The sequence below is a fragment of the Streptomyces sp. NPDC029466 genome (genome assembly GCF_055574515.1).
Window position 1 is genome coordinate 1 of the sequence record NZ_JBVHZH010000052.1, and the last position, 56,449, is coordinate 56,449.

A 56,449-nucleotide genomic window follows, 5' to 3' on the forward strand; every position below is an offset into this window, starting at 1 on the left:
CCGCCATCCGGCAGTAGGGAGATCGGGGCGTGTTGGGTTCTTTCTCTCTTCCTCCCCCCCCCCCCCCCCCCCCCCCCCCCCCCCCCCCCCGGGGCCCTTCGCGGGCCGGGTGAGCAGCGCACGCGCCGTACCGGTGATGGCGATGAGCCTGGGGGTGGGCGCGGTGGTCCTGCTGGGCGCGGCATTCGTCTCCGGACTGCCGGCGTATCTCGCCGCGGTGACCGCCAGCGGGGCAGCGCTGGGCGTCGACAACGCCCTGACGCTGACCGCCACCCAGGGCGTCATCCGGCCCGAACGCGCCGGTGAGGCCTCCGGCTTGACCAAGACGGTCATCACCGTCACGGCCGGGCTGGGCGTGGTCGCCGCAGGCCCAGCGGCCGGTCCTGACGGCACCGCGGTGACCGGAGACAACGGGCCCCTGGCCGTGGCGGGAGCCGGCTGCCTGGCGGCCTGCGTCCTGCTGGCGCTGTGGATGTGGGTCCGGCGCCGCGCGAGGGCTCGGAGGCCGCAAGAGTCGGTGCCTTCGGCGGCGGGCAGCGTGGTGAGCTGACTGTCGGCATACACGCGCTCGCGCTTCTGCCGTATGACTTCTTACGTGCACTCCTCGGCGTAGCGGGCCAGCCCATCCGCCATGCCCTGCATGAACTTCTGGAGGTAGCGCGGCATGAACCAGCCCAGCAGCCGGCTCGTCTCGTACTCGCCGTACCAGTGGATGACCGTGCCTGAGCTCGCTGTCGGCTTCAGCTCGATGCGTGCGTGATAGTTGTGCATCGACGAATTGAACGCGTCTTCGTAGGCCAAGAGGCGTCGCTCGACCTTCTCGGTCAGCCGTTCCCCGGTCACGGTGCGTCCCGTTCGGAAAGCCCGTACGGCACCGACGCCGTCGTCGCCGCCGGGGTCGAGGCCGACCGACCGGGTCGTGTCCAGACTGTCCACCTTGGACCACAGCGGCCAGCTCGCGGCGTGGACCAGCAGCTTCCAGACGATTTCCGGCGAGGCGCTGGTGGTCACGGTGACGTCGTAGGTGTGCATGGGAGAGGGCTCTTCCTGTCCTGGGGCGGTCCTGGAGAAGGTGGATCAGCGGCCGGTCGTGCCGTCGATGAGTTCGCGGAGGATGTCCGCGTGGCCCGCGTGTCGGCCGGTTTCCTCGATCATGTGGGTGAGTGCCCAGCGGACGCTGGGAGCGGGGCGGTCCGGCCGCGGTCGGGGGACCGGTGCGCCGAGATCGGGGCACCCGTCGAGCACGTCGTTCGCGCGCTGGACCGCGTCTCGGTAGCGGGCGACGACATCGGCCACGCTGTCCGCCGTTGCGGCGTGGAACGTCGCCTGCCAGTCGGTGACTTCGTCCCCGAGGAACATGGAGCGCTCGACGCATGTCAGGTGGTTGAGCAGGCCGAGCAGGTTCGTGCCCGACGGCACCGCGGCTGTTCGCACCTGCGGTTCGGGGGCGCCGTCGACCTTCGCGGCGATCGAGGTCCGGAGGTAGTCGAGGAATCCGCGCAGGACCTCGGTCTCGTTGCTTCCGGTTCGGGGCGGTGGAGTGTCGCGACGGCCGTTGCGGCGCGTGGCGTTGGGCACGTTGGTCTTCCTTCCTTGGCCGGGGCGGGCGTCGGCCGCCGTCTCAGGCGGTGCGGCGGACATTCGGCCGCGGGCCACTGGCCGCCGGTCGGGCCGCGTAGACGCCGTCCCAGAACGCGACCGCATCGGTGCTGCTCATCAAGGCTCCTTGTGTCGGGTGCACGCAGTCTTGCCAGGCACCCCACGACTTGGCACGAAATCTTGCGGTTACGGCAAGATGGCCCGATGGACCGCAAGACGGACGACGAAGTGCTTGACGCCGTGGGGCCACGCCTTCGTGCGCTGCGTCGCGACCGCGGCATCACCCTCGCCGGCCTCGCGGCGACGACCGGCGTATCGGAGAGCACGCTGTCCCGGCTGGAGAGCGGGCAGCGCCGGCCGAGCCTGGAATTGCTGCTGCCGCTGGCCCGTACCTATGACGTTCCGTTGGATGACCTCGTCGGCGCCCCGCGCACCGGCGACCCCCGGATACACCTCAAGCCGATCAGGCGCTTCGGGATGACCTTCGTGCCCCTGTCCCGGCGACCTGGCGGGGTGCACGCGTTCAAGATGATCATCCCCGCCCGGCCGGAACCACTCGAACCGACCCCGCAGACCCACGAAGGTTTCGAATGGCTCTACGTGCTCAACGGACGCCTGCGGCTCGTGACCGGTGAGCGCGACCTGACGCTGCCGCCCGGTGAGGCAGCCGAGTTCGACACGTCTTTGCCCCACTGGCTGGGCAGCGCCGATGGCCGCGCGGTGGAACTCCTCATCCTGTTCGGTCTGCAAGGGGTGCGTGCGCACGTACGCCCCGACCCTCATCGATCCGGTCAGGCCGGGGGACGGCGGTGAACACAGGCGGCCCGTGCGCTCGACGACGCAGCGCACCCCCTTGCGCAGCCCGGAGCCGTGTGGGACGCCGCGTCGGGCGATCATTGGCTTGACGCCGCGTTCCACAGCAAGTGGTGGTACTTGTCGACGTCGTAGCCCCGGTCGGCGCACCGGTGCCGGGTTTTGCGGCGGGGCCGTCCCCGCACACCCCGAAGCGGCGGGATGGCGTCGAGCGGCCTCGCGCAGGGGCTGTCCTACGACAACTCAGGCCCGGCACCTACCACCCCTCCCTCGAACACCTCATGATCAGCACCGCTCAAGGAGAGCCAGATGCCATTCACGCTCAGCCATGCCGCCGCCGTGCTTCCAGCACTCCGGCGGACCGGCACGGCACGCGGTCCACTGGTCGCCTCGGCGCTCGTGGCCGGGTCGTTCGCACCGGATCTGACGTACTACGCCGACAGTCTGATCCCGGGTGCCATGGCCTTCGGTGCGGTCACCCACGCGCCGTTGGGGGTGCTGACCGTGGATGTGCTGGTCACCCTGGCCCTGGTCGGCGGCTGGCTGCTGGTGCGCGAGCCGCTGATCGCCTTGTTGCCCCGGGCGTGGCGCAGCCCGGTCCACACCTTCCTCCGCGGCCGGCCCTGGCGGCCCCGGGGCATACACGAACTCCTCACCCTGGCAACCTGGTTCGTGGTCTCCGCGGTGCTCGGGGCGACGACGCATGTCGTCTGGGACGCCTTCACCCACCCGGGCCGCTGGGGCACCCGGCTGGTGCCCGGCCTGGACCAGGTGGTGGGCGGCCTGCCCGTTTACACCTACGTGCAGTACGGCACTTCGGCGCTCGCGGCGGCGGCGCTGGGGTGGTTCGGGTGGTCGGCCCTGCGGGGGCGGGACGGTGGCACCCACGGCGGCCTGGCGTCCGGGGCGGCCGCGGTACCGGTGCTGACCGTACGGCTGCGGCTGCTGCTGACCGCCCCGGTCGCGCTGTGCGTACTGGCCGGCGCCGTGCACAGGGTGGTGCGGGCGCACGCCGTTCTCGGTCCCACGGTGCACTGGCTCAACTACCTCCCGACCGTGCTCTTCGGCGCGGGTGCGGGCCTCATCCTCGGGCTGCTGCTCTACGGGGTGGCCGTGCGGCTGGTGCACCGCCGTACGCGCCGTTCGGTGCCGCAGGGGGTGGCGCGCAGCGGACAGGTTGCCTGATGGGGCACTAGGCACCGTTGTTGTAGCGACCAGCGACCAGCGACCAGCGACCAGCGGCCAGCGGCCTGGCGCGCCCGGAGCCGGCGCCGAGGCGGGGGTCAGGCGTGCTGGGCTCCGCGTGCCAGCAGTAGCAGGGCGTCGACGAGTTCTTCGGCTGGTGCGCCGGTGGCGAGGCTGCGTAGTTGCAGGCCGAAGACCAGGGCGACGGCGGTGCCTGCCAGCCGTTCGGCGTCGGGTACGCCGAGGCCGGTGAGGATGCGGGCGGCCAGCTGGTCGTAGGCGGCGAAGCACTGCGCGGCCGCGGTGCGCAGCCGTTCGTCGCGGCCGGCCTGGACGTAGAGCTCGAAGGGCGCGATGTACCTGCTGTCGGTCTCCGTGCACCCGGCGACCTGGCCGACCGTGGCGGAGGCCTGGTCGATGTCCATCCCCTCGGTCTGGCACTGGTCGGCGAGCTCGGTGAAGCGCCGGGTCTCCTCTGCGACGAAGTGCAGCAGGCTCTCGCGCAGCATCTCGTGCTGGGTCGTGAAGTGGTAGGTGACCGAGCCGAGGGAGACCTTGGCCTCCTTGGCGATCCGCCGGTTGGTGACCCCGGCGACGCCGTCTTCACCGATGATGCGCAGGACGGCGTCGATGATGCTCTGCCGGGTTCCGGGGGGCTTGGACATGACGGTCATTGTGTCACCGGTGGGGCGGTGGGTGTCAGGGCGGTGCCGCCGAGGTCGTCGGGTGGTGCGAGGTCGTGGGCGTCGTGGAGGCCGCCTCTGCCGCGTCGCCTCTGCCACGTCGTGGATGCCTCCGTCATGCGGAGTGACGGCGGGGGGCCCGGGCCCCGCTGTTGACGTGGCCGCCTGGCCCTCATACTGTTCGTTCGAACGAACAGTTTTCGAGAGGGTCGTCTTATGCGCATCGCAGGATCAACCGTTCTCCTGACCGGGGCCGTAGGCGGCCTCGGTCAGGCCATCGCCCGTGACCTGGCGGCCAAGGGGGCCAAGCTGGTCCTTTCAGGGCGCCGTGCCGACGCCCTGGAGGCGCTCGCCGACGAGCTCGGCGCCCGAGCGGTCACCGCCGACCTCGCCGACCCCGACCAGGTCGACCACCTCGCCCAGGCCGCCCCCGACACGGACATCCTGATCGCCAACGCCGCTCTGCCCTCCACCGGCGATCTCCTCGACTACACGCCCGAGCAGATCGACCGCGCGCTGACGGTGAACCTGCGCGCCCCCGTCATGCTGTCCCGTGCGCTCGCGCCCCGGATGGTCGCGCAGGGCCGGGGCCATATCGTCCTGGTCGGTTCGATCTCGGGGAAGGCGGCCACCAAGTACTCCTCGCTCTACAGCGCGGCCAAGTTCGGGCTGCGTGGTTTCGCGCACTCCTTCCGCCAGGACCTGCACGGTACGGGGGTGGGGGTCTCTCTGGTCCAGCCCGGCGCCGTACGCGACGCGGGCATGTTCGCCGTCACGGGAGCCACCCCGCCGACCGGGGTGCGCATGGTCTCCCCGGGCCAGGTGGTGGCGGGGGTGGTCCGCGCCGTCGAGCGCGATCTGTGCGAAGTCAATGTCGCGCCGGTGGAGTTGAAGGTGCTCAGCGCCATCGCCGGGCAGTTCCCCGGCTTCGCGGAGAAGATGCAGCGTGGCTCCAGTGCCGAGCGCACCATCAGCGAGGTCGTGGCGGCCCAGCGGGAAAGGCGGTAGCCGCCTGCTCCGGCACCGCCGGAGGCCACCGGGCGGCCGCGCCCTCGCGGCAGCTGACTCCGCCCGGTTCAGGGCCGGACCGTGCGTGTCACGGCGACCAGGAGGCCGGGGTTATGTTGCACCCGTGTACGACGTTCATCCATAGCGGGAGTCGCAGTGGTCCTGCCCTACACCGACGCGATCCAGCAGCTGGTCGACGCGCTCGCCGCCCGCATCCGGCATTCGGTCGCCGTGGACGACGAGCGCGGCAGCCTCATCGTGTGCAGCCGTCACTACGGCGACGAGGACCAGCTCCGTATCGACGTGGTGCTGTCCCGGCGGCTGCCGGCCCCCGTTGCCGAGTACCTCAACAGCTTCGGCATCGCGACCTCTGCCACACCCCGCTCGATTCCCGCCCATCCGTCTCTCGGGCTCAAGGACCGGCGGTGCTATCCGATTCGTGATCACGGGCGGCTGCTCGGTTACCTGTGGCTGATCGACGTGCGCACCGAGCGCTTCGATGAGGTGGTGGGCGACTGCGTGGTCCAGTTGTCGGCGCGGCTGCGGGAACGGTCGCTCCGGGTGACGGAGGAGGAGCAGCGGCGCCGGGCCCTGGTGACCGGCCTCCTGCACGGGGGAGAGGGCTCCGCTCGCGCCGCGCGGGACCTGGTCGGCCAGGGGTTCGTCGGAGCGGACGACGAGGTCGTGGTGATCGTGGCCGGGGCAGCCACGGATCCCGAGGCAGTCGCCGCCGTGCTCGCGGACGTCACCCGTCGGGGCGGCCGCGACGAGCCGCCGGTCCGGGCGCTCACGGCTGTGGTGGGGGACCGCGGCGTGGTCCTCGTCGCCGGCCAACAGGGGGTGGAGCGGGCAGCGGCCTGGTGGGCCGAGGAGGTGCGGCGGGGGGTGCGGCAGCGGGACGCGAAAGGCGGCGGTGTCTTCGTCGGTCTGAGCAACCCCGGCCGGCTCGACCAGGCCCCTGATCTGTGGCGTGAGGCGGTGCTGGCGTCGTTCGCCGCCGCCGACCTGCCGGAGCTGGGACCGGTCGTCTCCTGGCGGGACACCGGCGTCTACGGCCCGCTCATGCTCGCCGCGATGACCTCTCCGGAGCTGGTGGTACCGCCGCAGATCGCCGAGCTCGGCACCGGTACCCGCACCGACTCCCTGGCCCGCACCGCCGAGGTGTACCTGGACGCCGCCGGGGACACCGCGGCCGCGTCCGCGCAACTGACGATTCACCGGACGACGCTCTACTACCGGCTGGCCCAGATCGAGAAGAAGACCGGGTGGGACCTGAAGAACGGCCGTGACCGGCTGACCCTGCACCTGGGGCTGAAGATGCGGCGCCTCCACGACAGCGGCATCCCGGCTTTGCTACGGGGAGAGGACGCCCGGCGGGAAAGTTCCTGATCCGCGACGATGCCGGCGGGTGCCGGGCGGTCGGAGACTGCGCGGAACCCGGACGACGGCCCCGGGTGCGGATCGATCGTCAAGGAACCCTCACATGACCCTCCCCACGGACCGCCAGCACCTCGCTGACCAGCTGAAGCTCGGCTCGGAGCTGCTCTACCTGTCCCGGCAGGACGTGGAACAGCTGCAACTGACGCGGGACGCCATCATGGAGCTGACCCGCCAGGCCCTGGTCGAACACGGTCACCGCCGCTACGAGATGCCGGCCAAGATCGGTGTCCACCCGTACGACAACGTCTTCTACCACGCCATGCCGGCCTACCTGCCGGGGCCGGGGATCGTGGGCGCGAAGTGGATCGAGTGCTACCCGGACAACCCGCGCAGGTTCGGTCTTCCGCAGACCACCGGGCTGCTGGTGCTCAACGATGTGGAATCCGGTGTGCCGCTGGCTCTCATGGACTCGGCGTGGCTGACCGCGATGCGTACCCCGGCGGTGACGGTGCTGGCCGCCGCGGCGCTGCACCCCGGCGCCACCACGTTCGGGATGTTCGGCTGTGGCGTGCAGGGAAGGGAACACGTCCGCTACGCGGCCCTGGCGATGCCCGGGCTGGAGACGGTCTACGTCCACGACACCGATGAGGCCGCCACGGACGCCCTGATCACGCAACTCCAGCCCGAACTGGGCGTACGGATCGTCAAAGGCGAGTCGGCCGAGGCGGTCACCAAGAGTGCGGAAGTGCTGAGCTCGGCGACGGTGATCCTGCGGGAGCCGCTCGCGGTCGTGAAGGACGAATGGGTCACCGCCGGACAGACGGTCCTCCCGTGCGACCTGAACACCTTCTGGGATCCCCGCACTTCCCGGCGCGCTGACAAGTACCTCGTCGACAGCGTCGAGGAGCACGAGCTGTTCGCGTCGATGGGGTACTTCCCCGGCGGCCTGCCCGAGGTCGCCGCCGAGACCGGCGAGGTGCTGGCCGGGGTGAAGCCCGGCCGTGAGCACCCCGACGAGATCATCGTCAACAGCAACATCGGCATGGCCGTCTGCGACATCGCGGTGGGTCACGCGCTCATGCACCGCGCACTGGAGCGCGGCATCGGGTCGCGGCTCCCGCTCTGACCTCCGGGGACGGGCGGCGGCCCGGGTCGGCGCAGGAGTTCCTGCGGCACCTGGGGGAGAGCCGAGCCCGCAGGTCAGCGGTCGCGGCCGGTGCTGCTGCGCGGCGTGTCCGCGGCGTCGCCCGGGTGGCCGGGACGTCCGGGGTGGGCGGGGAGGCTGGGGTAGCCGGGTTGGGCGGAGGCATCGATGTCCGGCTTGGGCTGCGGCGTCCGTCCGGCCGGGAGATCCGTAGCCGACCAGCTGCCCAGCAAGCGCAGCGCGTGTGCGGAGGGGCTGTCGGGCTCGGCCGTGTAGAGGTAGAGGGCCTGGTCCGGGTCGTCCGGGAGCGTGAGTGACTCGTACTCCAGGGCCAGTTCGCCGACGAGCGGGTGGCGGTATCGCTTGGTGCCGTGGGTGTACGCGAAGACGTCGTGGTCGGCCCACCACTGGCGGAAGTCTTCGTCGTGCACGGACAACTCGCCCACCAGCTCGGTCAGTCGGGAGTCGTGCGGGTGGCGCCCGGCGTACAGGCGCAGGGCCGCCACCGTGCCCCGGGCAGCGGTCTGCCAGTCGGCGACCAGGTCGCGGGCGGCGGGGTCGAGGAAGAGGAACCGGGCGAGGTTGCGGTCGCGGTGCGGCAGTGCGTCGAAGTCGGTGTACAGGGCCTTGGCAAGGGCGTTGGCGGCGAGCACGTCCAGCCGGTGACCCATGATCATCGCGGGGGTGTCGGTCAGGGAGTCGAGGAGCCGGAGCAGTCCGGGGCGCACCCGCTGCGGCGGCACGGGGCGGAGGCGGGCCGCACCCGGCTCGGGACGGGCCAGGGCGAACAGGTGGGCCCGCTCGGCCTGGTCCAGGCGCAAGGCGCGGGCCACGGCCTCCAGCACGGACGCCGAGACATTCGGATTGCGTCCGCGCTCCAGGCGTATGTAGTAATCGACGCTGATTCCGGCCAGCCGGGCCACCTCCTCGCGGCGCAGCCCCGGCACCCGACGCCGCTTGTCGGTGCCCGGCCCCAGGCCGGCCTCGGCGGGACTGATCCGGGCCCGGCGCGAGCGCAGGAAGTCGCGCAGCTCACCGTTGGGCTCGCGCCTCGCTGACGTGCTCATCGCTCCAGGATAGGAGGGGGTGCGTCAGACCCCGGGCGGGGAAGGGGGGTCTGCCGGACCCCCGCTGCTGGTGCGCGGCGCCCCGTGCCGGGTGGTTTTCTGGAGACCGGCACACCATTCGCACCTGTCACACCACGAGGGATCACCATGTCCAAGCCCCTGATCGTCATCACCGGCGCCAGCTCCGGCATCGGCGCAGCCACCGCCCGCCTCCTCTCCGCCCAGGGGCACCCGCTGCTCCTGCTCGCGAGGCGGCTGGAGAAGCTGGAGGAGCTCGGTCTCCCCGAGACCCTGTGCCGCAAGGTCGACGTCACCGACCGGGACGCGCTCCAGGCCGCGGTGCGCGAGGCCGAGGAGCGGTTCGGGCCGGTGGACGCGATCGTCAACAACGCCGGGGCGATGCTCCTGGGCCGCCTCGCCGACCAGGGCGCCGAGGAGTGGGACCGGATGATCGACCTCAACATCAAGGGCGTGCTGTACGGCATCCGTGCCGTCCTTCCCGGCATGCTCGCCCGCGGCACCGGCACGATCATCAACGTCAGTTCCGTCGCCGGCCGCAAGACCTTTCCGAACCACACCGCTTACGTGGGCACCAAGTTCGCCGTCCACGCCATGTCGGAGAACCTGCGTGAGGAGGTCGCCTCCTCCGGCGTGCGCGTGGTGACCATCGCCCCCGGCGCAGTGGAGACCGAACTGCTCTCCCACACCAGCGACGAGCAGATCAAGCAGGACTACGAGGCGTGGAAGGAGTCCGCCGGGGGTGCCCTGGACAGCCAGTCCGTGGCCGAGGCCATCGCCTACGCCTACGGCCAGCCGCAGAACGTCACCATCCGGGAGATCGTTCTCGCCGCCACCGGCCAGGAAGGCTGACCGCCACTCCCGCCCACGATCACAGCCGGACCGGTGCCGGTCACGTCGTCGCCCGGGAGCCGTCATGGGCCGAACGGCGTGCCCGGCGCCGATGTCGGCACGGCACCGTTCGCGGAAGGACGCCTGGCCTTCGCCGCGACGCGCAGCACCGCGAGGGCCGACAGAGCGGCCAGACCGACGAGGGTGGCACCGGAGAGCAGGAAAGCGGTCCCGATTCCGGTAGCTTCGATGACCGTCGAGGCAACGAAGGGGGCGACGGCCAAGGCGCCTGCGGTGCCGGCCTCCCACAGGCCGAGGGCCTTGGCCAAGTGGCGATCGGGGAGGCGCTGTTGCACCAGTGCGATCAGGGGGATGTCCGTCAGTGCGGAAGCCATGCCCGTCATGGCGAGCAACGCGGCCGCGGCGGCCGGCGAGGGGACAAGGCCCAGCGGGAAGCGGAAGACGCCGAGCAGGGCCCAGGCGAGGACGGCGGTGAGGGCGAGGTGGCGGAGCGGGAGCCGGGCGAGCAGGAGAGCGCCGACGACCTCGCCGAGGCCCGCGATCCCCAGCAGCACGCCGTACTGGCCACCATGCGGGCCGAAGCGCTCACCTACCAGGGCGGCGAGTCCGACGGTCAGGAAACCGCTTGTGGCGGCGAGGGCGACCACGAAGGTGGCGATGACGAGGAGCACATCGGGTTCCGAGCGCAGCGCCTTCAGGCCCGCGGCGAGGTCGGCGCCCAGCCCGCTCCGTTGCCGGCGGCCGGCCGGCCGCCGGGCGCGTACCGCGGTGAGGGTGGCCGCCGAGACCAGGAAGGTGAGGATGTCGAGGGCGAAAACCAAGGTGAGGGAGGAGAGGGCCAGCAGCGGGGCGAGCAGCAGGGGCCCTACGAAGAATGCGGCGCGGAACGACACTTGAAGCAGGCTGGTGGCCTGAAGCAGGTCCTTGGCCGTCACGATCTGCGGCACCATGGCGTTGCGCGCCGGTCCGAACGGAGCCCCGATGAACGACAGCGCGGCAGTGCCGGCCACGAGCACGGTGAGGTTCAGCAGTCCGAGTGCGAGCAACGCCGTCGCGGCGGCCACAACCAAGGCTCGGGCCAGGTCCGTCACGATCATCAGGCGGCGACGGTCGTAGCGGTCGGCGTAGGAAGCGCCCACGAAAGTGGCGAGGAAAGCCGGCCCGTACGCGGCCACGGTGACCAGCGCGACCGCGGTGGGGTCCTGGGTGAGCGACCAGGCCAGCCAGGCGGCGGCTGCGGTGTAGAGCCCGTCGCCCAAGCGGGAGATGCCCTGACCTGCGGCCAGCAGGGTGAAGTTCCGGTTCCTCAGTAGTGCCATGACGACACTGTGGGCACCCGGCCACCGGGAACCAACTGATTCGGCAAGTGGCTAATCGCCGGTCTCGTGGGACCTGCCCAGGAAGGCTTCGAGCGTGGGCGCCAGGGCCGCCACCCGCTCGGGCGCCAGGTGGTAGAGCACGTAGTAGCCCTCGCGGCTGCGGTTGAGGAGGCCGGCCTCGGTCAGCAGCCGCAGGTGCTTGGACAGGGCGGCCTCGCTGATCCCTACCAGCGGGGCGAGCTCCTGGGTGCTGCGCGGCCTTTCGGCGATCAGTCGCAGGGCGCGCAGGCGGGTGTCGTCGGCGAGCGCACGCAGCACACCCACCAGCTGGACCGGGGGGATCCGCGGGCGGGCCTCGCGCACGATCGAGGAGGCGGGAAAGACCAGCCCGAGCGGCCACGGGCCGTCACAGTTGACTCTGACGTGCGGCCAGACATACCTGCTCGGGGCCAGCACCAGCCGGTCCTGAGGGCCGATCTCGACCTCGTGGTCGTGCGGCCGGTTCAGCCAGAACTTCCCGCCCTGTGGATCGCACCGTACCTCCGGCCACAGGCCGCGGAGCACCGCGTAGAGCCCTCGCTCCTCGATGCGGCGGCCGGCTTCCGCGACGCCGGCGGCAAGGTCCGGCTCGATCCGCGCCCACTCCTGCGCGAACGCTTCCTCCCAATAGCCTTCCAGCAGCCGCAAGAACCGCTCCAGCAGCGCACCGGGGTCGTCGAGCAGCAGGTCGGCCAGCTCCCCACCGGCCGCGGCCGTCGCCGCCCGGTGCAGCGACCGGCGTGCCTGCGGATCGGCGAGCAGAGCCGGGTCCCTGCCCTGTTTTCCCCCGTTCCGAGGACTGATCAGCGGAACGGCGAACTCCAGGCGTACCAGGGCGGGGTCGAGCGAACGCAGCCTGCGCAGCTCGCTCTCGAAGTCAAGCAACTCGCCGGTCGGCGAGGGGAAGAAGAACTCCGGAAAGTAGGAGCGGAAGGCGAAGGCGAAGACCTCGATCTCCCGTTTCCACGCCGGTGACAACCGACGCATCGCCCGCACCCACCCGTGCTGGACCGGATGGTGTTTGGGCTCCACCAGTACGTGCAGACTCAGGACGGCTTCCATGGACGGTGAGTAGGAGAACCCCACCAGCTCCGCGCCGGCGGCCGGGACCCGGAACACGATTGCCATGGCGACATCATCACCGCTGCGCCGGCCATGTCACCGGACCGCCACCTGGTACCGGTGACCGGGTGCCGCCGCTCCGGTGATCAAGCGGACTGGTCCGTTCCGGGCAGGCGGGCCCAGCGGGTGGTGCCGTCCTCGTGGCTGCGGGTGCCGTGCGCGGTGGCCAGCGCGCCGACGATAGCCATGCCGCGGCCGTGCTCGTCCTGATCGGGGGATGCCGCCCACGCCCCCTTTCGCGCGGAGGGGCCGCCGTCGGTGATGCCGACCCACACCCGCAGCCCCGCATGCTCAAGTCGCACGTGCAGGGCCAGCGGCGGCCGTGCGTGCTGGACGGCGTTGGTCACCAGCTCGGATACCACCAGCACCACCGACGCGGCGGCGTCCTCGGCGAGCTGCCACCGTTGCAGCCACGACTGGACCATCTGGCGGGCGTGCCTGACCGCCTCCGGATGGTGCGCGAGCCGGCACGACGTGTGGTGGCCACGGGGCGGCAGGTCCGCGGACCCGCCGTGGGGGGCCCGGCCTTCTCTGCGCTGCCGGCCACGAGGGTGATCGTCGGTCTCCGGACCGGGCGGGAGCGGCGGATGCGAGATTTCCATGATCGTCTGCCGAGAGTGGGGGCATGGGTGGGCGAACACATCCAGCGTGCCCAGCGGCCCCCGACGGGACAGCCGAAGAACTACGCACAGGGCCACCCGGATATGCGCTACCTGCTCTCCGGAACACCGGGCGCCCGCGCGGCCCCGTCGCGGGCCGGGCGCAGGGGGTGGAGCGACGCCCGGCCGGTGTCCTACGGGTACCGCCCCGGTGCGTATCCCTACGGGTCGTTCTCCCCTCACAGAATCCGGGCCACTCGCGCATGATCGCGGACATCGCCGCTGGTGGCGCCGAGCGCATCGGACCGACGCCGACCGTCCGCCCGCCCGACCGAGGGGGAACCATCCGCACGCCCGACCCGCACGACGGACCCTGCCCGCACTACCGGGCGGCCCGGCTGCTGCACGACAAGGACGGCCCGCTGGAGGAGGTCGCCGGCCATCTGCTCGCCGCTGAGCCCGCTGGTCGGGCGTGGGTCGCCGGCGCGTTGCGTGCCGCTGCCCGCCAGGCCACGGCACGTGGTGATGCCGAGTCAGCCGTGACCTACCTTCAGCGCGCAGTGCGCGAACTGCCCGCATCAGGGCGGGGCGCGCTGCTGGCCGAACTCGGCCGGGCCGAGGCGCCGGCTCACCCCGCGGCAGCGGTACGTCACTTGTGCGCCTCGCTGGACGAGCTCACCGCCCCGCGGGCGCGCCTGGAAGTGGTGCCCGTACTCGCCGACGCCCTCGCGCGAGGGCAACGGGGGTGCCAGGCGGGTGAGCTCCTCGAACGTGAGGCCGGGCTGCTGGCCGCGGCCGAACCGCCGCGCAGCGGTGCGGTGTTCGGTCTGCGGCTGCACCGTGCGCTGATCGAGCTGAACGACCTGAACGAGCGGCCCTGGATGGGCGAGCGGCTGGCCGAGCTGACGCCTGCCGGTGACGGTGAACGACGGGCGGTACGGGCGCTGCATGCGGCCTTGGCGGTCGGCGCTCCCGCCGACGCGGCCACGGTGGCCGCGTACGCCCGGGATGCGCTGGACCCCGCCCCGCCGCACGATGATGTCTTCACCTCTGCGACCGGCTTGGCCGCCCTGGCCCTGGTCTGGTGCGACCGGCTGGAGGAGACGACCGTCTTCCTCGACCGCCTGTCGGAACGGACCCCATGGCACGACTCCGCTCCGGTGCGGACGCTGCTGGCGATGGGACGGCACGAAGTGGCCTACCGGACCGGCCGCCTTCCCGCCGCGCTCGAAGCGGGACGCCGCTGGCTGGGCCTGACCTCGGCCCTCCGCGGAAACGCGATGGTGCCCCTCGCCGTCGCCGGATCCCTGCGGGTACTGGCGGAGACCGGACGGTGCGAGGAAGCCGAGCCGCTGCTGCGTTCCGTCGGCTCCGAGCGGTACGGAACGCTGTGGCAGTGGGCGCACCTACTGGAGGCGCGGGCGCGGCTGCGCCTGGCCCAGGGCGATCTCCCCCGGGCCCTGGAGGACTTGCAGGAGTGCGGACGCCGTCAGATCGCCTGGGAACGGGACAACCCGGCCATCCTGCCGTGGAGGTCCCTCGCCGCGCTCACCCAGCGAGCACTGGGCCGCCCCGAGCAGGCCACCCGCCTGGCACACCAGGAACTGGAGCAGACCCAGGACTGGGGGACGCCTCGCGCCCTCGGTATCAGCCTGCGCACCGTTGGCATGATCACGCGCGGCCGGGCCGGTCTGACGACGTTGGAGGAATCCGTCGGATCCCTCGAAGAAGCCGGGGCCACACTCGAACAGGCCCGGTCGCTCGTCGAGTACGGCACCTTGCGCTGGGAGGCCGGGCACGGCCGGGTGGCCCGTGAGGTGACCATGCGCGGGCTGGTCCTCGCCCGGCAGTGCGGGGCCACCGGACTCGCCGATCTGGCCCGCGAGCGGCTGCGTGCGTTCGGCGCACGGCCCCGCCGAACGCAGGCGGTCGGGATTTCGGCATTGACCGCGAGCGAACGCCGCGTTGCGCAGCTGGCCGCCCGTGGACTGACCAACCGGGAGATCGGCGAAACCCTGTTCATCACGCGGCGGACCGTCGAGAACCATCTGACCAGCGGATTCCGCAAGCTCGGCATCACTGGCAGACGGCAGTTGGCGCCGCTGCTCGACAGGGAACGGCGGTGATCGGGCGGCGGGACGGTTCCCTGGAACACGTCCCGCCGCCCGGCGCCGAGCGGAGGAGCGGCCGTCGCTCTACGGCTGGTGGTCGGCGTTCCTGGCCCGCCCCAGTCCCGCCCACTGCATCGCCCCGAACACCATCACGGCGACGCCGATGAAGCCTACGTAGGCGTCGCCGAAGGGCGTGAGGGGAAACCACGCCCGCCCGGCCGCGATGATCGCTATGCAGCCCACCGCCCATACGGCGTTGAGGAGGACGGCACTGACGGCGATCGGCCGGATCACGGCGGGTCGGGTGCCCGCGTACCAGAGCGCGGCGGCGTAGACCGCCAGGAACCCACCCTGGGCCCAGTGCAGCCACGGGGGAAGGCCGAGCAGCGGGTCCAGCGCCCTGGCGCCCAGGAGGCTGAGGGCCGCGACGAGCCCGGAGACGGTGCCGTCCAGCTTCAGGGCGAAGCGCAACAGCTCATCGCTCCCGGCGGACCCCGAGGTGTCGGGACGGTTGGTTGTTCGGTCCACCATGCGGCTTTCTCCCTCAGGCCGTGCTGACGACGGCGTGGTTGATGAGGCCGGCGACCTCCTGCGGGTGGGACACGGGCGAGGAGTGGCTGGACGGCACCGAGGTGGTCACCGCCCCCATCCGCTCAGCCATGAAGCGCTGCGCCACCGGCGGCAGAGCCTTGTCCTCCTCGGCCACCTGGTACCAGGAGCGGATCGAGCGCCAGGCCGGCTCGCCGGAAGAGGCTTCCAGACACCTCAGCGCGGAGGGCTTCTGGACCGCGGCCAGCACGTTCGCACGCACCGCCGGCACATCAGCGGCCCACACCTCGCGGTAGCGGTCCACGTCCAGCCCACAGAGTCCGTCCTCGTACGGCTGGACCGCCTCGCCCACCGTCGCCCCGAACCCCTGCAAGATCTGGAAGCTGCTCTCACTCTCGTCCGGAGCGAATGCCGCCACGTACACGAGTGCCGCGACGCGGGACGCCGCCACCCTCACATTGGTCATCACCGTTCCGCCGTAGGACCAGCCGGCCAGGACGACCGGCCCTGATATCCGCTCCAGCACCCGCTCGGTCGCCGCCACATCGTCCGCCAAGGACGTCAGCGGCAACTGCACCGCCGTCACCCGGTGCCCGGCGTCATGCAGGAACGGGATGACCTCGCTCCAACTGGATCCGTCGGACCACAACCCATGTACCAGCACCACATCTGTCACGGTCATCGATTCCTCTGCTCGTATTCGACAGCCCGGTCTCCTCGCCCTCGCCGCCGCTCGCGGGGCTGCGGGGGCGCTCGCCGCCGTGCGGGGGAAAGCACGGCGGCGAGTGGTGGAGGCGGGCCCTCACGAGGAGCAAGCCTGCCGGGACGGACGCTGCCAGGGATCACGGAATCTCCGTGAGAATTGGCCTCCCCGGGTGCCGGCCGGCAGCGGATTGCCTGGCCTGCGGCGGGCGTTTACGGTGTGGGCATGGGCGGCAATGTCCGGGGAGCCGGCGCGCTGCCGGCTGATCTGACCCGGTTCATCGGGCGACGGCGGGAACTCGCACAAGCCAGGACGTTGCTGTCGCGAGGGCGGCTGCTGACGCTGACCGGGCCGGGCGGGATCGGGAAGACCCGGCTGGCGTTGCGGGTCGCGGCCGACGTACAGCGGTCCTTCCCCCGCGGGGTGTGGCTGGTGGAGCTGGCCGCTCTGGAGGACGGGGACCGGCTGGCGCAGACCGTGGCGGCACGTCTGCGGCTGGGCAACGAGGCAATCGGAGATCCGCTGGCCACCCTCGTGGAGCAGGTCGCCGGTGAGCGGATGCTGCTGGTGCTGGACAACTGCGAACACGTACTGGATGCCAGTGCGGCGCTGGTCGCCACCTTGCTGAGCGCGGCGCCGGAGCTGCGGGTCCTGGCGACGAGCCGTCAGGTGCTGGGGCTGTCCGGGGAACATGTGCTGCCGGTGCCTTCGATGGTGCTGTCCGAGGACAGCGGTCCGTCCCCCGAACTGAGCGACGCGGTGGCGCTGTTCGCCGACCGGGCGGCCGCGATGCGACCCGATTTCACGCTCACCCCGCAGAACGTCGAGGTGATCCACGAGATCTGCCGCCGCCTGGACGGCGTTCCACTGGCGATCGAGCTGGCCGCGGCCCGGCTGCGTGCCCTGTCGGCACAGGACATCCTGCTCCGTCTCGATGACCGCTTCGCCCTGCTCACCGCAGGGTCCCGGGCCGCGCTGCCGCGTCAGCAGACGCTGCGGGCGGCGATCGACTGGAGCCACGACCTGTGCACGGACCAGGAACGCCTGTTGTGGTCACGGCTCTCGGTGTTCTCCGACGGCTTCGACCTGCCGGCGGCCGAGCAGGTCTGTTCCGGAGACGGCATCCGGCAACAGGACGTACTCGACCTGGTCGTCGGCCTGGTGGACAAGTCCGTCCTGGCCGGCGAGGAGCGGGGGGCGCGGATGCGGTACTGGCTGCCGGACACGCTGCGCGAGTACGGGCGGGAGCGGCTCGTCGCATCGGGTGAGGAGTACGCCCTGCGGGAGCGGCACCGTGACTACTACCAGGCGGTGGCAGAGCAGGCCGAGGCCGAATGGTTCGGCCCCGGCCAGTTGGCCTGGTTCACCCGGCTGCGGGCCGAACACCCCAACCTGCAAGCGGCCTTGGAGTTCAGCCTCGGTGAGCCCGGTCGGACGCGGGTGGCGATGGGACTGGCCGCTTCGATGTGGATCCACCGGCTCGGCTTCGGGTCCTTCAGCGAGGGCCGACGATGGCTGGGCCGGGCTCTCGCGAGCGAGGAAGAGCCGAGCCCGCAGCGGGCGAAAGCCCTGTTCGTCGATGGTCTGCTGGCAGTGCTCCAGGGAGATATCGGGGCGGCCGACAGCCGGGTGAAACAGTGCCGAGCCCTCGAAGGAGCCCTGGGAGAGGACCCGGACCTGCTCCGCGTCAGGGTGACCCTCGCAGGGCTCGTGGCGCTGTTCCAGAAAGACTTCGCCGAAGCGGTCGCACTGCTGAAGGACGCGCTCGCGAGACATCAGGCGGCCGGGGACGCGGGGCACGCGGCGGTCACTTCCTTCATGCTCACCACGGCCTGCGTCGATCCCGGTGACCCTGCCGGCACCGTCCACGCCGAGCGGTGCCTGGCCCTGTGCGAGGCCCACGACGCCCAGTGGTCACGCACCCATGCGCTGTGGGCCCTGGGGCTCGACCACTACCGGCGCGGCCGGCACCAGCGGGCCGGCACGCTGGTCCGGCACGCGCTGAGGGACAAGCCGCTCTCGCACGACCAGTGGGGTGTGGCCCAGTGCCTGGAGGTGCTGGGATGGTGTGCGGCCGCGGCGGGCCTCGGCGAACGTGCCGCCACGCTGATGGGCGCGGCCGAGGCGACCTGGCGGGTCGCCGGATCCGCGCTCACCGGGCTCGGCCATCTGCACGCCGGCCACCAGCAGTGCGAGTCATCGCTGCGCGGCGAGATGGGCGACGCCGCGTACACCGCTGCCGTCGAAGCGGGTGGGCGGCTCAGCCTGGAGCAGTCCGTCGCCTATGCCTTGGAAGAGCCACCCTTGGCCTCCACCCCGCCGCCGCCCGCGAACGAGGCGTCGGCGCCGCTGACCCGGCGCGAACGCCAGGTCGCGGGACTGGTCGCCCAGGGCATGACCAACAAGCAGATCGCCGCCGAGCTGACGATCTCCCGGCGCACCGCTGAGGGGCACGTCGAACACATCCTGACGAAACTCGGCTTCACCTCACGGGCCCAGATCGCCGCATGGGCGGCCAGACACCAGGAACCTGGCTCCCGGCAGAGCGCCGCGCCCTCTCCGTGACCGCGGCCCGGCCGCGCCCGTTTCCGCCGACCCGAAGCCATGGCCGCCCTGCCGGTCCGCGGTTACAATCCGGCCGTGACCAGCGCAGATGCGGGGTGGACACCGGCGTCCGTCGCACCTGCTCCGACGGAGCCCGGGTGGCGGTCCGGAGAGGAGCCGTGGCTCGACCGCCGGAGTCTGCTGGGGCTCGGCGCCGGCGGGCTCGCCGTGGTTCTGGCCGGGTGTTCGGCGAAGTCCGCTCCCGTGCGTCGGCTGCGGTTGGCGACGGGGCCGCCGGGCGGGCCCTACCGCGCCTTCGGGCAGACGCTGGCGGAGGCCGTCGCCGGCAGCGGATACCGGCTGGAGGTCGTTCCCGTTGGGACCTCGGCCAGCGTGGACAACATACGGCGGCTCGAACAGGGCGCGGTGGAGCTGGCGCTGGCGATGGCGGATGTCGCCGAGGACGCGGTGCGCGGCCGGGCGGAGTTCTCCCGGCCGGTTCCGGTCAGGGCGCTGGCCCGCGTCTATGTGAACTACACCCACCTCATCGTCCCCGCGCAGGGACCGGTCCGCACGGTGCGGGCCCTTGCCGGGCGACCGGTGGCCGCGGGTGCGACCGGGTCCGGAGTGCAAGTGCTGGCGGGGCGGCTGCTGCGGACGGCCGGGCTGACCGGTGACCGGGCGGTGCGCGAGCTGCGGCTCGATCTCGCCACGTCGGTGCGGGCCCTGCGCAAGGGCACGGCCGAGGCGCTGATCTGGTCCGGTGGCGTGCCCACGCCCGCACTGTCGGAGCTCGCACGGACCATGCCGCTGCGCTTCCTGCCGCTGGACGGCTTCGTGGCTCCGCTGCGCGAGCGCTACGGCCCGGTGTATTCGGTGGTCACGCTTCCCGCCGGGGCGTACGGCCTGCGCGAGCCCGTGGGGACCATCGGCGTCGGCAACTACTTGCTGGCGCGGGCCGATGTGCCCGCAGGCGTGGTGCGCGAACTGCTCCAGGTGGTGTTCGACCGGTGGCGCGACCTGCTGCGGGACGTGACGGCCGGGGCGCGGCTGGAGCCCCGCTTCGCCATCTCCACCGGAGGTGTGCCGCTCCACCCGGGCGCCGTCGCCTACTACCGCTCCGCGTACGGCTGACCCGCAGCGAGACCGGGCAGCGGGAAGATGACGGTCAGTGCCTCGCCTCGGTCTCCGGCAGCAGCAGCTCCACCGCGAGGCCCCGCGGTGTGTGGGGGCCGACGGAGAGGTGGCCGCCGCTGAGGCGGGCGATCTCGTCGGCGATGGCCAGCCCGAGCCCGCTGCCGGGCGTGTTCTGGTGCTGGGCGCCGCGGACGAAGCGCCGCAGCAGTGTGGGCAGCTGCTCCTCGGGCACTCCGGGGCCGTCGTCGGCGACCCGCACGACGACGGCGCCGTCCCGCAGCGCGGCACGCACCTCGACCCGGCCGCCGGGCGGTACGAATTTGGCGGCGTTGTCGAGCAACGCGTCCAGGATCCGGCCCACCGCGTCGGGCAGTACCCGCCCCCGCAGGCCGTCGCTGACATCGGCGGTCAGCTCGACACCGGCCTTGCGGAAGACGGACCCCCATGCCGCCACCCGCTCACGCACCGCCGCCGACAGGTCCTGGCCGGTCAGTTCGGCGGTGCCGGACTCCACCCGGGCCAGCGCGAGCAGCCCGTCGAGCAGTTCCCCCAGCCGTTCTGCCTCGTCCAGTGCGCGGGAGACCTCGGCCCGGCCGGGGCCCGGGCGGAGGTGCGGCTCGATGTTCTCCAGCTGGAGCACGAGGGTGGCCAGTGGGTTGCGCAGCTGGTGGGAGGCGTCGGCGACGAAGTCACGCTGGCGGTTGAGGGAGTCGGTCACCGCCTCCGCCATGCTGTTGAAGTGCTGCCGCAGACGGCGCAGTTCGGGTGGCCCGGTGCTGGATACGGCCCGCGCCTGGAGGCTGCCGGCGGCCAGTCCCTCGACGGCCCGGTCCAGGTCACGCACCGGGCGCAGCAGCCACCGGGTGATGCCCACCGCGACCAGGCCCGCCGTGGTGAAGGCGGCGAGGGCGCCCGCTGCGATGAGCGTCGAGCGGACGGCCGCATCCCGCCGGGCCGCGTCGGTGGGGGCGGCCAGCAGCACTGCTCCGCTCACCCGCTCGTCCTGGCCCACAGGTTCGGCCAGCACCACGGTGGCCGGGCCCCAGGGCCAGATCGTCGGCAACTGAGCCGTCGGGCGGCCGGTCAGGGCCTGGCTCCGGGCGTCCACGGCGCGGGCGGCCGCTGTCGCCCGGTCGCCCGCCCCGGCCCGCGCGACCGAATGCCCTGCCGCATCCACGACCAGCACCCCTGCCCCGTACAGCTCGGCGTACCGGCCGATCTCGGCGGCCAACTCGGCCCGGTCGGTGGGGGTGCGGATCCGGTCGGCGAGGTCGGCGAACCGCGCCGCGTCGGCCCGCCGCTGGAGCAGCAGACGCTCGGTCCGGCTCTGTGCGAGAGTGCCGGCCAAGGGCATGGAGAGCAGCAGCACCGCCGCTCCCATGAGCACAATCAGCACCGCCAGCAGCCTGCGCCTCATGAGCTGTCCTGCCGGCCTGCGGCCCCGAGCTGGTAGCCGAACCCACGGACCGTACGGATCAGGCCCGGCCGGCCCGTCTTGGAGCGGACGCCCGCCACGTGGACATCCAGAGAGCGCGATGCGGTCAGGAACACATCGCCCCAAATACGGTCCAGGATCTCCTCGCGGGAGTGCACCTCGCCCGGCCGCGCCACCAGGAACGCCAGCACGTCGTACTCCCGGCGGGTCAGTCGCACCTCCGCCCCCGCCACCGTGACGGTACGGGCCGCCAGGTCGATCTCGACGTCACCGGTGCGGACCCGCCCGCCGGTGTCCCTGCCACCTGCGTCCCGCCCGCCGGAGGGAGTGTCCATGCGGCGGCGCACGGCATCGATGCGGGCCATCAGCTCAGCGGTCCGGAACGGCTTGACCACGTAGTCGTCGGCGCCCGCACGCAAGCCCTGCACGATGTCGCGCTCCCCGCAGCGCGCGGTGACGACGATGACGGGCGCGCTGGAGACGGCCCGCAGCCGCCGCAGCAGCTCAAGCCCGTCCAGATCCGGCAAGCCGAGGTCGAGCAGTACGAACTCGGCTTCGTGCGCATGCCGCAGGGCGTCCGAGGCGCGGCCGACCCTGCGGACGGTGTGCCCGCGCCGGGCGAGGGCGGTGCCGAGGGCGTGGGCCATGCGGTCGTCGTCCTCGACCAGAAGTGCGTGCATGCGGGCTTACCCCTGTCACCTGGGACAGTGTGCCTTCTGGCATATCTCATCGGCAGCCCGCGCGGAAGAGGCCGACCTGACCGGAGGCCGTGGTGCGGCCACCACCGCACCACGGCCTCCGGCTGCGTCCCCGGCAGCTCACCCTCTGGCTTCCACGGGAGCGCCTGCCACGACGGCCGACTCGGACGCGGCCTCCGCCCGGCTGAGCGCGACATCGCGGGTGTCCGGCATCAGGACGTACGTGATCAAGGAGACCAGCGCACACCCGGACACGTACCAGAAGAACAGGGTCTCGTGGCCCGCGTCCTTGAACCACAGCGCGACATACTCCGCCGTACCGCCGAAGAGGGCGTTGGCGATCGAGTAGGGGAGTGCCACGCCCAGTGCGCGCACCCCGGTGGGGAACAGCTCCGCCTTCACGGCCGCGTTGATCGAGGTGTACCCGGTGACGATCACCAGCGCGAGCAGCGACAGTCCCAGTGCCGACCAGTACGAGGACGCGGTCCGCAGCGCGGTCATGATCGGGTAGGTGCCGACGGTACAGCCGACCGCGAAGGTGATCAGCAGCGGGCGCCGGCCGATCCGGTCCGACAGCGCTCCGGCGAAGGGCTGGAGCACGGCGAAGACCGTCAGCGAGGTGAAGCTCACCAGCGTCGCGGTGGACTTCGCCATGCCCGCGCTGCCGATCAGGTACTTGGTCAGATAGGTGGTGTACGTGTAGTAGGCCACCGTGCCGCCGAGGGTGAGCGCCATGACCAGAGCCGCCTGGCGGCGGTGCGCCCACAGCGCCTTCAGCGTGCCGCGGGTGTCGTCTCTCCGGCCGCCGTCGCCGGCCACCTCGGTGAACGCCTGGGTCTCCTCCAGACGCCGCCGGAGCCAGAAGACCACCACCGCGAAGAGCGCCCCCAGCACGAACGGGATCCGCCAGCCCCAGCTCGACAGCTCGTCCTTGCTGAGGGTGTGCTGGAGGGTGATGAGGATGCCCAGGCCGAGCAACTGGCCGCAGGTCATCGACACATACTGCATCGACGAGCCCAGCCCCCGGCGCCCGCGGGCCGACGCCTCGGTCAGATAGGTGGCGCTCGCGGCGTACTCGCCGCCGATGCTCATCCCCTGCAACAGCCGCGCCAGCAACAGCACCAGCGCCCCGAAGTGGCCCGCCTGCCCGTAGGTGGGTGCGACGGCGATGAGCAGGGCGGCCACCGACATCATGGCGACGGTGAGGGTGAGCGCGCTCTTGCGTCCGTGACGGTCCGCGGCGCGTCCCAGGATCCAGCCGCCGACCGGCCGCATCAGAAAGCCGACGGCGAAGATTCCCGCTGTATTCATCAGCTGGGCGGTCGGGCTCTCACCGGGGAAGAACGAGTCGGCGAAGTAGATCGCGAAGGTGGCGTAGACGAACCAGTCGTACCACTCGACGAGATTGCCGAGCGACCCGCCGACCAGGGCCAGACGGCGCTTCGCACGCTCGCCGCGGGGTGGTGTTTCGCGCATGCTGGCGGACGGTGACATGGCGGCTCCTGACGAGAAGACCCCTGGTGAGAGGGGTGACGTGCCCAGAGCATGCGCGCGCCGACAGACCGGAACAAGGCCGGACCGCCAGATCTAACATCCCGCTAAGAAAGGCAACGGGGCGCTCGCCGAGCCCGCCGCGGCGGCCGGTTCCACCGGCTCACCGCAGATACCCGAAACGGGCGTGGGGGAGTGCGCAGTTGCCCCGTCCCCGTTCGAAGACGGACCCCAGGGGGCCGCCGCCGGGCCGCGACGGCGGCAGCCCCCCGCAGGTTTCAGCCCTCGCGCGGGTAGAAGACGCCGGTGGCGTCGCCGTGGGCCGTGCAGTCCGTGTCGCGGTAGCGGTCGACGAAGGTGCCGGTGAGGCCGGTGAACGCCTCGTACGTCTGGTCCATGGGCAGTTCCTTACTCACCCTGAACCGCAGCTGCACGTGGACGGACTCGCGGGGCTTCAGCGTCTTCGGGCCGGGGATGGTGCCGCGGGCGTTCCCATCGGCCTGGCGCAGCGTCTTCCAGGTGCGCTGCGCGGGGTCCCAGTACTGTAAATCGCCGTACGGGCTCAGATCGCGCTCGCCCTCGTTGTAGACATAACTGCCCAGCTTGGCGCTGAGTTCGAACGACTTCAGCGTCTTCGCCGAGGCGTTGGTGAGCGTGGCGGTGTAGGTCGTCCAGTGCGTGCCGAGGGTCATCGACTTGGGTATGCCGAACGTGCGGCCCACGAAGACGTTGCCGTCGTACTGCCCGTTGCTGACGTCGTAGCACGTCGGGATGTCCGCGGCAGGGGCCGCCTGGGCGGCGGGCGCGGCGGCCACCACCACGGGGAGCAGGGCGGCCGTCGCGGCCGATACCGACAGGGTGCGGCGCAGTTTCATGAAGATCTCTTTCCTGGTTCTTCGGACCCTCGGAGCCTTTGTTTCCAGGTGTCACTGAGTTCTCAGGCCGTGGATCCGTGAGTTGTCAGATTCTTGGAGAAGCGGTGGGGCTTACGCGGTGACGTCCGTGGCGCCCGGACCGGCCACGCCCTTCCGGCGGCGTACGCCGATGACCGCACCCGCGCCGACCACCATCGCGGCTCCGGCGGCGAGAGCGATCGCCGGGAGCGCGGACGGGGAGCCGGTCGCGGCGAGCTGGGCGCCGCCCTGCGGGCTGAGGCCACCGGCGGAACCGGAACCGCTGGTACCGCCGCCGGACGCGGCGCTCTGGCCGGTCTCGGCCGTGCCACCCGGCTTGCCCGGCTCACCCGGCTTGGCGGTCGGGGGCTGCGTCGGCTTCGCGCCCGCCGGGAGGATGGTGAAGTCGGACCAGGCTTCCTTGGCCGAACCACAGGAACCGTCGCGGTTGCGGTAGTCACCGGCGGCGAGCGCGTACCCGGCGCCGGGCTTGGCGTCCTTGACCACGCGGGTGCGCAGTTGAAGCGTGACGGTGCTGCGCGGACCGACGGCGAAGAAGCCGAACAGGTCCTCGGGCTCCGCGTCATGGAAGGTCTTCCACCGCCCCGTCTTGGCGTCGCGGTACTCGGTCTCCAGCTCCCAGTACGGCCGGTCGACCTCTTCGGCGGAGGACACGCGCAGGAAGGGCAGGACCTTCTCCAGGGGCTTGCCGGTGGTGTTGGCGAGCGTCATGGAGAAGGGGGTCCAGGCGCCGCCCGCAGCCAGCCGGCGCGGCAGCCCGCGGACGGCCACCTGCAGCTGGTCGGACTCGAACGCGCAGGACTGGGAGTTGGGGGAGGCGGGCGTGCGGGGGCCGGCCTCGGACACCGGCTCCTTGGCGAACGCGGGGGCGGGCGCGGCCAATAAGGCGGCGGGCGCCAACACGGCAGCCGCTGCGGCGGCTGTCAGGGTGCGGCGAATCTTCATCCAGCAGACCTTTCGTATCCCAAGTGCCGCCTGGGCAGCACAGGTTGACGTTCGTCGTGGTCAGGTCGTGCATGACTCATGGTGTGCGTGAGTGCGCCTGCAGATATGCGTACATGCGCACAACTGCTCCCCATATAGGAGGACTCGCACTGTGAAGAGGTTCCACACGCAAGTCATGCAAGTCACGCAAGTCATGGAAGTGACGGTGAGGGAAGTGACGCATCGCGTGGCGGCGACCCGGCATCGCCACCCGATACGGGAAGACCGCCGCCTCCTGCGAAGCGGCGGTCACGCTCCGCCGCGGGGACGGTGTCTGTGGGGGCCGTGGCCGGCCCGCCGGGACGGGGCATGGCTCCATGGATGCCGGGATCCCACGGGCTCCGAGGGCGCTCCAGGATAGGCCGCCCGAGGGGGCTATCGCGCATACTGGAATGTATGCCGCACATGGGCGGGCTGTACGAACGAAGCGGCGAGCTCAAGGCCTTGCGGGCAGCTATGGATGCGACCCTTGGCGGCCATGGAGAAGCCGTGATGATCGAGGGTGCGCCCGGAATCGGAAAAACCAGTCTGCTGGCCGAGGCCAAGCGGCTCGCTGTTTCCACCGGTTTCCAGGTGGCCTCCGCGCGAGGATCGGAACTTGAGAGCGACTTCCCCTTCGGCGTCGTGCGGCAGCTTTTCGAACCGCTTCTCGCACGGATGGCAGCGGAAGAGCGGCAGCGCATTCTGTCCGGAACCGCAGGCCAGGCGGCGATCGTGCTCAAGAAAGTCGTACCCGAGCATTCCCTGGGCGGCGATTTCTCCGTCCTCCATGGGCTGTACTGGCTGACCGCAGATATCTGCGAAAAGCAGCCGCTGGCCCTTACGGTCGACGATATGCACTGGGCGGACAGCGATTCGCTGAAATTTCTCAGTTATCTCATGCCGCGGCTTGAGGACATCCCGACCTGTGTGGTGGGCACGCTGCGGCAATTTGGAGAATATGGCCAGTCGACCACTGTCGACCAGATCGTCACCGCACCGCCCTCGGTGATCGTTTATCCGTCCAAATTGAGCGCCGAGGCATCGGCCTCGCTCATCATCAGTGAATTCGCGAAATCCGGGTCACCCGAACCGGAGGACGAGGACTTCCTCGCCGCCTGCTGGTCCGCGACCGGCGGGAACCCGCTCCTGCTCAAGGAGCTCACCGAGGCACTCACCACCGAGCACGTCGAGCCCACCGCGGCGCACATCCCGCAGGTCTACGCCCTGGGCCCGCGTGCCATCGCCCGGCGAGTGGCGATGTGGATGCGGCGCCTCCCCCAGGGCTGTGCCCCACTGGCTCGGGCCCTCGCGGTGCTCGGGGACGGTGCGGACCTGAGCCATGCGGCGGAGCTGGCGGGGCTTGACCGGGACGATGCGATGCAGGCCGCGAAGAGCCTTGAGCACGCCCGGATCCTCTACACCGTCCCCTCGGACGAGATGAAGCCCCGGATGGGGTTTGTGCATCCGCTGGTGCGGGCCGCCGTGTACGAGGAGATCGCACCGGCCGACTCCCACCGCGCCCACAAGACCGCCGCGCGCCTGCTCCGGGACTCCCAGGCCGAGATCGAGAAAGTCGCCCTGCACCTGCTGCACACCCTGCCCTCCGGTGACGCCGCGACCGTGACCACGCTGTGGTCGGCGGCGCGGAGCGCCCTGGCCCGCGGCTCGCCGGAGACCGCGGCGACGTATCTGCGCCGCGCTCTGGCTGAGCCTCCGCCGCCCGGCGACCGGCTGGACCTGCTCTTCGATCTCGGCAACGCCATGCGGCGGGTGGACAGCGCGGCGGCCGTTCAGTACCTCAGCGAGGCACACGAACTGGCCGGGCCCTCACGGCGCAGCGTGGAAATCGCCCTGGCCCTCGGCGACGCGCTGCTCGCGCTCCGGCGCTCTGAAGAGGCCCTGGCGGTCTGGCAACAGGCCCTGGCCCGTACAGCGCCCGAGGACACCGAACTGCTCTACCAGCTGAACGCCTGCATCCTCTCGATTCCGCTCTACGAACCCGGCCGGCCGGATCTGCGTCAGGACATCCTCAGCCGCGTCGCGGAACTGCGCTCCCCCAAACCGAGCGAGAGCATGGGCGGCCGGTACCTGGACTGCGTCATCGCCGGCCATGACGCCGTCATCGGCGACCCGCGCGCGGTCGTACGGGCACAGCGCGCACTCCACGAGGACACACCGGCCCGGCCGTCCGACGGACAGTCCTCGCTGTCCTTCGGCTGGCTGGCCCTGATCAGCGCCGACCGCAAAGAGGTCCTGGCCAGTCTGGACGCGGCGGTCGAGCAGGCGCACCGGCAGGGCTCGGTCAACGACCTGACCGGGGCGCTGACCTATCGCGCGATGGCGTGGCTGTACCGGGGCAATCTCGAAGAGGCCGCCGCGGACGCCGCGGACGCGATGCAGGCCGTCGAAACGTCCGCGCCAGGGCTGCACCGGCTGGTCCTCGGCCCCGTCCAGGCCGAGGTGCAGATAGAGCAGGGCGCGCTGTCCCGTGCGCAGGCCACCCTGGAGTGGACCGGAGTTCCCGATCCCGCGCCGCTCACCGGCCTGATGTACTACGTGCTGTACAGCCGGTCCCATCTGCTGCGCCTCCTGGGCCGCACCACGGAGGCATTCCACGCCGCGCTCGCCGCGGGCCAGTCGTTCAGCGCGGCCGGCGGGGACAATCCCGCCCTCGTCCCCTGGCGGTCGGAAGCCGCGCTGTGTCTGCATCTGCTCGGCCGGGACGAAGAGGCCAGGGCCCTGGCCGACGCGGAACTGAAGCTGGCCCGCTACTGGAGCGCGCCCCGAGCCCTCGGCCGCGCTCTGCGCATCGCCGGCACCCTGAGCGAGGGCGACGCGGACGTCGGCCTGCTGCGCGAGGCCGTCACCCGGCTGAAGGGATCCCCGGCCCGCCTGGAATACGCCAAGGCGCTGGCGGACTACGGGGCGGCGCTGCGCCGGCACGGAGTACGCAACCAGGCGCGGACCTCGCTCAGCGACGCCCTGGACATCGCCGAGGCCCGGAGCGCGGCCCCACTCGTCCAGCAGATCCAGGACGAGTTGCATGCGGCCGGGATCCGCCCGCGGCGCCATGCGGTCACCGGTCTGGATTCGCTGACGCCGAGTGAGCACCGGGTCTACGACCTCGCCGTCGCCGGAGGCACCAACCGGGAGATCGCCCAGCAGCTGTTCGTCACGGCCAAGACCGTGGAGGCGCATCTTTCCAATGTCTACCGGAAGGTCGGCGTCACCAGCCGGCGCCAGCTCAGCGGGCTGTCCGAGCAGACCGACGTCACAGAAGAGCCGGAGTGACTCATGTCCGCCGCGCCCGATGCGAAGCCGCCCGGAGCCCCGGACGCACCGCGGAGCGGGTCGCGCAGCAGCCGCGGAATGCGCTTCGTGCCCCGGATCTGGCACAAGCTGCTGGCCATCTGCATCGCCCTCATGCTCCCGCTCGGGCTGGCCACGTTCTACCTGGTCGACCAGCAGAACAGCAAGATCGAATTTGCTCGTACCGAGCTGAGTGGCGTTCAGTACCTGCGTCCCGTGAGCGCATTGATGCAGGACCTCTCCGATCGCCGCGCGTTGCTGCACCGCCAGAGCACCGGAGAGCCCGTACCGAGGAGCCGGATCGCGGCAGCCGACCATGCCGTCAACGACGGCTTCACGGCGCTCACGAAGGTGGACCGACGGCTGCGGGAGCCGCTGCGCACGACCGTCTCCGACCTCGCCGCCAAGGGGAAGGCCCCGCTGGCGCCCGCGGCTCTGCGCCACGACTGGGCGCAGCTGTCCTCGGCTCCGTCCGGCGCCCGCGCCGACGAAGCGCGGTACAACCGGCTCATCGGGAAGCTGCTGGCGCTCGGTTCCTACGTCGGCGACACCTCGAAGCTGATTCTCGACCCCGACCTCGACACGTACTACACGATGGCCGGCCTGCTGCTCCGCGAGCCGCAGATGATGAACCAGCTCTACCAGGTGGCGGGCACGGGAGACGCGATCCTGGCGCAGGGCGGCACGTCCGACAGCGACCGGGTCCGTATCGCTTACGACAGCACGGGGCTCAACCAGAACCTCCTTCAGCTCAACAGCGATCTGAACCGGGCTTTCGAGTCCACCTCCCACACCGGACTCCGCCCCGCGATCCAGCCCCTGCTGGCCAAGGCGACCTCCTCGGTTCGCGAGGTGACCGGCACCGTGAACCGGCAGTTCACGAACGGCGACCGGAGCGATATCCCGCGGGCGGCCTGGGCGGCCCGGGCCGGCGGCGCCATCCGGGCGAACGCGAACCTGTGGAAAGCCCTGTTCGACCAGGAAGACCGGATGCTGAACGCCCGCCTGGACAACTTCCACGACCGCAACCTGCGGGTCCTGGCCGGCATTGCCGCGGTCCTCGCCGCGATCATCGTGGCGGCCGCGCTGCTCTCCCGGCGTATCACCGGCAATCTGGCGGCCGTGGTGCACGCCGCGCAGGCCCTGGCCGCGGGCGACCTCACGCGGCGCGCGACGGTACGGAGTCACGACGAGGTCGGCGCGATGGCCACCGCCTTCAACGTCATGGCCGCACGGCTCCAGGAGAGCTACTCCGCCGTTGAGGAGGAGGTCCGCCAGCGCACCTCGGAGCTGCATCAGAAGACCGAATCCCTCAGCCTGCTCCAGCATGTGGCGTCCGCCGCCAACGAGGCGGAGACCTGGGAGGACGCGATGCGGACGGTCCTGGACCTGGTGTGCCGGCACATGGGGTGGCCGGTCGGCCACGTCTACCTCGTCGAGCCCGCGTCCGGCTCCCGCACCGGCCGGCCCGCCCCGGACGCGGAGCTCACCGTGGTGCCCATCTGGCACGTCGATGAACGGAACCTGCGGGTGCCGCTGGACGACCTCGCCGCAGCAGCCGGGCTGTACGAGCCGGAGGGCCTCCCCGCCACCGTGCGCGCGACCGGCCGCCCCGCCTGGGTGCGTGACATCACCGCGGACTCCTCCGGGCCCGGCAAGCCGTCGCCCGTGGTCGCGGAGAGCGGGGTGACCGGCCGCATCGCCCTCCCGGTCATCATCGGACGGGATGTCGCGGCGGTCCTCGATTTTCTGACCCCGGAGGCCATGGAGCCGGATGACGCCTTGCTGCGGCTGATGCTCGACGTGAGCACCCAGCTCGGGCGGGTACTGGAACGGTCCCGCGCCGCCGCGGAGCTCCAGGCGTCCAAGGAGGCGGCAGAAGTCGCCACCCAGGCCAAGAGCGCGTTTCTCGCCACCATGAGCCATGAGATCCGCACGCCGATGAACGCGGTGATCGGCATGACCGAGATCCTGCTCGACACCCCGCTCAACGCCGAGCAGACCGAATTCGCGCATATCATCCAGAACAGCGGTAACAGCCTGCTCACCATCATCAACGATATCCTTGACTTCTCGAAGTTCGAGGCCGGAAAATTCGATCTCAGACTCCAGCCGCTGGAGCTTCGCCAGTGCGTGGAATCAGCCTTCGACTTCGTTTCTCCGATGGCGGCGGAGAAACAAGATCTCGATCTGGCGTACATCATTGATCCAGAAGTGCCGGAAGAAATTATCGGGGATATCGACCGGCTGCGCCAGATCGTCATCAATCTGCTCAATAACGCCGTGAAATTCACCGAAACCGGCGAGGTCGTCCTCAGGGTCGGTCTGGCCGACTCGGAACCGGATACCTCCGGGGAGCCGCCGGAAACGGTCCACGCCGGCGCGAAGGACGCGGAGGACGCCATCCGGCTCCACTTCTCCGTGAGCGACACCGGGATCGGAATGGCCGCGGACCGCCTGGACCAGCTGTTCCGGCCCTTCGAACAGCTCGACGCCTCCACCACCCGGCGTTTCGGTGGCACGGGACTCGGGCTGGCCATCAGCAAGCGGCTGGCCACGCTCATGGGCGGCACGATGTGGGTCGAGAGCGAACTGGGAGTGGGGTCGACTTTCCACTTCACCGTGGAAGCGCGAAAAGTTCCCGAAGCCATGCGTACGAGCCATGTGGTCCCCCGTGTCGACCTCCGGGGAAAACACCTGCTGGTCGTGGACGACAAAGCCACGAACCGGATGATCCTCACCCACCAGGCGAGCTCCTGGGGGATGGTGGTGCGAGCCACCGGATCCCCGCAGGAAGCCCTCGAATGGGTCCGGCAGGGCGATCCGTTCGACATCGGAATTCTGGATATGCAGATGCCGGACATGGACGGCGTCATGCTCGCGGAAGAGATCCGCCACCACCGGAGCCGGGACGAACTGCCGTTGTTCCTGCTGACCTCGGTGGGCCGCCCCCTGACGTCCCAGAGGAGCCTGGCCGAGTTCTCCGGGTACCACACCAAACCCATCCGGGCCGCCGAACTCTATGCGGACCTCTGCCGCACTCTGCTCGGCACCGCACCCCCCATAGAAACGCCCCGCGCGGCACAGCGGCCGGAGGCAGCGGAGAGCCGCCCCGCGCCCCTGCGCATCCTCCTGGCCGAGGACAACCTGGTGAACCAGCAGCTGATCGTCCGGATGCTCCGGAAGATCGGCCACACAGTGGATACGGTCGGCAACGGAGCCGAAGCGCTGGAATCGCTGCGGCGCACGCCCTACGACGTGATCCTGATGGATGTGCAGATGCCGGTGATGGACGGCCTGGACGCCTCCCGGCGGATCCACCGGTCCGTGTCCGCCGCGGAACGCCCGTACATCATCGCCCTCACCGCGAACGCGATGAGCGAGGACCGCGACGCCTGCCTCGCCGCCGGGATGGACGACTACCTGAGCAAGCCCCTGCACAGCGCCGATCTCGCCGAGGCGCTCGACCGTGTGCCACACGGTCCGCCCGAGCCGGGCCCGGAGGCCGCGCAGCCCGCACGGAGCCCGGAGGCGGCAGCGCCCGCATCCGGCCCGGAGGAGACCGCGCCGCCCGTCCTCGACACCCCCGCATTCCAACGCCTGGTCGGCTCCTTCGGCGAGGAATTCGTCGGTCAACTCGTCGATGCCTTCCTGGAGGACTCCCCCCAACTGATCGAGAGTCTTCGCCGCAGCCTCGACGAGGGGGACGGAAGCGAACTGCGCCGGGCAGCTCACACGCTCAAGTCCCATGCACACACCTTTGGATTCCCGCGGCTCGTTCAGCCGTGCCAGGACGCGGAGGACCTCGGAGCCACCGGGGACCTGAGCGAAGCGGCACCGCTGGTGTCCCGCATCGAAGCCGAATACCGCGCGGCGAGAGACGGGCTGGTCGCACAGAGAGCGGAGCTTGACCATGACGGGTAACGCTGTGGCGGATAGCAACGCCGTGACGGACGGAACCGGCAGAAAAGGGCGCGTGCTGGTCGTGGACGACGACCGCACGAACCGCATGATGCTCACCTACCGCCTGGAAATGGCCGGGCTGGAGACGGCGACATCCGAGAACGGGCTCGAAGCTCTCCAGATGCTGCGGGAGAGCGACTTCGATGTGGTGCTGCTCGACATCCTCATGCCGGGGATGGACGGCTACGCGACGCTTGAAGTGATGAAGCACGATCAGCAGCTCAGCCGGACACCCGTGATCATGATGTCGGCCGTCGGCGATCTGGACAGTGTCGTCCGCTGCCTCGAAATGGGCGCCGAGGACTATCTGCCCAAGCCCCTGGATCACCTCCTGCTGACCTCAAGGGTCGACAACATCCTGCTGAAGATCCGCCTGGAGCAGGTGGAACAGGGGCTCGGCCGCATCACTGACGCCGTGCAGGCCATGGCCGGCGGTGCGCTCCCGGCCGGGGCCCTGGACCAGCTCGCCGGGCAAACCGGCTCCGTGGGCCGTCTGGCGCGGCAGCTTCAGCAGCTCGCGGCGGTGACCTCGCACGATGAGCGCATTGACGCGGGTCAGGGGAAGAGCCACCACGCTGAGTAGCCCACGCTTGCCGCACGCAATCAGCCCTGGCAGACGGGTTTGGTACGCGGACACCGGCCCGTCCCCGGATTCCTCGCCCCGGCACCCGTAGCCTCGCCCACCGCCGCACCGTGCCCTGTTTGGGGGGCGTACTGGGGGGTTCCCCTAACGACACCCGTTCGGTGCCGGCGCAGGCTGATTTACATCAGCTCACCGTCACCACCGATGGAGCGGACAGGAGAGGTGGGGTGGACGTCATGACCCGGGATTCTGTGCGCACGCCACAGCCCTCCCGGGGACACCAGCGGAGCCCGTGTGACCTCCGGACTCGCCCGGCCGCCCGCTGCCCCACCGAGAAGCGAGGGAAGACAGATGTTCCCCGAACCAGAGCCGGTCCCGGGCACGACCCGACCGCCGGCGGCGGGCACAGGGGTGACACCGTATGCGTTCTCCGGGGCCGTGCCTCAGGAAAGGGCTCTCGTACGGCAGCCTCAGCCCCCTCGATACCAGGCTTCCGCCGCAGCGGATTCCGTTCGCCCGGACCACATCGCCATGAGCACCGTCGTTCGCGCACTCCGTGATGCCGCACGTGACGGCGTACTGCTCCCGCTGTGCCGTCTGCTGGGGCGGCTGGCGGCGGCCACCGCCGCAGGGGTCACTCGGCTGTCCGGGTACCTGCGGACGACGCGCGGCAAGGTGGTCTCCCAGCTGCTCGACCCCCATGTACGCGCCGTGCCCCAGGCCCGCCGGATCATCCGGGCCGAGCTGGCCCGATGGGGGCTGCACGAGCATGCCGACACCGCTGAACTCCTGGTGAGCGAGCTGGTGACCAACGCACTCCAGCATGCCTGGGGCCCCATCCGGCTGCGGATGTCCCACTCCGTCGATGGCCGCACACTGCGCTGCGACATCGCCGACGGCTGCCCCGCCACCCCGCCCGCAGCCCGCCCGCCCGCTCGCACCGACGAGGAACACGGCCGAGGACTGCACCTGGTCGAGCAGCTCTCGACCCGCTGGGGCATCCTGCGCACCCCCGCTGGGAAGCTCGTCTGGTTCGAACTGGGCACCCCCGGCAGGGCCCGTCCGCCGAGGCGTCTGCGGCGGAGGTTCTTACCCGCGCTCCGAGGCCGGGCCGCACCCGCCGCACCGCACGACGGCGCGCCCGGCGCCCGTTCACAGTCACACACCGTCTTCGTGGCCACCCGAGGTGGCGTGTCCGCGCACGGCGGTACGGAAGGCGATCGGGGACTGGCCGGCGCGCTGGTGAAAGTACTTGCTGAAGTTCGTGGCGCTGGAGAAGCCGAGTTGGGCGGCGATGCGTGAGGCCGACTGGTCGCCGTGTGCCAGCAGGCGCCTGGCCTCCAGGATCACGCGTCGGTCGATGAATTCCTTCGCGCCGATGCCCGCGGCGGTCAGCGTGGCCCGGGAGAGGGTGCGGGGCGAGTAGCCGAGGGCCTGGGCGTAGTCCTCCAGGCGGCGGGTGCGGGTGAAGTCGCGTTCGACCGCGTCCCGGAAGCGGAGATAGGTCTCACCGGGTTCGGGGGCCGGGCTGCCGACCGGGGCGGTGAGGTGGGCGAGGCGCAGGACGAGAACTGCCAGCAGATGGCGCAGCACCGCCACATGAGCTTCGAGAGGGAGCCGGCGCAGGGCCTGGAACTCAAGTGCCAGATGGGCGGTGGCCGTGTCCAGGGCGTGCCGGTCCTCCACGTCGGGGACCTGGAGGGCCGGGGCGTGCCGGTCGTCCACGGCCGCGGCGGTCACGGTGCCGGGGTCCAGGAAGTCGCGCTCGAAAAGGATCAGTGTGCCTTCGGCCTCTTGCAGGTCGCCCCATTGCTGCACCTGGCCAGGGCGTACCCACAGCCAGGAACCGGGCTTGAGGGCGTAGCCGGTGAAGTCGACGGTGTGCCACAGGGAGCCGCTGGTGACGGTGAGCAGATGATGAAAGGCCGGACGCTGGGGCGTCGTGAGACCGGCCTTACCCATCCGGACGGGGGCTCGCTTCCGCAGCTCCGCCAGGGACAGGACCTCGATTCCGGTGGGCGTGCCGACGGGCGCCACGAAGGCGATGTCGGCGATCTCGCGGGGGTCGCCGTGTCGTTTATTCACCATCATCAGTCGCCAATGCATCCGGCTGGACTCCTGGCCACCTCCTAGTTTGCGGCATGCCGCCGTGGTCGGGGGAGTGGCCGGCAGCGGAAAGAGGCAAGGAATCCGGAGGTGCGCGAGGACTCGCGCCCGGCTGACAGACGCCTTCGAGGCCGGGCCCGAGGATTCGGGAGCGGCCGGCGCCCGCCGTGATCAGAGCGCGCTGCCGGGCGTGTCAACGCCGCCGACGCCCAAGGGCGCGGCGGGGCACGACCAGGGCGGTGAGGGCGGCCCCGGCGAGGGGCGCCAGCAGATAGGCCCACAGGTATGCGGGCCGGCCCGCCCAGATGGCCGGGCCGAACTGGCGGGCGGGGTTGGCCGATCCACCGGTGAGGGTGCCGAGGACGACGATGACCGTGGCCACGGCGGCGGGGACGGCCAGCGGGATCCACTTCGTCAACAGAGGGCGTGACAGGAGGAAGAGGGCCACCGCGGTGATCGCGGCCGTGGCCGTGGCCTCGGCAGTGAACACCGCGGCGGCCGTCCAGCCCGGGCCGGGCCGGACGGCGGCGTACGCCAGCCGGCCGCCGACGACCGGGCCCCACACGAGCCGCGCCAGACCGGTGCCGGCCAGTGATCCGCCGAGCTGGGCCGCGGCGTACGGCAGGACATCGCGGCCCGGGAAAGCGCCCGCCAACCACAGGCCGAGGGTGACGGCCGGGTTGAGGTGCCCGCCGGAGAAACGGCCCCACCGGGAGGCGAGCGTCAGTGAGAGCACAGCTCCGACGAGCACGGCCACTACCGCGAGTTGGAGGTGCACGTGGGGCAGCGTCCGGCTGAGGGGGGAAGCCATCGTCCACCGGACGGCTGTGACCACGACGAACAGCGCCGCCCCGGTGAGGGCGAACTCCACGGCGGCCGCGGCCCATGCGATCTTCTCCCGCCGGGCCGGGTGCCTTCCGGCGGCGACGGTGCCGCCGCCGGAAGCCGTGCCGTTCTCCCGCCGGGGGAGGACACGGATGCCTGTCCGCACGGTCAGCCCCAGGCCATCTCGCCGGTGGCGACCTTGGAGCCCAGCTCCAACGCCACCAGAAGACCCAGGTCCGGATGGTGACTTCGCATCGCGGCCTGCAACGCCTCGGCATCGTCCGCGCTCTTCGCCAGCTCATCCTCGAACTCGGCCAGGTAGGCACGGGTGAAGGCGATCACGGAGGCGTCGGTGGCGGATTCCGCGGAGCGGTGGCCGGCGACGACGTAGCGCGGGTTCAGCCTCTCCATCTCGGTCAGCGCCTCGGCCCAGGCGGCGCGCTCGCGTGCCGTGCCGGTGTCCGCGGTCCACACATGCAGGCCGGAGAAGAGCAGGACACCGCCGACGACCGCCCGGTCCTCGGGCTGCCACAGGTACTCGGTGCGCCAGACCAGGTCCGGGTGTCCGCCGCGGAGTTCGAAGCGGTGTCCCTCGATGCTGACGTGGTCCTCTTCCAGCACCTCGGGGATGACTATCTCGGTCGGGAGGTTCTTGCCGAGATGCGCCCAGGTGCGCAGCTTGGACTCCCAGCTTGCCGTGATCCGCTCGACGGTGGTGGCCGTGGCGACGATTCGGGCCTGGGGGAACGCCTGGCGGATCACTTCGAGGCCGAAGTAGTAGTCCGGGTCGGAGGTGGTGACCACGACCGTGGTCAGATCCTTGCCGCTGTCGATGAGGTCCGCCAGGACCCGGTGCTGCTCCGCGCGCGTGAACTGGCCGTCCACCAGCAGGGCCTCGCGTTCACCGGTGATCAGTACGGATGACTTGTGCAGGCCGGGGCCGCCGGCGGTGTGCACGGTGTAGGTCAATGCGGACATGGAAGTCCTGCTTTCAAGAGAGGAGACTGCGAACGGGTCGAGGGGAGGAGTGGTTCAGGCGGCCGCGGCGGCGAGGCGTTGGTCCAGGGCACGCGTAAGGGCCTCGGCCGAGGCGACAGGTCCGCCCAGGCGATCGGCCCCGTGCGCGGTGTGCAGCAGCAGCGTCGGGTAACCCTCGACGCCCAGCCGGCGCACTTCGAGGAAGTCCGCCTCGGCCTGGGCGCGGGCGGCACCCGAGCCGTACGCGGCGGCCACCGCCTCGGCATCCAGCCCCAGCCCGGCAGCGATGTCCCGGTACACCCGCACGTCGGAGAGGCTGCGGCCGTCGAGGTACCAGGCGCGTTGCATGGCGGCGGCCGCGTCCAGAGCCTGCGCGCCCGGCTGGCTGCGCAGTGCGGCCAGGCCCGTGGCCGCGTCGGTCGAGTCCATGACCGCAGTGCCCTCGGCGAGCACCTGTTCGTAGCCAGGACCGAAGGTGACACCGGTCAGCTCGGTGATACGGGCGTTGGCAGCGGGAATGTGGGGGTAGGCCGCCACCGGCAGGGCGCGCGGACCGGTGAACAGCCCGCCGGACACCACACGCAGGTCCATCCGGTCGGCGTTGGCAGCGGCGAATGCATGCAGGGCCGGGCCGAAGCCGTAGCACCAGCCGCAGTAGGCATCGAAGGCATAGGTCAGTTGGGTGCGCTCCACGGAGCTCATCACACGTCCTTTCCGGATTCCGTCGCCGGCCGCGTTGTGCTCGCCGAGCGACAAGCTCAAAGCTAGGGCGAGTACTGGCGTGTGCCCGGGTCCGTCCACGACGTCTGATGGTCAAAATCCGACATCCAGCTCCCCGCGAGTGCAGTTCTACGTCCGACCTGCCCGACCTGCCCGACCTGCCCGACCTGCCCGACGGCGTGCGGCGGCACCTCGGCCGGCTGCGCAGTGCTCAGGTGAACTCGCTGTCCTGCGGAGCAAGTTCGCAGGACCGGTCAGACAACAACGACTGACAACAAGGACTGACAACAACGACTGACAACAAGGACTGACAACAAGGACTGACAACAACGACTGACAACAACGACTGACAACAAGGACTGACAACAACGACTGAGCCCCAGGTCAATGACCTGGGGCTGTCAGGTGGAGCGAGTGGGCGCAGCTCTCCCGTCGAATCTCCGTCGAATGCCCGGGACGCCCCTGCACCGGTCGTCCGGTCAGCCTTGGGCCCAGCTCTCCTCTTCCTCGCGGGCCGCGTCGTAGGCGTGCCGGGCGGCGGAGACCGCGGGGAGGTGGGCAGCGGACCAGTCGGTGATGGCGCTGAAGAGCGGTGTCAGGGTGCGGCCCAGGTCGCTGATCTCGTATTCGACCCGCGGGGGGATCTCGGCGTGGTACGTGCGGACGACCAGGCCGTCACGTTCGAGCTGGCGCAGGCGCTGGGTGAGGACTTTGGGGGTGATGGTCGGCAGGTGCCGCTGCAACTCGTTGAAGCGCAGCCGGCCGTGGTGTTCGAGGACCCACAGGATCGGTGTCGTCCAGCGGCTGAACACCAGGTCGATCACCGGGTTGATCGGGCACGCCTGCTCCACCGCATCGGTCATGACTGCTCCTCTCCCTCCTGGCTCACGATCGCGACCAGGGTACTTTCCCATGGGAAACCACTATACCGAGGAAACTAGCCTGGTGGTGTGAACAGCGGCCCCGGTTCCCCGGGGGTCGCACGGAGCCAGGCCGCCTCTGTTGAGGCGGGCTGTCCCATGACGATGAAAGAGGCACCACCATGACATTCCCGGCACTCCCGCCCCGTGAAGGCGAGCGGCCCCGGACGGGCCCCGAAGTCCCGCACCTGCAGTTGAGCCAGACCAGTCCGGCCGAGGTCAGGCAGGGGCTGCTGCGGTGGATGGACGCCGCACTGCCCGGCACCGCCTGGGGTCGCAGCAAGGTGTCCGCCCCCAGCTCCCGCGCGCTGTTCCTCGACGGCACGCCGCCCGCCCCGGGTGCGGTGCTGATGCCGCCGCACGGCGACGAGGAATTCACGCATGTGCACGCCGACGGCAGTCTCCATCTGGCGCTGGACCCGGCCGACCATGCCGCCTTCCTGGCCTCCGGCTGGGGAGAGAAGCACCCGCTCTACGACCTCGGCATCAACGTCGTGATGCTCTACGCCCCGCGTGACCGGACCGAACTGGAGGTGGCCAAGCAGGTCATCACCGCCTCCTATGCCTACGCGACGGGCCGGCCGCCGATCTCCGACGCCGCCGCGGCCTGACACCGCGCCGTCCTCTGCCCCGCTCCCGTCCTCTGCCCCCGACCTCTGCCCCCGCTCCCGACCTCTTCCCGAGCCGGTCGGGCGTGCCGGCCCTCCAGGACTTCCCAGGCCGGCCGTACCCAGCTGCCCCGAACGAGACGAAAGGCCGCTTCCGATGCGCAACTCCCTCTCTCCCACCCCTGTTTCCGGCGGAGTGCCCGCCGGGTCCGCCGCAGCTTCGCGAACGATGACCGGCAAGGCGATGCTCTCGCTGGTCGCCGTCTTCACCGGTGTTTCGCCCTATATCGCCGACTGGAACGAAACGCACGTACTGAATCCGCTCTGGCCCGCACACGCCAAGTTCCACAACGGTCAGACGATGGCCATGGGGACCCTCCTCGCCCTGGCCACGTTGTACTTCGTCTGGCGCCGCCGGGGCGACGCCGGTTCCAACCTGCGTGCCGCGGTCGTCCTCGCCGGCCTGTACTGGGTCAGCCAGGCGGCGGCCATCTTCTATCCGGGTGCCGCCTACTTCGACCCGCAGTTCGACAAGCCGGGCATGTACGTCGCCGGTCTGCCGGTGCAGGCGGTCATCGAGATCGTCGCTCTGGCCCTCATCGGGGGCGCGGTCCTGCTCTCGCGCCCGGCGCCGGGCTCCGGTGTGCCGGAGAACGGCAACTGACCACCCCGACCGCCGGTGTGTCCGGCCGTCCGCGGGGCGATCAGCCCGCGGACGGCCGAGCCGGAGAGCCGGAAGGCAAGGAGAACCTCATGATCGTCATCACTGGTGCCACCGGGAACATCGGCCGCTCCCTGGTCGGGCGACTCGTCGCCGCCGGGCAGCCGGTACGGGCGGTGAGCCGTGATCCGGAGCGTGCCGCGCTCCCCTCAGGAGTGGAGGTGTTGCCGCTCACGTCGGACGGGCTGTTCGAGGGGGCATCGAAGCTCTTCCTCCACGTGCAGGCCACGGGCGACGGCATCGCCACCGTCCTCGACCGGGCCAGGGCCGCCGGCGTACGGAACGTCGTCCTGCTCTCCTCGGGCATCATCGAGGAAGGCGCCGATGAGACCAACCCGATCTACACAGCGCACACGGCAGCCGAGCAACTGGTCCGTGCCAGTGGTCTGGAATGGACCTTCCTGCGCCCCACCGTCTTCTCCGCCAACGCCCTCCAGTGGGCCCCGCAGATCCGCGTGGGCGACACCGTGCGCGGGCCCTTCGCGGCCGCGGCATCCGCGCCGATCCACGAGGACGATATCGCCGCGGTGGCCGAGCGGGCCCTGCTCGACACCGGTCACCACGGCGCCGTTCACCGGCTCACCGGGCCCGAGGCGACGACGACCGCGGGGCAGGTCGCCACCCTCGGGAAGGTGCTCGGCCTGCACCTCCGCTACGTCGAAATGCCCGCGGCGGAGGCGGAGGCCGCCCTCTCGGCGCACCTGCCGCAGCAGGTGGCACGGGGCGTGCTGAAGTCCTTCGCCGCGATGGTCGGTTCCGAACCCGAGATCACCGCGACGGTGCAGAACGTCACCGGCCACCCGGCACGCACCTTCACGGCGTGGGCCGAGGACCACCGGGCCGACTTCACCACCTGAACCGGCCCGCTCGCGGGGTGCCGTCCGAGAAAGGTACGCGGGAGGCACCCCCCGGGCCGCCGCCCGGCGCCCGCCGCCCGGCGCGCGGGACAACGTGCAGGCGCCCCGCGCCTGTTGCCTCCCGCCCCTGTTCCATCGCCCGGCACCAGCGCACCGGGAGCGCAACGGCCCAGGTACCGGCAAGGGGCGTGGGGGCGGGACCGGCGCCGTCCATACCGGTCCGCGCACGGGGCTGCCGGATTCCAGACCCGGCCACCTGTGCCGACTGTGTCAACCCGGGATTTCTGCGACTGCGATGGTGAACAACACACCCGCCGTGGCCTGACGCCCACGGGCCCGTCGGCCGCCAAGGTCCAAGTGGAGCACCTCCTGGGGGCGTCCCCCATGAGGTGCTCTCACTCGCCTCGGACCCGATGTGACGGTTTCGGTCATCTGTGCCAGAAATTGGCCGTGGGATGTCTGTGAAGATTGTGATGATCAGGTGAAGATGGATTGACCTGACCATGCCGGGATCATCTCCGCGGGGCATGACCACGGAACCGCGCGCCCCGATCTGCGGCGACGCGCACCGAGTCGACCGACATCTCTGATCGCATCGGCGTTCCGCATGGCTGGTCTTTGACATTCATGTGTATGGGGGGAGTTCGTATGGGGTGGCGTGGTGTGCGGGGGCGGCCGATGTCAGTGACACTGGCCGCGCTGACCGCGGTGGCCGCCTGGGGCACAGGCCCCATGGCCGGGGTGTCGTCGGCGGCGCCCGGTGATGGATCGGATTCCCTGGTGGAGGATTTCGCTTACCCCGACCGGGACAAGCTGCTCGCGGAGAAGGGCTTGAAGCTCGTCTCAGGCGACGGCCACATCACGCTCGTCGACTGCGCCTCCGGTGGCAGCGATCTGGTCCGGGTCAACAGCCGTACCAGCGGCGACGCGTGTTTCGCGGTCTCCGGGCCGGTGGGGTACCTGGCTCTGGAGATGAAGCGCTCCTACCTGGCCAAGTCCGACAGCCGGGAAGGCGTCACAGCGACGGTGCGGACGGACAACCCCGCTACCAACGAGAGCAAGGTCGAGGAAGTCGCCCTCGAACCCGGTGCCTGGAAGTCGCTGGGCGAGGGGCTCGACCCCGCCCTCAACTCCACCGTGCTGGAACTCAGCGTGGGGGAGGGCAAGGCGCCCGTGATGACCGGAGACTCCGCTCGCCCGTGGCTGGCCCGGGTGACCGTGGGCCGGCCCGGGCAGCAGGGAGGCAAGGGGTGCAGCGGTGCCCTCGTCGACCGGACCTGGGTTCTCACGGCGGCGAGCTGCTTCTCCGACGACCCGGCCAAGCCGGTGTCGGCGGGCGCGCCGCCGCGTGAAGCGACGGCCGCTTTCGCGGGCAAGGCGCCGGTGCGGATCAACTACGTGGTGCCGCGCGACGACCGTGACGTGCTGCTGGCCCGGTTGACCGCTCCGCTGACCGACATCGCCCCTGCCCGGATCGCGGGAAGCGCCCCCGGAGACGGGGCGGCGCTGATCGCGGCCGGATACGGGCGCACCGGCACGGCGTGGCTGCCCGACGGTCCGCACAACAGCAATGTGACCCGGAGCAGCGCCACGGACACCACCATGACGCTGACCGGCGGCAGGATGTGCAAGGGCGATGCCGGAGGGCCGGTCCTCGACGGGAACGGTGGCATAGCGGCGGTGCAGAGTCTCGCCGGTCACGCGGGCTGTCTGGGCCAGTCCGGAGAGAGCAACAGCTCCTCTGTGGCACGTATCGACAACATCGCGGCATGGGCCAACAGCAGCGCCTTCGCAGGCAAGGCCGCCTTCCCCCTGGATGAGAATGCGGGTGCGCGGCGGGTGCTGGGTGGTGCGGCGCGGGAGTTCACGGCGGAGCTGGTCGGTGGCGCCGAGCCGGGGACGGTCGGCAAGGTCGGCACGGCGCTGAAGCTGAATGGCACCTCCGCTTATGCGGCCACCGCCGGGCCGGTCATCGACACCACCAAGTCGTTTGCCGTTTCCGCGTGGGTCAAGCTCGACAACAAGGACAAGAACCAGACCTTCCTCTCGCAGGCGGGTAATCGCGCCAGCGGCTTCCAGCTCTACTACTCCAAGAACTACGACAAGTGGGTCTTCAACCGGCACCTCGCCGACACCGACGAGACCACCATCGCCCGCTCGATCAGCACGGACACTGCCCAGGCCGGCGTCTGGACCCATCTGACCGGTGTTTATGACAGTGCCACGAAGAAGGTCCAGCTCTTCGTCAATGGCAAGCCCCAGACGGCTGCCGACTTCACCACCCCCTGGCGGGCGAGTGGCGCCCTCCAGATCGGCCGCCTGCGGTGGCAGAACACCTGGCAGGAGAATGCGGCCGGCGCGATCGATGAGGTGCGCACGGTGCAGTCCGTTGTGACGCAGGCCGATGTCACGGCGCTCTCCGCCGGCCAGTTCCCGGCGCACTTGCAGGAATTGGCGTCCTTCCCGCTGGATGAAAGTGCGGGGGCGACGCACGTCAGCGGAGGCATGGGTGCCGGCCCCGTCGCCACGGTGGCCGGAGGCGGCGCCCAGCTGGGCGTATCCGGCAAGGTCGGCACCGCCCTGAAGCTGAATGGCAGCTCCGCTTATGCGGCGACCGCCGGGCCGGTCATCGACACCACCAAGTCGTTTGCCGTTTCCGCATGGGTGAAGCTCGACGCCAAGGACAAGAACCGCACGTTCGTATCGCAGGCGGGTAATCGCGCCAGCGGTTTTCAGCTGTACTACTCCAAGAACTATGACAAGTGGGTCTTCAACCGGCACATCGCCGACACTGACGACACGGCCATCGCTCGGTCCATCAGCACGGACGTCGCGCAGACCGGGGTGTGGACCCATCTGACCGGCGTTTATGACGGTGCCACGAAGAAAGTCCAGCTCTTTGTGAATGGCAAGCCCCAGGCGGCTGCCGACTTCACCACCCCCTGGCGGGCCAGTGGTGCGTTCCAGATCGGCCGTCTCCACTACCAGGGCACCTTCCAGGAACACTTCGCCGGAACCATCGACAACATCCGCATCTGGGATCGGGCCATCGGCGTGGACGAGATCTTCAACGACGGCATCCAGACCAGGAATTAGCGGTCTCCGGAGTCATTCCTCACCGGGGCCTTGACCGGCGATTCGCGCCGGGCCGGGCCCCGGCTTCCGTAAGCACGGAGACGCGCTCTCCGCATGCTCCAACGCTTGATGAACAAGGATCAGAAATGACACTCCACGGTCGATTAGTGCTGCCCTTGATGGTGACAACGTTATTGGCCACCGGTACCCCGGCGATGGCGTCGAGCGAGCTGCTCGCGGCTTCACCGGCAGGGCGGGCCCCCTCCGCCCGGTCGGCCGGCGTGGCCGAGCAGGCGGCATTTTCCCTGGATGAGGATGCGGGTTCGCGGCGGGTGCTGGGTGGTGCGGCGCGGGAGTTCACGGCGGAGCTGGTCGGTGGAGCCGAGCCGGGGACGGTCGGCAAGGTCGGCACCGCGCTGAAACTCAACGGCACCTCCGCCTACGCGGCCACCGCCGGGCCCGTCGTCGACACCACCGAATCCTTCTCCGTATCCGCATGGGTCAAGCTCGACACCAAGGAAAGGAACCAGACGTTCCTCTCCCAGGCCGGCAACCACGCCAGCGGCTTCCAGCTCTACTACTCGAAGACCTACGACAAGTGGGTCTTCAATCAGCACTCCGCCGACACGGACGGCCCGGACCTCGTGCGTGCCGTGAGCAAGGATGCCGCGCAACCGGATGAGTGGACCCATCTGACCGGTTCCTATGACGCGGAAAAGCGCTCGCTGTCGCTGTTCGTGAACGGTCGGCTCCAACAGTCGGTGCAGGCCGCGCCTGCTTGGCGGGCCGCCGGCGGTCTTCAGATCGGCCGGCTGCGCTCGCACGGCGTCTGGAAGGAGAATGCGGCCGGCGCGATCGATGAGGTGCGCACGGTGCAGTCCGCTGTGACGCAGGCCGATGCCACGGCGCTCTCTGCCGGCCAATTGCCCGCGCACTTGCAGGAATTGGCGTCGTTTCCGCTGGATGAAGGTGCGGGGGCGACGCATGTCAGCGGAGGTATGGGCGCCGGCCCCGTGGCCACCCTCGCGGGAGGCGGCGGCCAGCTCGGCGTACCGGGCAAGGTCGGCACCGCCCTGAAGTTGAACGGCACCTCCGCCTATGCGGCGACCGCCGGGCCGGTCATCGACACCACCAAGTCGTTTGCCGTTTCCGCATGGGTGAAGCTCGACGCGAAGGACAAGAACCGCACGCTCCTTTCCCAGGCCGGCAATCGCGCCAGCGGCTTCCAGCTCTACTACTCCAAGAACTACGACAAGTGGGTCTTCAACCGGCACAACGCCGACACTGACGACACCACCATCGCTCGGTCCATCAGCACGGATGCCGCGCAGACCGGGGTCTGGACCCATCTGACCGGCGTTTACGACAGCGCCGCGAAGAAGATTCAGCTCTTCGTGAATGGCAAGCCGCAGACGGCTGCCGACTTCACCACCCCCTGGCGGGCCAGTGGTGCGTTCCAGATCGGCCGTCTCCACTACCAGGGCGCCTTCCAGGAGCACTTCGCCGGAACCATCGACAACATCCGCATCTGGGACGAGGCCGTCCTGGTCGGCTGCTCGCGTATGAATGCCATCGGGCACCGCGGCGCGCCGGAAATAGCCCCGGAGAACACGCTGGCCTCTTTGGAGGCCGCGGCCGATCGTGGTGCGGACTGGGTCGAGACCGATGTGCAGTTCACCAAGGACGGCCGGCCGGTCATCATGCACGACGCGACCGTGGACCGGACGACGGACGGCACCGGACGGGTCGACGAACTCACCGCCGAGGAGATATCCCGGCTGACGGTCAAGGGCGGAGGCCAAGTCCCGACGCTGGAGCAGGTGCTGGCCTCGCTCAAGGACAGGCCGGCCCGGCTCCTCCTGGAGATCAAGGGACCGCAGTCGTCCGCCGCGGTCGGCCGGGCCCTCGGGCTCGTCTCCGAGGCGGGGATGACCGAACGCACGCTGCTCCAGTCCTTCGACGAGCAGGTGGTGCGGGACGCGTCCGCCTCCCCGCACCGGACGAAGGTGGCGTTGCTCCGGTCGGTCCTGGACGCCGACCCCGTGGCCACCGCCCGGCAGTTCTCGCTCAGCGCGTATGCGGTCAAGTTCAGTGGCCTGTCGGCTCGCCCCGCGGTCGTGGACAAGCTGCGGGCCGCGGGCGTCGAGGTGTTCGTCTGGACGGTCGACACCGAGGCCCAGTGGCAGACCGCGACGGCATGGGGCGTCGACGGCGTGATCACCAACCGCGCCGATCACTTCGTCCAGTGGCGGAATGCGCACTGCGCCGAAAGGTGACGCGAACTCCCGGCGCGCTTCGGGGTGCCGCCCGAGGCGCGCCGGGAGACGCACCGCCCGGCTGTCCATGAGAACCGTTCACTCACTCACAAGGAGAAGTGTTGTGGTAGCAGGATTACGGAGCGCCTTCGGCCGGCGCGGCGTCGTGGCGACGCTGCTGGCCATGGCGCTGATAGCGGGCGCGGACTTACGTCCCGCCACGGCTGATGAGGCGCCTCCGGCGTATGACAGATCCGACGTTCTCCAGCAATGGCAGACCGGCGGTCCCGGGGTGCGCAAGGCGGCCGAGGCCGTCTTGCTGGGGCCGGACCAGAACGTCGACACGTTCATGGAAAAGGACCTGCCGTCGGTCAGGGAAGACGACCTGCGGGTTCAGGTGGCGCAGGTCATGACCATGGGCGGGCCGGGCGTGCGGGAGGCCGCGAACAAGGCGCTGGACGGCGGCGTCCAGGAGTTGCAGGCGTTCCTGAACGGTGGGCTCGTTCGGCCCTATGACGATGATCTGCGTGTCGAGGTGTCGCAGATCATGGCCGCCGGCGGGCGGGGTGTGAAGGAGGCGGCCGGCAAGGCGCTGGACGGCTCGGCCGACGAGTGGCGCCGGTTCATCGATGACGGGCAGTTCCGGGCGCGGGAGGAGGACAACCGGGTTCAGGTCGCCCAGTTGATGACCGCGGGTGGCCCGAATGTGAAGAAGGTCGCGCAGCAGGCTCTCGACGGTTCTCCGGAGGATGTGCAGGAGTTCCTGGACGAGGGGTGGCAGGTCGCCGCCGCGCGGGACCAGGAGGCGCTGACGGTTGCGCAGTTGGCTGCACTCGCTGACCGGGCGCAGAAGAAGGCCAAGGAGCTGACCGAGGAGGCCAAGGAGGAGGCGGCCAAGGCGGAGAAGGCGACTGAGCGGGCCAAGGAGGCGGCGCAGGTCGCGGCGAAGGAGGCCGAGGCGGCCAAGTCGTCGGCGCACAAGGCGGCGGCAGCGGCGTCGCGGGCGGCTGCTGCGGCCGACCGGGCGGCGCAGGCGGCGCGTACGGCGGTGGCGGCTGCTGCTGCGGCGAACCGGGTGGCACGGGTGGCCGCGACGGCTGCGGCGCAGGCGGCGTATGCCGCCGGGCGGGCCGGGAGCGCGGCCTCTTCGGCTCGGTCGGCGGCAGCGGCGGCGGCCGGTAATGCGTCCAAGGCCAAGGAGGCCCGGCTGGCGGCGCAGAAGGCGCGTGATGCGGCCGCGGGGGCGAAGAAGGCGGCGGACGCCGCTGATCAGGCCGGTATTGCCGCGGACAACGCGGCGAAGGCGGCGGGTGCCGCGGCCAGTGCGGGCGCCAATGCGGCCGCGGCGGCCACGTCGGCCGCCGAGGCGGGGCGCTGGGCCGGTGAGGCCGGGGCGAAGGAGGCCGAGGCGAAGGCGGCGGCGGCCCGGGCCCAGCGGCTGGCGGGGCAGGCCACGCGTGCGGCCGTGGCGGCGCAGACCAATGCCCGGCAGGCCGCGGTGGCCGCGCGGCAGTCGCGCAACGCCGCCAACGACGCAGCGAAGCATGCCGAGGCCGCGGCCAAGGCGGCGGACAAGGCCGCGGACGAGGCGGGCCACGCGGTCGACGCGGCCAAGGAATCCACGGCCGCGGCGGACGCCGCCACGGAGGCGGCCAATGACGCGCAGACGGCAGCCGGCCAGGCCAGGACCGTGGCCGAACTGGCCCGCAAGGCCGACACCGAGCGGCTGACCGAGCAGCAGGAGGAGAACGTCCTCGCTGCCGAGGAGGCCAAGAAGGAGCACGATTCGAGCGTCGCCGCTGCCCAGTGGCAGGCCGGCCGGGTACAGCAGTTCAACACCGTGACCCAGAAGCTCCGCGAAGAGGCCACCGCGGCGTCCGACCCCCAGGTCACGGTGGCCAAGGGCCGGCAGCTCGCGGTCAACCTCGCCTCCAGCGGCGGCCCATGGGTCGTTGAGGCTGCCGAGCAGGCCTTGATGGGGACCGACGCGGATGTGGTCGAGTTCGTACGTGCGGGGCTGACGGTGGCCACCGAGCAGGACGACCGGGCCAGCGCGGGGCACATCGCCGCCACGAGCGACAACCCCGCACAGCAGGCGGCGGCTCTGGCCGTGCTGGACAAGCCGGCCGACCAGGTGCGGGAGTTCCTGCGCACCCGGGCCTACCCGGGCAAGGAGCACGACGACCGCATCGCGGCCTCCCGGATCATGGCGGCGGGCGGCCCGGGGGTGAAGGCCGCGGCCAACAAGGCTCTGGACGGCACCCCCGCCGACCTGCACCAGTTCCTGGAGACCGGGCAGTACAAGGCGCGCGAGGAGGACGAACGGGTCGAGGTCTCCCAGGCGATGACGGCCGGCGGCCCGGAGGCCAAGGCAGCGGCCCAGGCGGCGCTGTCGGGTCCGCCGTCCGAGTTGCACGACTTCCTGCACATCGGGCTCTACCGGGCGCGGCAGCGCGACGCCAACGCCGCCGCCCACATCGCCGAGATCGACATCCTGCTGGCGGGGGCGGACCGGTCCGCGGCGCTCGCCCACAAGGACGCCGCCCAGGCACAGAGCGTCGCCGCGGACGCCCGCGACGAGGCCACAGAGGCCGTCAAGTGGGCCGACAAGGCGCGCAAGTCCGCCGATAAGGCAGACACCTACGCCAAGCAGGCCGACAAGTCCGCCGACCAGGCCGCCGACTCGGCCAAGAGCGCGGCCGAGTCCGCCAGGAAGGCCAACAACGCCGCGGCCTCCGCCCGCAAGGACGCGCAGGCGGCGGCCCGCTCCGCGGAGCGGGCCGAGCACTCCGCGGGTATCGCGTCCTCCTACTCCCTGCAAGCCAACTCCGCCGCCTACGAGGCGAGCGTCTCCGCTCAGGCCGCGGGGAAGGACGCCACAGCGGCGGCCAAGGCGTCGACCGAGGCGATGAAGTCCGCGGCCGACCTGCTGCTCTCGGAGATGAAGAAGCAAATCCAGGACGAACTTCTGGAGAAGAACAAGCCCCTGTCCGACAGCGAGATGCGCAAGACGCTCGACAAGCGGCTGATCGAGTACCGCAGAAGCCTCCTGGGAAGCGGGGGGCTGAAGCCCGGCCAGGTGGTGCTGGTCTGCGCGGGCGACGGAGCGGGCGGGATGAGCTGCACGAGCAGCACCTACCTCGACCGCCTGATCGCCTGGTATGTGGGCGCGGAGGAGATCGAACAGTGTCTCCAGACGAAGAAGCTCTCGTGCCTCAAGGGCCTCGCGCTCAGTGCTCTCAAGCTCAAGTTCCTGAAGAAGGGCAGGCCGTGCGAGAAGAACAGCTTCGTCCCCGGCACCCGCGTCCTGATGGCCGGTCACCGGACCAAGCGGATCGAGGACATCCGCACGGGAGACCGGGTCATCGCCACGGACCCGCGGACCGGCCGCACCGCGGCGAAGCGTGTTCAGGCGACCATCACCGGCTTCGGCCGGAAGGATCTCGTGCGCGTCACCGTAACCGGCCCCGGTGCACGGTCCTCCGGCACGGTGACCGCCACCGGCAGGCACCCCTTCTGGGCGGCGGGCGGCAGGAACGCCTGGCTCGATGCCGAGCAACTCAAGCCGGGTGAACGACTGCTGACCGAGGCCGGACGCCAGGCACGGATCGACACGACGAAGTCGTGGACCATGTCCCGGCAGCGCGTCCACAACCTGACGGTCGCCGATCTGCACACGTACTATGTGCTGGCCGGCGAGACTCCGGTACTCGTTCACAACACCAACCCAGGCGATTGTTTCCGGGGCGCCAGGGCCGGGGAATCGCCGAGTTTCCATCCGAGGCCCAACGACTACAAGATCGATGCGGAAACCGGGTTCGTGCGTGAATCTCATGGAGTTTCGGTGTTCGACAACTCCGGGAGCGTTTCCTCGAAGGGATTCATTCCGCATCAGATCGACCAGTCCAGCTTCCCCAGCACACTCCGGGTGATTCGGCGCGGCAGGGATCCCAGGCATTATGAGATCGTTCCGGCTCCAGGGGCGAATCTCACCCCTGAGCGATATGCGGAGGAGCTGGCCAAAATCAAGACTCGACAGGACTGAAGGGGTGGTGAAGGTGTACGACCTGCAGTTCCCTGACTATCTGGCGGGGTACGAAGTCGAAACGGAAGCGAAAGGCTATCTGGTGGGCGTGCGGGTGGTCGCACCCGAGGCCACCTACGAGCTGACCGTCTACGACGTTGCACGCCTGGGGGAAGAGGTTGCCGAGGAAGTGCAGTCGGACGGGTCTTTCGCTGTGGCGAATCTGGTCGTCGTCCCGCGTGTGACTCGCGTTGACATCGCTCAAGCAGTGGAACGCCTGTCTCGAAGCGACTTCGCGGGACTCATGCCCCGGGCCGAGGTGTAGTTCCGCCCGGGTCGCTGTACGACGAGGGCAGCAGTATCCGCACAACCGAGGAAGCCCCACCAGGCGGTGGCGGATTCCAGGGGTCGTTGCGCACAAGGCCGGTTGATCAGGCCGCGAGCAGTTCATGCAGGCGCTCGACTGGGGTTTCCCAGTCGAGCGTTTTGCGTGGACGGCCGGTGAGTCCAGCGGCGACTGCCGTCGTGCGGCGCGCCTGGCCGACGCCGACGCCGACGCCGGTTCGCCATCGCCTCGTTCAGTTCGGGCTGCTACTCCACCGCATACAGCAGGTTGTACTCAGCACCGTCCGCTCTGAAGCGCAGACTGCGCTCACCAGGCGTATCCGTGATCCACTGCTCCCCGAGCCTGCCGTCCCCGGTTGTTCCGCCGGCCTCCCCGAGAGAGACGGCTATCGTTCCCGTGAAGTCACAGTCGTACTTGACGGTGTACATCCGGTCTCCGAGGACCGTCCCGTTCCACACAGTGCCACGATTCTGGACGACAAGCCTCTGCTCGTCGAAGCCGCTCCAGCCCTCAGTCGTGACGCACTTGAGCTTTTCCAGATAGAGCTTGGCCATACCGTCCCCTGTGCAGGATCCTTCTCGACGCTTCACATCCTGCCGAGCCTCGATAAATGATCACTAAACGAAGGGTCGCGGTGCTCGCGCGAACTCGCCCTCCAGATCTGCGCGGCCCGGCGGTTCCCGCGCCGCCGGGCCACGTACGGGTCAGGCGAGGCCGATCTGCTGGTAGAAGGTCAGGTTGTCCCAGAAGAGGAACTCCTCCTCCATCACTGCGTGCTTGTTCCAGATGCCGACCGTGGCCATGTTGATGGCGAACTTCTTGCCCGTCGGCTGGACGAAGCCGCCCTTGCCGTCCGGCATGGGCCGGGTGAAGGTGCCCTGCATGACGCCGGTCACCGAGGTCAGGTTGTCCTTGGCGATGCGGATCGGGTGCTCGGTGATGCGGGTGTCCGGCGCCCAGACGAACTTCGTTCCATCGCCGGGCGGCCCCGGTCGCCCTCCGGCCCTGGTCGCCCTCCGGCCCTGGTCACCCTCCGGCCCTGGTCACCCTCCGGCCGCCGTTACCCTCCCGCTCCGGCCGCCATGCGGCGTGCCGCCTCGTGTACCGACTGGGCGTGCAGTTCGAACATCGCCGTCAAGTTGACGGCGTCGCCGGTGATCTCCCGCTGCACGAACAGGCCGTCGGTGCCCGCGATGGCGTACGTCGTGAGCGTGTGGATCTCGGCCTCGTTCAACTCGGGGTGGAGGGTTTGCAGTATCTCGGTGACCTTCCGGCGCGCGACTGCTCTGGCCTGGAGGAACACGGTCCGGCCTCGGGGCTCGGTGGGGCGCCGCTCCAGGGCGAGCATGAGGCCGAGGCGCAGGAAGTCGGGCGCGTCGACCAGCGACTTGGCCACGTTCGCGGCCATGGCGGTGACCCGCTGCAGGGGGGTGCCCGTCTCCTCACCCGGCAGCTCGACCGCGGCGAGCCAGGTGTCGAAGCTGCGCTCGATGACCGCGGCGATCAGGTCGTCCTTGTCCTTGAAATGCCAGTAGATCGAGCTCGCGGGCAGTCCGCACTTGGCGCTGACGGCCGCGATGGACGTGCCCTCGTACCCGCGCTCACCCGAGATCTCCACGGCGGCATCGAGGATGCGCTGCCGCGACTCCATTCCGTTCGCCCGCTTCCGGCGCGTCGTGTGGGGCCCGGTCATGGCACTTCCCTTCTGTTGTCTTCGCCCTTGACCGTATCCGGCGTCGAGCTTACTGTAGCGTTCATTCCAATTGGAGTGAACGCTACAGCAAGAACCACGACGAGACGGCGACCGTCAGGTGGCCGAAGGCAGGAGCCGGCGTCAGAAACGGCGCCGGAGACGCATGCGTACGACGTTGGCGGTGACCGGGTACCCCACGGGGTGACCGCACCTACTGGGCATGGGCCCCAGGACCGTCGTCCTGGAGCGCGTGCCGGGGTTTCGCCTCGCGACCGGTCCGCTTCAACGAAGTCCGGCAGCTGGGCCCCGGCCGCGGATGGCCAATGGCCAATGGCCAATGACCAGGGGCCGGGGGTCAGGGAAAGCGTCCTGCTGCCTGGATGACCACCCGCCGTACGGGCGCCTTCGCCCCGCGACCCACGCCTACGTCTCCGCAGCCACAACTGCGCCCCGGCACTCGCCGCGCCCCCATCGGGCCCGGCCCCAGCCGACGCACCCCGCCCGACCGTGAACACCACCCAGTACCGCGAACACCACCCAGTGAGGACCGACACCATGACCCCGCAGACCGGCCTGCCGACGATGCAGGAGACGACGTACGACATCGGCGGAAAGAAGATCTTCGCTGCGGAGACGGGCGACGGGCCGCCCGTGCTGCTGCTGCACGGTGGCGGGCCCGGCGCCTCCGGCGTATCCAACTACGCCCGCAACATCGCCGAGTTGGCCAAGGAGTACCGGGTCATCGTGCCCGATCTGCCCGGCTACGGGCGCAGCAGCAAGGGTGTCGACGGCAGTGACCCCTTCGGCTATCTGGCCGACGGCATCCGCGGTCTGTTGGACGCACTCGGCCTGGAGAAGGCCCATCTGGTCGGCAACTCCTACGGTGGCGCCTGTGCCCTGCGGCTGGCCCTGGACACCCCTGACCGGGTCGACCGCATGGTGCTGATGGGCCCCGGCGGGGTCGGCAACACCCGCGCCCTGCCCACTCCCGGACTCAACAACCTGCTGGGCTACTACGCCGGCGACGGACCCTCGCGGCTGAAGCTGGAGACGTTCATCCGCAACTACCTCGTCTTCAATGCCGCCGAGGTCCCGGACTCCGCCATCGAGGAGCGCTACCAGGCCAGCATCGACCCCGAGGTGATCGCCTCGCCGCCGCTGCAGCGCCCCGCCGGGCTGCGCACCTTGTGGAAGATGGACTTCACCCGTGACCCGCGCCTGAGCCGGCTGCCCGTGCCCACCCTCGTCCTGTGGGGCGCGGAGGACAAGGTCAACCGGCCGTCCGGCGGCCGGATGCTGGCGGACCGCATGCCCAACTGCGACCTGTACCTCGTCGCCAACACCGGGCACTGGGTGCAGTTCGAGCGCACCGATCTGTTCAACCGCCTGTGCGCCGACTTCCTGGCCGGCCGCCGATGACCACACATGACGCCCCGTCCGTCTTCGGTGCCGTCCGCCTCGGATACCTCGTCATCGAGACCAACCGCTTCGCCGACTGGCGCCGCTTCGGCACCGACGCCATCGGCATGCACCACCACGCCCTCTCCCGCAATCTGATGCGCTTCCGCCTCGACGACCAGGAGTGCCGCTTCCTCATCCGGCGTGGCCCTGCCGAGGACGTCGTCGCCACCGGCTGGCACATCGACGACCACGCCGCCTTCGAACGCATCGAGGCCCGCATCCGCGCCCACGGCGTCCCCTTCGCCGTCGGCACCGACGAGGAAGCCGCCCTGCGCGGCGTCGAGCGCCTGCTGCGGTTCCCCGGCCCCAAGGGCATCACCCAGGAGATCTGCACCACCCCGGCGACATCGGCCGAGCCGCTGCGCATGCTCGCCTCAGGCTTCGTCACCGGCGACGGCGGCATGGGTCACATCGCGCTGACCTCCACCAAGCCGATGCAGACCCGGAGTTACTTCCACACCGTCTTTGACGCCCGTCTGACGGACTACATCGACGAGACCTTCAGCGGCGTCAAATTCAAGATTCGCTTCCTGCGCGTCAACGAACGCCACCACTCCATCGCGATCGCCGCCGCCCGCGGCCTGCCGATCGATGCCGTCCGCACCCGCGTGCAGCACCTCAACGTCCAGGCCGCCACCCTCGACGACCTGGCCCAGAGCTACCAGCGCGTGCACGAACTCGGCTTCGACATGGCCCTGTCCGTCGGCCAGCACACCAACGACAAGGAACTCTCCTACTACGCCCGCACTCCCTCGGGCTTCGAGTGGGAGGTCGGCTGGAACCCCGTCCTCGTCGACGAGACCACCTGGGAGCCCACCACTCACCAGGGCATCAGCATCTGGGGTCACCTGCCGGTCGGCCGGACCATCGTTGACAGACTCGCCCAGTTCCAGGCCGGGGCCCGCTCCCTGGGCCGCCCGGAGAGCACGGTTCCGTCGCTGAGTGGCGCAGGCATTCCCGGCGACTGACCAGTCCAACGCCCGATCACGTACCGGAGCGCAACACACGGGACAGTCCCAGCGCGGCGGTCCGTACCGCCGGGGCGAGCTGGGCCGGCCGGAAGCGGCTGCGGGGCACGGCGACCGACAGCGCCGCCACCGCCACCGCCCCGTCGAAGACGGGTGCCGCGATGCAGCTGACGCCCGGGGTGGCCTCTTCCTCCTCGTAGGCCAGGCCCGCGACCTGGGCCTGCTCGATGGCGGTGCGCAGCCGTTCCGGATCGGTGACCGAGTGCGGCGTGAGGCGGGGGAGGGGGGCGTCCAGCACCTCCTCCGCCAGCTCCGCGCCGGAGAAGGCCAACAGTGCCTTGCCGATGCCGGTGCAGGTCAGGGGAAGCCGACCGCCGATCCGGGAGGGCAGCCGCAGGGCGCCATGACCGTGGATGCGCTCCACGTAGACCACCTCGTGGCCTTCGCGCACGCCCAGATGGACGGTCTCGTGCGTGGCCTCGAACAGGTCCTGGAGAAACGGCAGGGCCGCCTCGCGCAGATCATGCCGGCGCGGCACGAGCGAGCCGAGTTCGAAGAGCTTGCCGCCGAGCCGGTAGTTCTCCGCCTCGCGTTCGAGCAGACCGAGCCGGACCAGTTCGCCGCACAGCCGGAACGCCGTGGTCTTGGTCAGACCTGTACGTGCAGAGAGTTCTGTAAGGCGGAACGATCCGCCATCCGGTCGGAAGCAATCCAAGACTGCCACTGCCTTGTCCAACATATTTCCCTGCGTGCTGTTCCGTGTCATGGAACATATTTTGCCGTTGCTCACGATGCGCGTCTATACCTGGCATGCGTCACGGCGACGGCCCGCACACCCGTACCGAGCCCCGCACCAGCTTCGCTCCCTTCCGGAGGTATCCCGCATGACCATCCCGCAGCCCCTTCGCACCGCTCCCGACAAGAGCGACGCATGAACGCCCACGAGTCCGCCGGTCCGGTGGCCGAGGTGGCGGCCGTCCTGGACGAAGCCGCCCGCGCCGGTGTCCCGTGCCCCCCGGTGCGTCATCTGCTGCCCGAGGCGGACATCGAGGCCGCCTACGCGGTGCAGCGCCTGAACGTCGAGCGGGGCCTCGCCGCCGGCCGGCGCCTGACCGGCCGGAAGATCGGTCTGACCTCGCCCGCCGTGCAACGTCAACTCGGCGTCGAACAGCCCGACTTCGGCGCCCTGTTCGCCGACATGGCGGTGCCCGAGGGGCAGCTGATCGCCCCCGGCCGGCTGTTGCAGCCGAAGATCGAGGCGGAGGTCGCCCTGGTGCTCGGCGCTGACCTGCCGCACCGGGACCCGACCGTCGCCGACCTGCTGCGGGCAACGGCGTTCGCCCTGCCCGCGCTGGAGATCGTCGACAGCCGCATCGCCGACTGGGACATCAGCATCGTCGACACGGTCGCCGACAACGCCTCCTGCGGCCTGTACGTCCTCGGCGGCACCCCCGTACCGCTGGACCGGGTCGATCTGCGCGACGTACGGATGACCCTGACCAGGAACGGCGAGACCGTCTCAACGGGCACCGGCGCCGACTGCCTGGGCAGCCCGCTCACCGCCGCGCTCTGGCTCGCCTCGACACTCGCCGGCCTGGGTGAGCCGCTGCGGGCCGGTGACATCGTCCTGACCGGCGCGCTCGGCCCGATGGCCGTCGCCG

The 56,449-nt window shown here is 70.5% G+C and carries 46 protein-coding genes and 3 pseudogenes (1 of these 49 cut by a window edge); 24 read left to right on the top strand and 25 right to left on the bottom strand.

Translation table 11 applies throughout. The annotated features are described in order from the left end of the window. The first annotated feature begins 109 nt into the window (after positions 1–109). On the top strand, positions 110–550 hold the full coding sequence (locus ACZ4XD_RS31195; RefSeq protein WP_468047593.1) for a hypothetical protein: 441 nt from the start codon (positions 110–112) through the stop codon (positions 548–550). 41 nt (positions 551–591) lie between these two features. On the opposite strand, the gene ACZ4XD_RS31200 is transcribed toward ACZ4XD_RS31195, so the two are convergent. The 3 genes and pseudogenes from ACZ4XD_RS31200 to ACZ4XD_RS31210 all read right to left on the bottom strand — a co-directional run. Further along, positions 592–1,032: an SRPBCC family protein gene (locus tag ACZ4XD_RS31200; RefSeq protein ID WP_468047595.1), complete on the bottom strand. Its 441-nt coding sequence runs from the start codon at positions 1,030–1,032 to the stop codon at positions 592–594. Positions 1,033–1,077: 45 nt separating this feature from the next. Continuing rightward, entirely contained in the window at positions 1,078–1,578 is a 501-nt protein-coding gene (locus tag ACZ4XD_RS31205; RefSeq protein WP_468047597.1) for a DinB family protein, read from the bottom strand. Positions 1,579–1,627: 49 nt separating this feature from the next. Further along, positions 1,628–1,717 (bottom strand): annotated as a pseudogene (locus tag ACZ4XD_RS31210) (SAM-dependent methyltransferase); the annotation flags it as partial. An 86-nt stretch (positions 1,718–1,803) separates the two neighbouring features. Here ACZ4XD_RS31210 and ACZ4XD_RS31215 point away from each other — a divergent pair. Continuing rightward, positions 1,804–2,412 carry a helix-turn-helix domain-containing protein gene (locus ACZ4XD_RS31215; protein ID WP_468047599.1) on the top strand — a complete coding sequence of 203 codons (609 nt, stop codon included), beginning with the start codon at positions 1,804–1,806 and terminating at the stop codon, positions 2,410–2,412. A gap of 12 nt (positions 2,413–2,424) precedes the next feature. Here the strand turns inward: ACZ4XD_RS31215 and ACZ4XD_RS31220 are convergent. Beyond that, positions 2,425–2,624: pseudogene (locus tag ACZ4XD_RS31220) on the bottom strand (IS5/IS1182 family transposase); the annotation flags it as partial. Positions 2,625–2,721: 97 nt separating this feature from the next. On the opposite strand from ACZ4XD_RS31220, the gene ACZ4XD_RS31225 reads away from it, so the two are divergent. Further along, complete coding sequence (locus ACZ4XD_RS31225; protein WP_468047601.1) at positions 2,722–3,597, top strand: DUF4184 family protein; 876 nt, start codon at positions 2,722–2,724, stop codon at positions 3,595–3,597. A gap of 98 nt (positions 3,598–3,695) precedes the next feature. Here the strand turns inward: ACZ4XD_RS31225 and ACZ4XD_RS31230 are convergent, their stop codons facing one another. Further along, the gene (locus tag ACZ4XD_RS31230) at positions 3,696–4,262 is read right to left on the bottom strand and encodes a TetR/AcrR family transcriptional regulator (protein WP_468047603.1); all 567 of its coding nucleotides are present in this window, start codon (positions 4,260–4,262) and stop codon (positions 3,696–3,698) included. Between the two features lie 234 nt (positions 4,263–4,496). Between ACZ4XD_RS31230 and ACZ4XD_RS31235 the strand changes: the two genes are divergently transcribed. The 3 genes from ACZ4XD_RS31235 to ACZ4XD_RS31245 all read left to right on the top strand — a co-directional run bounded on the left by ACZ4XD_RS31235 (position 4,497) and on the right by ACZ4XD_RS31245 (position 7,794). Next, entirely contained in the window at positions 4,497–5,288 is a 792-nt protein-coding gene (locus ACZ4XD_RS31235; RefSeq protein ID WP_468047605.1) for an SDR family NAD(P)-dependent oxidoreductase, read from the top strand. Between the two features lie 156 nt (positions 5,289–5,444). After that, the gene (locus tag ACZ4XD_RS31240; RefSeq protein ID WP_468047607.1) at positions 5,445–6,677 is read left to right on the top strand and encodes a PucR family transcriptional regulator; all 1,233 of its coding nucleotides are present in this window, start codon (positions 5,445–5,447) and stop codon (positions 6,675–6,677) included. Positions 6,678–6,771: 94 nt separating this feature from the next. After that, positions 6,772–7,794 carry an ornithine cyclodeaminase family protein gene (locus ACZ4XD_RS31245; protein WP_468047610.1) on the top strand — a complete coding sequence of 341 codons (1,023 nt, stop codon included), beginning with the start codon at positions 6,772–6,774 and terminating at the stop codon, positions 7,792–7,794. 74 nt (positions 7,795–7,868) lie between these two features. Here the strand turns inward: ACZ4XD_RS31245 and ACZ4XD_RS31250 are convergent, their stop codons facing one another. Beyond that, a complete protein-coding gene (locus ACZ4XD_RS31250) occupies positions 7,869–8,879 on the bottom strand; it encodes a helix-turn-helix transcriptional regulator (RefSeq protein WP_468047612.1) in 1,011 nt (336 codons plus the stop codon). A gap of 147 nt (positions 8,880–9,026) precedes the next feature. On the opposite strand from ACZ4XD_RS31250, the gene ACZ4XD_RS31255 reads away from it, so the two are divergent. Next, positions 9,027–9,749, top strand: a complete 723-nt coding sequence (locus ACZ4XD_RS31255) for an SDR family oxidoreductase (RefSeq protein WP_468047614.1) — start codon at positions 9,027–9,029, stop codon at positions 9,747–9,749. 62 nt (positions 9,750–9,811) lie between these two features. Here the strand turns inward: ACZ4XD_RS31255 and ACZ4XD_RS31260 are convergent, their stop codons facing one another. From ACZ4XD_RS31260 to ACZ4XD_RS31270, 3 genes are all read right to left on the bottom strand, one after another. Beyond that, positions 9,812–11,068: an MFS transporter gene (locus ACZ4XD_RS31260; protein ID WP_468047616.1), complete on the bottom strand. Its 1,257-nt coding sequence runs from the start codon at positions 11,066–11,068 to the stop codon at positions 9,812–9,814. A 51-nt stretch (positions 11,069–11,119) separates the two neighbouring features. Next, positions 11,120–12,235 carry an ArsR/SmtB family transcription factor gene (locus ACZ4XD_RS31265; RefSeq protein ID WP_468047618.1) on the bottom strand — a complete coding sequence of 372 codons (1,116 nt, stop codon included), beginning with the start codon at positions 12,233–12,235 and terminating at the stop codon, positions 11,120–11,122. Between the two features lie 80 nt (positions 12,236–12,315). Beyond that, positions 12,316–12,831: an ATP-binding protein gene (locus tag ACZ4XD_RS31270; protein WP_468047620.1), complete on the bottom strand. Its 516-nt coding sequence runs from the start codon at positions 12,829–12,831 to the stop codon at positions 12,316–12,318. Positions 12,832–13,091: 260 nt separating this feature from the next. Between ACZ4XD_RS31270 and ACZ4XD_RS31275 the strand changes: the two genes are divergently transcribed. After that, complete coding sequence (locus ACZ4XD_RS31275; protein WP_468047622.1) at positions 13,092–14,954, top strand: LuxR C-terminal-related transcriptional regulator; 1,863 nt, start codon at positions 13,092–13,094, stop codon at positions 14,952–14,954. A 69-nt stretch (positions 14,955–15,023) separates the two neighbouring features. On the opposite strand, the gene ACZ4XD_RS31280 is transcribed toward ACZ4XD_RS31275, so the two are convergent. Together ACZ4XD_RS31280 and ACZ4XD_RS31285 are read right to left on the bottom strand one after the other, a co-directional pair. After that, positions 15,024–15,470 carry a hypothetical protein gene (locus ACZ4XD_RS31280; RefSeq protein WP_468047624.1) on the bottom strand — a complete coding sequence of 149 codons (447 nt, stop codon included), beginning with the start codon at positions 15,468–15,470 and terminating at the stop codon, positions 15,024–15,026. Between the two features lie 13 nt (positions 15,471–15,483). Beyond that, positions 15,484–16,170 carry an alpha/beta fold hydrolase gene (locus tag ACZ4XD_RS31285; protein ID WP_468047626.1) on the bottom strand — a complete coding sequence of 229 codons (687 nt, stop codon included), beginning with the start codon at positions 16,168–16,170 and terminating at the stop codon, positions 15,484–15,486. A gap of 246 nt (positions 16,171–16,416) precedes the next feature. Here ACZ4XD_RS31285 and ACZ4XD_RS31290 point away from each other — a divergent pair, with 246 nt between their 5' ends. After that, a complete protein-coding gene (locus ACZ4XD_RS31290) occupies positions 16,417–18,756 on the top strand; it encodes an ATP-binding protein (RefSeq protein ID WP_468047628.1) in 2,340 nt (779 codons plus the stop codon). A gap of 75 nt (positions 18,757–18,831) precedes the next feature. After that, entirely contained in the window at positions 18,832–19,869 is a 1,038-nt protein-coding gene (locus ACZ4XD_RS31295) for a TAXI family TRAP transporter solute-binding subunit (protein WP_468047630.1), read from the top strand. 34 nt (positions 19,870–19,903) lie between these two features. Here ACZ4XD_RS31295 and ACZ4XD_RS31300 read toward each other — a convergent pair whose 3' ends face one another. The 5 genes from ACZ4XD_RS31300 to ACZ4XD_RS31320 all read right to left on the bottom strand — a co-directional run bounded on the left by ACZ4XD_RS31300 (position 19,904) and on the right by ACZ4XD_RS31320 (position 25,355). Next, complete coding sequence (locus tag ACZ4XD_RS31300; RefSeq protein WP_468047632.1) at positions 19,904–21,289, bottom strand: sensor histidine kinase; 1,386 nt, start codon at positions 21,287–21,289, stop codon at positions 19,904–19,906. Further along, positions 21,286–21,987 (bottom strand): response regulator transcription factor, encoded by a 702-nt coding sequence (locus ACZ4XD_RS31305; protein WP_468047635.1) that lies wholly within the window; start codon positions 21,985–21,987, stop codon positions 21,286–21,288. The genes ACZ4XD_RS31300 and ACZ4XD_RS31305 overlap by 4 nt, the downstream gene beginning before the upstream one ends. Positions 21,988–22,125: 138 nt before the next feature. After that, positions 22,126–23,481: an MFS transporter gene (locus ACZ4XD_RS31310; protein ID WP_468047684.1), complete on the bottom strand. Its 1,356-nt coding sequence runs from the start codon at positions 23,479–23,481 to the stop codon at positions 22,126–22,128. Positions 23,482–23,774: 293 nt separating this feature from the next. Then, positions 23,775–24,371, bottom strand: a complete 597-nt coding sequence (locus tag ACZ4XD_RS31315; RefSeq protein ID WP_468047637.1) for a hypothetical protein — start codon at positions 24,369–24,371, stop codon at positions 23,775–23,777. A 111-nt stretch (positions 24,372–24,482) separates the two neighbouring features. Continuing rightward, positions 24,483–25,355: a hypothetical protein gene (locus ACZ4XD_RS31320; protein ID WP_468047639.1), complete on the bottom strand. Its 873-nt coding sequence runs from the start codon at positions 25,353–25,355 to the stop codon at positions 24,483–24,485. A gap of 495 nt (positions 25,356–25,850) precedes the next feature. Between ACZ4XD_RS31320 and ACZ4XD_RS31325 the strand changes: the two genes are divergently transcribed. The 4 genes and pseudogenes from ACZ4XD_RS31325 to ACZ4XD_RS31340 form a co-directional block, all read left to right on the top strand. After that, complete coding sequence (locus tag ACZ4XD_RS31325; RefSeq protein ID WP_468047686.1) at positions 25,851–28,667, top strand: helix-turn-helix transcriptional regulator; 2,817 nt, start codon at positions 25,851–25,853, stop codon at positions 28,665–28,667. Positions 28,668–28,745: 78 nt separating this feature from the next. Beyond that, on the top strand, positions 28,746–32,609 hold the full coding sequence (locus ACZ4XD_RS31330) for a response regulator (protein ID WP_468047641.1): 3,864 nt from the start codon (positions 28,746–28,748) through the stop codon (positions 32,607–32,609). Further along, positions 32,599–33,231: a response regulator gene (locus ACZ4XD_RS31335; RefSeq protein ID WP_468047644.1), complete on the top strand. Its 633-nt coding sequence runs from the start codon at positions 32,599–32,601 to the stop codon at positions 33,229–33,231. Before ACZ4XD_RS31330 ends, ACZ4XD_RS31335 begins: the two co-directional genes overlap by 11 nt. Before the next feature lie 531 nt (positions 33,232–33,762). Continuing rightward, positions 33,763–34,254: pseudogene (locus ACZ4XD_RS31340) on the top strand (ATP-binding protein); the annotation flags it as partial. A 135-nt stretch (positions 34,255–34,389) separates the two neighbouring features. Here the strand turns inward: ACZ4XD_RS31340 and ACZ4XD_RS31345 are convergent. The 5 genes from ACZ4XD_RS31345 to ACZ4XD_RS31365 form a co-directional block, all read right to left on the bottom strand. Then, complete coding sequence (locus ACZ4XD_RS31345) at positions 34,390–35,322, bottom strand: helix-turn-helix transcriptional regulator (RefSeq protein WP_468047688.1); 933 nt, start codon at positions 35,320–35,322, stop codon at positions 34,390–34,392. Between the two features lie 208 nt (positions 35,323–35,530). After that, positions 35,531–36,328, bottom strand: a complete 798-nt coding sequence (locus ACZ4XD_RS31350; RefSeq protein ID WP_468047646.1) for an aquaporin — start codon at positions 36,326–36,328, stop codon at positions 35,531–35,533. A gap of 2 nt (positions 36,329–36,330) precedes the next feature. Beyond that, positions 36,331–37,140: an MBL fold metallo-hydrolase gene (locus tag ACZ4XD_RS31355; RefSeq protein ID WP_468047648.1), complete on the bottom strand. Its 810-nt coding sequence runs from the start codon at positions 37,138–37,140 to the stop codon at positions 36,331–36,333. Between the two features lie 54 nt (positions 37,141–37,194). Continuing rightward, a complete protein-coding gene (locus tag ACZ4XD_RS31360) occupies positions 37,195–37,842 on the bottom strand; it encodes a DsbA family protein (protein ID WP_468047650.1) in 648 nt (215 codons plus the stop codon). Positions 37,843–38,339: 497 nt separating this feature from the next. Then, entirely contained in the window at positions 38,340–38,723 is a 384-nt protein-coding gene (locus ACZ4XD_RS31365) for a winged helix-turn-helix transcriptional regulator (RefSeq protein ID WP_042159080.1), read from the bottom strand. 179 nt (positions 38,724–38,902) lie between these two features. Between ACZ4XD_RS31365 and ACZ4XD_RS31370 the strand changes: the two genes are divergently transcribed. The 7 genes from ACZ4XD_RS31370 to ACZ4XD_RS31400 all read left to right on the top strand — a co-directional run bounded on the left by ACZ4XD_RS31370 (position 38,903) and on the right by ACZ4XD_RS31400 (position 50,645). Beyond that, complete coding sequence (locus ACZ4XD_RS31370) at positions 38,903–39,391, top strand: luciferase domain-containing protein (RefSeq protein ID WP_468047652.1); 489 nt, start codon at positions 38,903–38,905, stop codon at positions 39,389–39,391. Positions 39,392–39,617: 226 nt separating this feature from the next. After that, positions 39,618–40,052, top strand: a complete 435-nt coding sequence (locus ACZ4XD_RS31375; protein WP_468047654.1) for a DUF6640 family protein — start codon at positions 39,618–39,620, stop codon at positions 40,050–40,052. 89 nt (positions 40,053–40,141) lie between these two features. Then, on the top strand, positions 40,142–40,966 hold the full coding sequence (locus ACZ4XD_RS31380) for an SDR family oxidoreductase (RefSeq protein ID WP_468047656.1): 825 nt from the start codon (positions 40,142–40,144) through the stop codon (positions 40,964–40,966). Positions 40,967–41,644: 678 nt separating this feature from the next. Continuing rightward, positions 41,645–44,062 (top strand): LamG-like jellyroll fold domain-containing protein, encoded by a 2,418-nt coding sequence (locus ACZ4XD_RS31385; RefSeq protein WP_468047658.1) that lies wholly within the window; start codon positions 41,645–41,647, stop codon positions 44,060–44,062. Between the two features lie 125 nt (positions 44,063–44,187). Continuing rightward, a complete protein-coding gene (locus tag ACZ4XD_RS31390) occupies positions 44,188–46,317 on the top strand; it encodes a LamG-like jellyroll fold domain-containing protein (RefSeq protein ID WP_468047660.1) in 2,130 nt (709 codons plus the stop codon). Positions 46,318–46,420: 103 nt separating this feature from the next. Next, the gene (locus tag ACZ4XD_RS31395) at positions 46,421–50,341 is read left to right on the top strand and encodes a polymorphic toxin-type HINT domain-containing protein (RefSeq protein WP_468047662.1); all 3,921 of its coding nucleotides are present in this window, start codon (positions 46,421–46,423) and stop codon (positions 50,339–50,341) included. A gap of 13 nt (positions 50,342–50,354) precedes the next feature. Beyond that, positions 50,355–50,645 (top strand): hypothetical protein, encoded by a 291-nt coding sequence (locus ACZ4XD_RS31400; protein WP_468047664.1) that lies wholly within the window; start codon positions 50,355–50,357, stop codon positions 50,643–50,645. 266 nt (positions 50,646–50,911) lie between these two features. Here the strand turns inward: ACZ4XD_RS31400 and ACZ4XD_RS31405 are convergent, their stop codons facing one another. The 3 genes from ACZ4XD_RS31405 to ACZ4XD_RS31415 form a co-directional block, all read right to left on the bottom strand. After that, positions 50,912–51,220, bottom strand: a complete 309-nt coding sequence (locus ACZ4XD_RS31405; protein ID WP_468047666.1) for a hypothetical protein — start codon at positions 51,218–51,220, stop codon at positions 50,912–50,914. Positions 51,221–51,370: 150 nt separating this feature from the next. Then, the gene (locus ACZ4XD_RS31410) at positions 51,371–51,562 is read right to left on the bottom strand and encodes a hypothetical protein (RefSeq protein WP_468047668.1); all 192 of its coding nucleotides are present in this window, start codon (positions 51,560–51,562) and stop codon (positions 51,371–51,373) included. 164 nt (positions 51,563–51,726) lie between these two features. Next, the gene (locus ACZ4XD_RS31415) at positions 51,727–52,359 is read right to left on the bottom strand and encodes a TetR/AcrR family transcriptional regulator (protein ID WP_468047670.1); all 633 of its coding nucleotides are present in this window, start codon (positions 52,357–52,359) and stop codon (positions 51,727–51,729) included. 555 nt (positions 52,360–52,914) lie between these two features. Between ACZ4XD_RS31415 and ACZ4XD_RS31420 the strand changes: the two genes are divergently transcribed. Continuing rightward, positions 52,915–53,778 carry an alpha/beta fold hydrolase gene (locus ACZ4XD_RS31420; RefSeq protein ID WP_468047672.1) on the top strand — a complete coding sequence of 288 codons (864 nt, stop codon included), beginning with the start codon at positions 52,915–52,917 and terminating at the stop codon, positions 53,776–53,778. Beyond that, on the top strand, positions 53,775–54,788 hold the full coding sequence (locus ACZ4XD_RS31425) for a VOC family protein (RefSeq protein WP_468047674.1): 1,014 nt from the start codon (positions 53,775–53,777) through the stop codon (positions 54,786–54,788). The genes ACZ4XD_RS31420 and ACZ4XD_RS31425 overlap by 4 nt, the downstream gene beginning before the upstream one ends. A gap of 16 nt (positions 54,789–54,804) precedes the next feature. On the opposite strand, the gene ACZ4XD_RS31430 is transcribed toward ACZ4XD_RS31425, so the two are convergent. Then, positions 54,805–55,527 carry an IclR family transcriptional regulator gene (locus ACZ4XD_RS31430; protein ID WP_468047690.1) on the bottom strand — a complete coding sequence of 241 codons (723 nt, stop codon included), beginning with the start codon at positions 55,525–55,527 and terminating at the stop codon, positions 54,805–54,807. A 192-nt stretch (positions 55,528–55,719) separates the two neighbouring features. Between ACZ4XD_RS31430 and mhpD the strand changes: the two genes are divergently transcribed. Continuing rightward, positions 55,720–56,449 carry the 5' portion of a 2-keto-4-pentenoate hydratase gene (gene mhpD, locus ACZ4XD_RS31435; protein WP_468047676.1) on the top strand. 89 nt of this gene lie beyond the right edge of the window, so only the first 730 of its 819 coding nucleotides appear in the window; it begins with the start codon at positions 55,720–55,722; its stop codon lies off the right edge, out of view.

Excerpts from the sequence above, each read along its gene's own strand:
- ACZ4XD_RS31370 (WP_468047652.1), top strand. The coding sequence starts at position 38,903 with ATGACATTCCCGGCACTCCCGCCCCGTGAAGGCGAGCGGCCCCGGACG.
- ACZ4XD_RS31425 (WP_468047674.1), top strand. The coding sequence starts at position 53,775 with ATGACCACACATGACGCCCCGTCCGTCTTCGGTGCCGTCCGCCTCGGA.
- ACZ4XD_RS31275 (WP_468047622.1), top strand. The coding sequence starts at position 13,092 with ATGATCGCGGACATCGCCGCTGGTGGCGCCGAGCGCATCGGACCGACG.
- ACZ4XD_RS31320 (WP_468047639.1), bottom strand. The coding sequence starts at position 25,355 with ATGAAGATTCGCCGCACCCTGACAGCCGCCGCAGCGGCTGCCGTGTTG.
- ACZ4XD_RS31420 (WP_468047672.1), top strand. The coding sequence starts at position 52,915 with ATGACCCCGCAGACCGGCCTGCCGACGATGCAGGAGACGACGTACGAC.
- ACZ4XD_RS31330 (WP_468047641.1), top strand. The coding sequence starts at position 28,746 with ATGCGCTTCGTGCCCCGGATCTGGCACAAGCTGCTGGCCATCTGCATC.
- ACZ4XD_RS31315 (WP_468047637.1), bottom strand. The coding sequence starts at position 24,371 with ATGAAACTGCGCCGCACCCTGTCGGTATCGGCCGCGACGGCCGCCCTG.
- ACZ4XD_RS31305 (WP_468047635.1), bottom strand. The coding sequence starts at position 21,987 with ATGCACGCACTTCTGGTCGAGGACGACGACCGCATGGCCCACGCCCTC.
- ACZ4XD_RS31245 (WP_468047610.1), top strand. The coding sequence starts at position 6,772 with ATGACCCTCCCCACGGACCGCCAGCACCTCGCTGACCAGCTGAAGCTC.
- ACZ4XD_RS31405 (WP_468047666.1), bottom strand. The coding sequence starts at position 51,220 with ATGGCCAAGCTCTATCTGGAAAAGCTCAAGTGCGTCACGACTGAGGGC.
- ACZ4XD_RS31415 (WP_468047670.1), bottom strand. The coding sequence starts at position 52,359 with ATGACCGGGCCCCACACGACGCGCCGGAAGCGGGCGAACGGAATGGAG.
- ACZ4XD_RS31290 (WP_468047628.1), top strand. The coding sequence starts at position 16,417 with ATGGGCGGCAATGTCCGGGGAGCCGGCGCGCTGCCGGCTGATCTGACC.
- ACZ4XD_RS31235 (WP_468047605.1), top strand. The coding sequence starts at position 4,497 with ATGCGCATCGCAGGATCAACCGTTCTCCTGACCGGGGCCGTAGGCGGC.
- ACZ4XD_RS31385 (WP_468047658.1), top strand. The coding sequence starts at position 41,645 with ATGTCAGTGACACTGGCCGCGCTGACCGCGGTGGCCGCCTGGGGCACA.
- ACZ4XD_RS31300 (WP_468047632.1), bottom strand. The coding sequence starts at position 21,289 with ATGAGGCGCAGGCTGCTGGCGGTGCTGATTGTGCTCATGGGAGCGGCG.
- ACZ4XD_RS31335 (WP_468047644.1), top strand. The coding sequence starts at position 32,599 with ATGACGGGTAACGCTGTGGCGGATAGCAACGCCGTGACGGACGGAACC.
- ACZ4XD_RS31345 (WP_468047688.1), bottom strand. The coding sequence starts at position 35,322 with ATGATGGTGAATAAACGACACGGCGACCCCCGCGAGATCGCCGACATC.
- ACZ4XD_RS31310 (WP_468047684.1), bottom strand. The coding sequence starts at position 23,481 with ATGCGCGAAACACCACCCCGCGGCGAGCGTGCGAAGCGCCGTCTGGCC.
- ACZ4XD_RS31360 (WP_468047650.1), bottom strand. The coding sequence starts at position 37,842 with ATGAGCTCCGTGGAGCGCACCCAACTGACCTATGCCTTCGATGCCTAC.
- ACZ4XD_RS31255 (WP_468047614.1), top strand. The coding sequence starts at position 9,027 with ATGTCCAAGCCCCTGATCGTCATCACCGGCGCCAGCTCCGGCATCGGC.
- ACZ4XD_RS31265 (WP_468047618.1), bottom strand. The coding sequence starts at position 12,235 with ATGGCAATCGTGTTCCGGGTCCCGGCCGCCGGCGCGGAGCTGGTGGGG.
- ACZ4XD_RS31280 (WP_468047624.1), bottom strand. The coding sequence starts at position 15,470 with ATGGTGGACCGAACAACCAACCGTCCCGACACCTCGGGGTCCGCCGGG.
- ACZ4XD_RS31380 (WP_468047656.1), top strand. The coding sequence starts at position 40,142 with ATGATCGTCATCACTGGTGCCACCGGGAACATCGGCCGCTCCCTGGTC.
- ACZ4XD_RS31260 (WP_468047616.1), bottom strand. The coding sequence starts at position 11,068 with ATGGCACTACTGAGGAACCGGAACTTCACCCTGCTGGCCGCAGGTCAG.
- ACZ4XD_RS31365 (WP_042159080.1), bottom strand. The coding sequence starts at position 38,723 with ATGACCGATGCGGTGGAGCAGGCGTGCCCGATCAACCCGGTGATCGAC.
- ACZ4XD_RS31215 (WP_468047599.1), top strand. The coding sequence starts at position 1,804 with ATGGACCGCAAGACGGACGACGAAGTGCTTGACGCCGTGGGGCCACGC.
- ACZ4XD_RS31250 (WP_468047612.1), bottom strand. The coding sequence starts at position 8,879 with ATGAGCACGTCAGCGAGGCGCGAGCCCAACGGTGAGCTGCGCGACTTC.
- ACZ4XD_RS31200 (WP_468047595.1), bottom strand. The coding sequence starts at position 1,032 with ATGCACACCTACGACGTCACCGTGACCACCAGCGCCTCGCCGGAAATC.
- ACZ4XD_RS31430 (WP_468047690.1), bottom strand. The coding sequence starts at position 55,527 with ATGTTGGACAAGGCAGTGGCAGTCTTGGATTGCTTCCGACCGGATGGC.
- ACZ4XD_RS31225 (WP_468047601.1), top strand. The coding sequence starts at position 2,722 with ATGCCATTCACGCTCAGCCATGCCGCCGCCGTGCTTCCAGCACTCCGG.
- ACZ4XD_RS31285 (WP_468047626.1), bottom strand. The coding sequence starts at position 16,170 with ATGACCGTGACAGATGTGGTGCTGGTACATGGGTTGTGGTCCGACGGA.
- ACZ4XD_RS31375 (WP_468047654.1), top strand. The coding sequence starts at position 39,618 with ATGACCGGCAAGGCGATGCTCTCGCTGGTCGCCGTCTTCACCGGTGTT.
- ACZ4XD_RS31270 (WP_468047620.1), bottom strand. The coding sequence starts at position 12,831 with ATGGAAATCTCGCATCCGCCGCTCCCGCCCGGTCCGGAGACCGACGAT.
- ACZ4XD_RS31230 (WP_468047603.1), bottom strand. The coding sequence starts at position 4,262 with ATGTCCAAGCCCCCCGGAACCCGGCAGAGCATCATCGACGCCGTCCTG.
- ACZ4XD_RS31325 (WP_468047686.1), top strand. The coding sequence starts at position 25,851 with ATGGATGCGACCCTTGGCGGCCATGGAGAAGCCGTGATGATCGAGGGT.
- ACZ4XD_RS31355 (WP_468047648.1), bottom strand. The coding sequence starts at position 37,140 with ATGTCCGCATTGACCTACACCGTGCACACCGCCGGCGGCCCCGGCCTG.
- ACZ4XD_RS31390 (WP_468047660.1), top strand. The coding sequence starts at position 44,188 with ATGACACTCCACGGTCGATTAGTGCTGCCCTTGATGGTGACAACGTTA.